Source organism: Richelia sinica FACHB-800 (assembly GCF_014698825.1).
Lineage (GTDB): Bacteria > Cyanobacteriota > Cyanobacteriia > Cyanobacteriales > Nostocaceae > FACHB-800.
On the sequence record NZ_JACJTT010000005.1, the window covers coordinates 173,014 to 218,750 of the forward strand.

The window sequence follows — 45,737 nt, forward strand, 5'->3', positions numbered from 1 at the left end:
TTATCTGCGGGAATTAGATTAAATTCTCTGGCTACAAATTGGCGTAGTCTATCTAAGGTTTTATTTACAGTTCCTGCATCAGCAGCAGCAAATAATAATAAGTGACCTGCTTGTGCACCTGTGCGAGTTAAGATTTCCTGCTTTTGTTCTGGTGTGAGGTTATCTTTAATTGCCCCAATAGTGTCAATTTCGCCGTTTTCGCGCACACGGATGTATGCTAAACCTTTCGCACCGGCTTCTGCTGCTTCTCGGAAAATATCGCCACCGGGTTTAATCCGGACGTTGGAAATGGCATCATTACCGTTAGGAATGGGAAGGATTTTAACTATACCACCGTGAGAAATTGCCTCTCGAAAGACTTTGAAACCCGAATCTTTTAACACATCGGAAACATCAACCAGTTCCAAGCCATAGCGGGTATCTGGTTTATCGCTTCCGTACTTATCCATTGCTGCCGCGTAGGTGAGACGGGGGAAAGGACGTGGTAAATCAATTCCTTTGACAGATTTAAAGATATGACAAACTAAGTTTTCGTTGAGTTCGATAATTTCCTCTTGGGACATGAAACTCATTTCCATGTCTAACTGAGTAAATTCTGGTTGTCTGTCAGCACGTAAATCTTCATCCCGGAAGCAACGGGCAACTTGATAGTATCTATCCATCCCCGATACCATCAATAATTGCTTAAATAGTTGCGGTGACTGAGGTAAAGCGAACCATTCACCAGGGTTAACCCGACTGGGTAAGATGTAATCTCTCGCACCTTCTGGAGTAGACCGGGTGAGGACTGGAGTTTCAATTTCAATGAAACCTTGTTCATCTTCCAAAAAGCGACGCATCGCTTTCACAACTTGGTGACGCAACTGCATATTTTGTGCCATGCGTTCCCGTCGCAAGTCCAAATAACGATACTTGAGTCGCAACTCTTCCCGAACTGGGTCATTATTCCCGCTAGCAACCTGGAAAGGTAATTGTTTGTTGATACTGTTGAGGAGAACGATTTGGTCGGCGTAAATTTCAATATCACCAGTGGGGATGCGAGGATTTAGGGATTCTGGGGGACGCTGGGTAACTCGACCAACAATTTCGACAACGTACTCATTTCGCAAAGTATTTGCCAATTCATAGGAATCTGGTGTACGTTGAGGATCACTAACGATTTGGACTAGCCCAGAGCGATCGCGCAAATCTAAAAATGTTACGCCCCCATGATCGCGGTAACGGTCTACCCATCCGTACAAGGTAACAGTTTCTCCAATATGCTCTTTTCGGAGTTCGCCGCAATAGTGAGTTCGCATAGTAATTATTTCTTCTTTTCCAGGCTGCTAGTAAATGTCAAAGCTTTCCCATTATCCAGCATCACTAGTAATTGTAGTCATTTTGCAGCCAGAAAAATCAGCCAATCCGCCAAAGTCACCGAGGATAACTCTAGTGAGTAACTTTTCAGACATCCTCTAATTACTCTGAAATGGACTTTAACTAATATTTTTATAACTAAAACTTGACAATAGCAACATTAACTATGTATTTTTACTTAAAAATACATATAAACTATACAATTAGGTCATGACTCAAAAATTCCAACTTCCCAACTGGGATGACCTTACTAGTGAACAGAAGCTTTTGTTCCAAACCTGGATTAAATCCTTAGAAGACGTTCAAGCAGCTAGTATCGAGTTAATTAAATCTTTTAACAATGGAGAAATTGCTACCGAAGCAATCCCTGAAGTAAATTCAATAGAATCTTCTGAAACTTTGAATTTAAATGTCCTCGCAAATAATGAAGAAAATATAACGATGCGTATTGATGAGTTTTACTGTCAAGTAATCCTCAAATCATGCCAAGTTGTATGTCAATTAAAAACTAATCCTGAAGAGCGTAGAAAATGTTTAGAAAATTGTCGGAAAAATAGTTGTATGGAATAGTAATACATATTTTCTTCATTGTGATTGTAGGGAAGCAATCTCAAACCCATATTTTTCGTAGCCTATGCGTAAGTTCTGATTCTTAAATAACTTGCAAATATTATAAGTAAGTAATGCAGGATTTCTCTGGTCTAAATATTAGTGGAAAGTCTTTTCAAGGCAAGAATTTGACAAATGCTAATTTTGAAGGTGCTGACATTAGAGGCGCAAATTTTCAAAAGTCTGTTTTAAAAGGTGCAAACTTTAGTAATACAAAGTCAGGCTTACGATTTTTTCATACATTTCTGATTTTTTTATTATCTCTATTATTATTTTTAATTACAGGAATTGTTGCTGGAATAGGAGGAATATTTATCCTTGGTTTTTGGCATTTAGAAACTAATTTAAAAACTGTAGACTATATATATAATGTATTTATTTTAATTTCATTAGTGACTTTTGTTACTATTAGTTTGTGGAAAAATTTTCTCTCTGCTGGATTTTTATCAATATTAATATTAACTCCTAGTCTTTTACTTGGTTTAGTATCAAGTGGAGATGATACGGCAATTATCGCAGCATTTTTCTTTGGAATTGCTGCATTATCTTTAATAGCAATTAGCATGATTAGTATGGCTTTGGCTAATACTATAATGAGCATTATTATTAGTCACTAACCTATATTTATTGCTGGAGGTTTAGCACTAGCTTTGATTGCATCCACAGCATTAAAAAGAACGGAATCTACTCTGGCTGCTGCTATAATTTCTATATTAGGAACTTATATCGGTTGGCAAGTATCAAAATCTAATGAAAAATTTATCTGGATTAAAAAACTTGCTGTCGCTATAGCTGCTATAGGTGGTACAAGTTTTCGTGGTGCTGATTTAACTGATGCTGATTTTACTGGTGCAACTTTGAAAAATACAGATTTCAGGAATGCAAATTTAACGCGCACTCGTTTTTATAACGCGAAAAAACTTGATTTTGCCAGACTAGGAGAAACAATATTAGCTAACCGTCATGTGCTCAAGTTGCTAGTTAGTTGTAATGGTGAGGGTAAATCCTATGCTGGTGCTAACCTCAGAGGTGCTAACCTCATAGATGCTAATTTGAAAGATGCTAATTTAAAAGATGCGGATATTATTGAAGCTACTTTTCAAAATTCTCATTTAGAAGGGGCTAACCTAACTTTTGCCCAAGCTGTAGGTACTAACTTCACTAATGCTTATATGACTGGTGCTTGTGTGGAAGCTTGGAATATTGAAAGTACAACTAAATTAGATAATGTAGATTGTCGCTTTGTCTATCTGTTAGAAAATGAGCGTGAATGTCGTCCTAGTAGTGGCGAATTTCAACCAGGAGAATTTACAAAATTATTTGCAGAAGTTTTAAATACTGTTGATTTAATTTTCCGCGATGGTATTGACTGGAAAGGTTTTATTACTGCTTTCAAAACGGTGCAAGTTCTAAATGAAGATACAGAATTAGCTATACAGAGTATTGAAAACAAAGGTGATGGGGTAGTTGTTGTTAAAGTTGCTGTGCATGAAGGTGCTGATAAAGAAAAGATTCACAGCGATTTTACTCAAAATTATCAATTAGCCCTGCAAGCAGTTGAAGAAAAATATAAAGCACTGTTACAAGCAAAAGATGAGCAGATAATTATCTACCGTCAACAAAGTGCTGATATGAAAGAAATTACCCATTTATTAGCACAAAAAACTATAAATGTTCAAGTAGAAAACAAAGTTGAGAATAAAAACATGACTAACAGTAATGACTCCAGCCGCAAAGTTGAAATTGGTAGCGTCGGCAGAGATTTTAACGCCAGTGGGCAAGCTTTAAACTTAGGTGAAATCAGTGGTACAGTAACAAATACTATTAATGAATTACCACCAGCACCAGAACCAGAAAAACCAGGAATTAAGGAATTATTAACACAACTGCAAGCAGCAATTGAATCTGACAATGATTTAACACCAAAAGATAAGGAAAAAGCCCTTAAGCAAGTCAAAAATTTAGCACAAGCAGCACAAAATCCTCAAGAAAACCAGGATTTAGCAGATACAGCAATCACCATGTTGAAAGGTATTCTGACCAGTCTACCCAGTGCAGCTAGTTTAGTTGAGCAATGTAGTCAGCTTTTACCCCTAATTTCTGGTTTACTCGGTCTAGCTTAAAATATGCAGAATTAACGTTTTTGTTACAGTCATAAATATGGTGCGCTACCCTAACAATAACGCACCTCATACCTACTTTATTTTTATCATCAAATATCCCCTTCGTCTCTTCATGCCCATCCCTACGGGACTCGCTTTAGCAATACATGATTAATTTTCAGGCTTAATTCAATTACTATTCTTCTGCTGGGAAAGAAATAACAGAAAAACTATCTTTGAACTTCACCTAGAGACGAGTATTTAACACCGATGAAGGGGCAACTCCATTTTGGGAATCACCACCACTATTTTGAGGGGTTTCTTCAACCACTCCACGGGCCCTAATCAAACGAATTGCCCGACTGACACTTTCTGGTAGAATCACTACCAAACTACCATCAGGGGCCATATCTAAGGCTTTATTAATCGCTTGGGTTTCATCCAAAATCGATTCATGACGGCAATTAGGTTTAACTTGGGTAATACCTTTGGTAATTAAATCAGAAGCAGAACCCCTTGCTCTTCCCCTGGTATCATCATCTTCCTTGACAATGATGTAGTCAAAAATATCTGCCGCTAACTTACCCAGAGTAACAAAATCTTCATCACGGCGATCGCCTGGGCCACCAACTACACCAATTCTCTGCCCAGAAGTCCAGTTTCTCACAAAAGCGCCCACAGCTTCGTAACTAGCGGGGTTATGGGCATAATCTACCAAGGCGTGGTATTTGCCCAAGTTGAATAAATTCATCCGTCCTGGTGTTTGACTCACAGAAGCCCGGAAAGTCCGTAAACCAGCCCGAATTTGCTCAATGGTCACATTTTGGACAAAAGCCGCCAAACTCGCCGCCAAAGCGTTAGCAATCATGAATGGCGCACGTCCACCCATGGTCAAAGGAATATTTTCTGCTCTTTCTATGCGATGAGTCCAGTCACCTTTGACGATGGACAAATAACCATTTTCATATACTGCGGCTACCCCACCCTTTTGAATATGCTTCCGCACCAATTCTGAATCTGGGTTCATGGTGAAATAAGCAATATTCGCTTTTGTCTTTTCTGCCATTGCTGATACTCGATGGTCATCGGCATTGAGTACCGCATAGCCATCTGGATAAACAGCTTCTGCCACTACACTCTTGAGATGGGCTAATTGTTCAATGGTGTCTATATCACCAATGCCCAAATGGTCAGCAGTGACATTCAAAACCACACCCACATTGGCAGCTTCAAAGCCCAAGCCAGACCGGAGAATCCCGCCACGGGCCGTTTCTAACACTGCCACCTCCACAGTCGGGTCTTGGAGAATTACATGGGCGCTTTGGGGGCCAGTATTGTCCCCAGATTCCACCAAGAAATCGCCAATATAAGTACCGTCTGTAGTTGTATAACCTACAACTTTACCTGTTTGTTTATAAATATGGGCTAACAGGCGAGTAGTAGTGGTTTTACCATTTGTACCTGTAACTGTGAGGATGGGAATACGGCTAGATTGTTCGTTGGGATATAGCATATCCATCACCGCACCAGCTACATTGCGTGGAATACCCACACTGGGGGCAACGTGCATTCTAAAGCCAGGGGCAGCATTAACTTCAACTACGACACCATCGTTTTCCCGCAAAGGACGACTAATGTCAGTTGTCACCACATCCAAGCCAGCAATATCCAAACCGATAATTTTCACTACCCTTTGGGCTAACCAAACGTTTTCTGGGTGGATTTCGTCGGTACGGTCTACAGCAATACCACCTGTACTTAAGTTGGCGGTCGCCCGGAGATAACAAGTTGTACCTTTGGGTAGAACACTGTTGAGTGTATAACCCTGTCGTTCTAGCAGTTGATAACTAGTTCGGTCTAATTCTATTTTGGTGAGGAAATTATCATGGCCATCACCACGATTAGGGTCTTGGTTAGTTTCTTCAACCAATTCAGCAATTGTGGATCTGCCATTGCCAACTACGTTAGCAGGTACTCGTTCAGCTACGGCCACGACTTTACCATCTACCACTAATACCCTATGGTCGCGCCCGACGTAATATCGCTCAACGATAATTGACCGTGACACCTCTCTTGCTGCTTCGTAGGCTGCTTCTGCTTCTTCCCAGCTTCTAATATCAATGGTGATCCCCCGTCCATGATTACCATCTAGGGGCTTAATGACGATGGGATAACCGCCTACATACTCGATCGCTTCTTCTAAGTCATCCAAGAAGTTAATAACTGTACCTTTGGGGACTGGGACTCCATTGGCAGCTAAAATCCGTTTGGTGGCTTCTTTATCGCAAGCCAATTCCACACCCAAAATGGTGGTGTGATTGGTCATAGTAGCCTGTATCCGCTTCTGATTGATGCCATAGCCCAACTGAATCAAGAAGCGGGCTGGCAAGGGCATCCAGGGGATACCTTTCTTTTCTGCTTCTTTGACGATTGCTTCTGTGGAAGGGCCAAGGGAAGCTTCCCGCCAAAAGTCTTTCAGGTCTTGGATATCTTGCTCTAGTTCTGCCTTAGGATAGCGACCCCGATCAACAATACTTTGACACAGCCTCACTGCTGCACGTCCCGCGTAACGTCCCGCTTCCTCATTCAAATATTCAATCACGACCTGGTAAATGCCAGGTGTGGCTGTTTCACGGGTGCGGCCAAATCCTACGTGCATTCCAGCTAGTTCTTGCAGTTCTAAGGCTACATGTTCCACGATATGGCCCATCATGGTGCCTTCACGCACCCGCATTAAAAAACCACCACGACAGCCAGGGGAGCAATAATGACCCTCCAGACTTGGCAGCGCCTCTACTAATCCTTCATAAAAGCCAGGGATTTCATTTGAGGGCGTCTCGGCAAGGTTTTCTAAATCGAGGCGCATGACGATCAGCTTGTGGCGTCGAATGCTCCAGTAGTTTGGGCCGCGTAAGGTCTGGATCTTGAGGATTCTCATGGGAATAGGTAGATGGAGATTCGGAACCAAAATTCTAGTTTCTTACTGGAATTGACCGCTAAACTGTTCATGATAAACAGTTTTTTCTTTTTAAATGGTATTAGTTTCAATCTTTTTGCAGCAACAACAAAAGATGCGGTCAATAGGGATGTAAGCTCAGATACTCTATTCCTTCAGCTGGAGATCCGATGCACAGCGGGGAGAACAGTACGTTGGTAGAGATGGAAGCGATCTCCGTAACTGAGGATATGTAGACGTAAATTATGCACCGTTAAAGGTTCGTTGGCGCTCACATGGGGTTCGTTTGTATGAGTGAGTTCGGTGGGATCAACAATGGTCACACTGCCTTTACCCAGAACTTGTAACCAACCATCACGTTCAAATAAAGCGCAGGTGTCTTCATCAATGCCAATGCCTAGACGATCTGGATGGGCAGCGATCGCACTAATGAGTCGTCCCATCCGATTACGGTTGTGAAAGTGCTGGTCAACAATCACTTCAGGAATGAAACCCAAACCCGTTGCCATATCAACTAAGGAACGATTGGGAGTTTCACCACTGCCACCACCCGCAATCATGTGATGCCCCATCACCGCAGCCCCAGCACTGGTTCCTGCTAGGGTTAATTGTCCAGACCGCACACGCTGTCTCACAATTTCCATCGCTGCTGTGTCTGACAGGACTCCGCAGAGGCGCAATTGGTCTCCTCCTGTTAAAAACACCCCTGTACAGTTTTCCAGGGAGGCTTTAGTTTGGGAGTTTTCGCATTGTTCCCGTTCCCGAATATCTAATATCTCAACTTTTTCAGCACCCATTTCTTCAAAGATGCGAATATACCTACCACCTATAATGGCAGGTTCACGGGAGGCCGATGGAATTATTGTAATATAAGCCTTGCTACCACCAGCACGAACAAAAAAAGTTCTGAGGATTTCGCGTCCATGAACTTTGTCTTCTGCGCCTCCGATAACCAGAACGGCCGTTTTAGTTGCTTGGGGTGTCCTCATTTCCAGCGATTTAGCTTTAATAAGCGGCATGGTGTTTCTCCTGTCAACAACTTCAGGTGAATTGAACAAGGTTTTACCCTAGTGATTTCGCCCTTTGATTTGTGGTGAGGACACGGCATAGCTCACACGATGCCTCAGCTTTCATGTGTCCGTTGCTGTTCCTCATAGCCAGCGCCTTGTTTTTCACCTATCCACGTTTTCCAGATTGGCAAAATGCTGCTTGGGAAGGATTTCCCTTCTGGACTTAGGGGCGAGCAGGTCTTGACACTCTTTTTTCTGAGGCTGGCTCGATACATCCTGGAAGTTGTTAACTTTGGTGGGATTATTAATTTCAATTTACTTGTGACAATATTTAAACATAAATTAAGTAATTAGAAAAACTTTTGGTTTTACCAAAAATTAAGGGTTTTGGTAGTTTTAGATACTAAAGTTAAATTTTATGTGTAAATTTACCTCAGCTTAACCTATTGTGTTTTCTAGAGATCCCACCCTTAAATTAGTGTCATTGAATACGAATTACTGTGCGTTTTGATATAGTTACGCTTTTTCCTGATTGTTTTACCTCAATTCTTACTTCTGGTCTATTGGGTAAGGCCCTAGCCAAACAAATAGCCCAAGTCAATTTGATTAATCCTAGAGATTTTACCACTGATAAGCATCGAAAGGTAGACGATGAACCCTACGGTGGCGGTGTAGGGATGTTGATGAAGCCAGAACCCATTTTTGCCGCAGTGGAGTCCTTACCAGTTTTACCCCGTCGCGATGTCATTTTGATGAGTCCCCAAGGACAAACGATTAATCAACCCTTGCTGCGGGAATTAGCCACCAATTATGACCAGTTAATTGTGATTTGTGGACATTATGAAGGAGTGGATGACAGGGTGTTAAATTTAGTCACCCGTGAAGTATCTTTGGGGGATTTTATTCTCACCGGGGGAGAAATTCCCGCGATGGCTTTACTCAATGGTGTGGTGCGATTGTTACCAGGAACGGTGGGAAAAGTAGAATCACTCAAAGCTGAGAGTTTTGAAGAAGGATTATTAGACTATCCCCAGTACACTCGTCCTGCTAATTTTCGCGGTTGGCAAGTTCCCGATGTGTTGTTAAGTGGCAATCATGCAGAAATTGCCCGGTGGCGTTTTCAACAACAGATTAAACGGACAGGGTTGCGTCGTCCTGATTTACTGGAAAAATGGAAACAAGAAAGGGGACAGGGAACAGAGAACAGGGAAGAGGGGACAAATTAATTCTTTCTCCTGTTCGCGCAGTGTGCCGTAGGCATACTTCTGCAACTTCTGTTCGCGCAGCGTGGCGTTAGCCATACTTCTGCAACTTCTGCAACTTCTGAACTCCTGAACTTCTATTTATGAACATCAGAATTGGTAACGGCTACGATATTCACAGATTGGTGAGCGATCGCCCTCTCATTTTAGGCGGTATTCACATTCCCCATGAACTTGGTTTATTGGGACACAGTGATGCTGATGTCCTCACCCATGCCATCATGGACGCAATGCTAGGGGCATTATCTTTAGGTGACATTGGCCATTATTTTCCCCCCACCGATCCCCAATGGCAAGGGGCTGATAGTCTTGTACTATTAAATCAAGTACACCAGTTAATTCGTGACCAAGGGTGGAAAATTGGCAATATTGATTCTGTAGTTGTGGCCGAGCGACCAAAGTTAAAACCCTATATTGCTAAAATGCGAGATAAATTAGCAGCAGTTTTGGAATTAGAACCCAATCAAGTTGGTGTTAAAGCTACTACGAATGAAAAACTCGGTCCCACTGGTAGAGAAGAGGGTATTTGCGCCTATGCTGTGGTTTTGTTAGTAGCTGGGGATTAGTGAATTGTCAAACTCACTTAATGAGAGGAAACAATGATATGCAATTTTCTGAACATATTCAACAATATCTTCCTGGAATTCTGTTTAAGAATAGGAATGACAATACTGTTTTATTAGTTGAAACAAAAGCCGAAAAATTAGACAATATTTCCAGACAAAATTCTATTTCTCAATTAAAAACATACTACTTGAATGATATCAAAGAAGATATTCCTTTTGGTATGTTCGTTGATTTGGAAGAAATTAGTATTTTCCCATTGACTGAGGATAAAAAGACCAAAGATTCAATATCTCTGAAAACAAATGATATACTCAGCATCTACGACCCAGATTTTAGTCAAAAAAGAATATTTAATTTTCACCTAGAAACTCTTGTTCAATCTTGGCTCAGAGATTTAGCATATCATTGGAATTCAGCGAGTCCACCAGCATATGATGAAATAGCCCAAATTGGGTTGTTGTCATTAATGGAAGATGAAGAACATACTCACATAATCAGAAATTGAATAAATAAAATATTTACATGTCAATGCTTTTTATTAGGAACACCTAGGTGCTTATACTTTATATTGAAACTAACTTTTTAATGGCTATTGCTAAAGGGCAGGATTCAGAAGCAGGAAATTTACTATACTTTAGCAATACCAAGAATTTTCTAGGTTGGTTCGAGTCTCAATGAACCCAATCTAAATTTATTGTATGGAAATAAACTATGAAATTTATTAAAAACCTTCTCAATCAGACAAACCGTTTTTTATTAATAATCACTATTCTTGCTTTTACAGCAATATCAATTACTGGCTGTAACCCCAGTAATTTTAAAAGCAATGCCTCTCAGGTTCCACAGTTAGTAACTAGCATTCTCAGTGACCCAAAAACCTTTAATTACGCTCTCAGTTCTGAATCACCAAATATTTTTGGATATACCTATGAAGGGTTAGTTAGTCAAAATCCCATTACAGGGAAAATGGAGCCAGATTTGGCAGAATCATGGCAAGTATCTGAGGATAAATCCAAGATTATTTTCACCATGCGTCCAGGATTGAAATGGTCTGATGGACAACCTTTAACTGTAGATGATGTAGTTTTTACCTATAACGATATTTATCTGAATGAAGAAATTCCTACTGATGTTCGAGACATTCTGAGAATAGGTAAAGACCGCAAATTACCTACTGTCAAAAAAATTGATCAGCGTCGGGTAGAATTTAGCGTACCAGAACCTTTTCGGCCATTTTTACAAAATGCAAGTGCAGCTATTTTACCTGCTCACGCTCTTAAGCAATCAATTCAGACGAAAAATCAAGATGGTAAACCTCTATTTCTGAGTAAATGGGGTGTGGATACTCCACCAGATGAGCTTATTGTTAACGGTCCTTATAAATTGGAAAGGTATGATACCAGTCAAAGGGTGATTTTTCGTCGTAATCCCTATTATTGGCGGAAAGATGGTCAAGGTAAACCCCAACCTTATATTGAAAAAATTGTTTGGCAAATTGTCGAATCTACAGATACTTCTTTGCTGCAATTTAGGTCTGGTGGGTTAGATTCTGTTGCTGTCTCTCCTGATTATTTTTCCCTATTAAAAGTTCAAGAAAAACAAGGTAATTTCAAAATTTACAATGGTGGTCCGGGTGCGGGGACAAGTTTTTTAATCTTTAATCTTAATCAAGGTAAGCGTAACGGTAAGCCGCTAATTGACCCGATTAAGTCCCGTTGGTTTAATAGCGTAGAATTTCGTCAAGCGGTAGCCTATGCAATTGATAGGCAAACAATGATTAACAATATTTTTCGGGGCTTAGGTCAAACTCAAAATTCTCCTATTTCTGTTCAAAGTCCTTATTATCTTTCTCCTGAACAGGGATTAAAGACTTACAACTATAATCCTGAAAAGGCTAAACAATTACTACTCAAAGCTGGTTTTAAATATAATGCTGAAAATCAGTTAGAAGATGCTCAGGGAAATAGGGTGAGGTTTACTCTACTCACTAATGCTGGTAATAAAATTCGGGAGGGAATGGGGTCTCAAATTAAGCAGAATTTAGCAAAAATCGGCATTCAAGTTGATTTTACGCCTTTAGCTTGGAATACTTTTACGGATAAACTTTCTAATACTTTAGATTGGGAAGCTTCTTTACTAGGTTTAACAGGAGGTTTGGAACCAAATGATGGGGCAAATGTTTGGTCTCCTGAAGGGGGATTACATGTATTTAATCAAAAACCTCAACCAGGTCAAAAACCAATAGAAGGATGGGAAGTTGCCCCGTGGGAACGAAGAATTGGTGATTTATATATTCAAGCAGCACAGGAATTTGATGAGGCTAAGGTCAAGGCAATTTATGCTGAAACTCAACAGTTAGCACAAGAATATTTACCATTTATTCAACTGGTAAATTCCTATGCAATGGCTGCAATTCGTAATCGGTTTGAAGGAATTGAATTTTCTGCGCTTGGGGGTGCTTTTTGGAATATTCATGAAATTAAGATTACACAATAGACCTCTGGTGAAAATGTATTTAGAGACGTTCCGGTGGAACGTCTCTACAAGGGTTTCAAAGCACTCACATTTAATTACCACCAGATGTCTAATAGACAATAAGTTGTAGGGAAAAATATTTCCCTATTACTAACCATTATCCATTCCCCGAATTGATTCTTGGGGTTCATCAACCATCTCAAATTTAAAATCCAAAATCGGATGACTCAACCGGAAGCTTTGCGATCGCTCCTGGAAGCGGTTGCCCATGGTAAAGTTACTCCAGAGGTAGCTTTAGACTCTCTCAAGGACTTAGCCTATGAATCTGTAGGTGAGTTCGCAAAAATCGACCACCATCGTCAATTACGCACTGGGTTCCCGGAGGTAATTTGGGGGCCAGGTAAAACACCAGACCAAATTGCCCAAATTATGGCAGTGATGCGTCAACGCACTGCTGTAGTTATGGCTACTCGCATCGAATCTGACGTTTATACAATATTGCAGAAAAAAGTCAGAGGGTTGCAATACTTCGAGTTAGCCAAAATTTGTGCGATCGCTCCCCCTATCATCGAACCCAGATTTGACGGTATTATTGGTATTCTCTCCGCCGGTACTGCTGATTTACCAGTAGCAGAAGAAGCCGCAGTTACAGCCGAACTTTCCGGTTTTCGTGTCCAGCGTCTTTGGGATGTGGGTGTAGCAGGAATTCATCGCTTACTCAGCAATCGCCATTTATTAGAATCAGTTAATGTATTAATTGTGGTTGCAGGGATGGAGGGTGCTTTACCTAGCGTCGTAGCAGGTTTAGCAGATTGTCCTGTAATTGCAGTTCCTACTAGCATCGGTTATGGTGCAAGTTTTGGTGGTCTTGCACCTCTATTAACAATGCTCAATTCCTGTGCTGCGGGTGTGGGGGTAGTCAATATTGATAATGGCTTTGGTGCAGCAGTTTTAGCCGGACAGATTTTACGAACTTGTGAAAAATTGCGTTGATCAACAGAGATATCGTCATTTTTTCAGGTAATAATTGCGTATAATTGCGGTAATTTTATTTGCCCCTATGACTTCAACTCCATTACATAGGTTATTAACCTTTTGGTAAGCGTATATGGAATATTTGTCAGATTCATTATTTCCCCTGTGGGACAACCTGCATACTCATATCACTTTTCTTGCTGATTACACCAACATTCAAGACCCAGACTTACTAGGTCAGATGCAAAGCGCTTGGAATAATTTTGTCAAGACTGGTCAGGTTTGGGCATTATTGATTGGAATGTTTATTGGTTATATGTTCAAAACTTTAACCAGTTACGGTTAAGGTATTTTTAGATTTTAGAGTTTAGATTTTGGGTGAATAATTAAATCCAGAATCTAAATACCTAAAATGAGACATCTGGTAGTCAAGACTGTAGAGAAGTGATATGCACCGTCTCTACAAGGGTTATGGGAAACGCATATTTAACTTCACCAGATGTCTATTGATTTTTTCCTCTCCCTTAAAAATTTTATGACCGAAAAACAAACTTGGAGCCAGCGATTTGAATCAGCACTGCATCCAGCGATCGCTCGTTTTAATGCTAGTATCAATTTCGATATTGAATTAATAGAATATGACATCACTGGTTCCCAAGCACATGCCAAAATGCTGGCCCATACAGGTATCATTTCCCCAGAAGAGGGAGAGAAGTTAGTTACAGGGTTAGAACAAATTCGTCAAGAATACCGTCAAGGTCAATTTCAGCCAGGTATTGATGCCGAAGATGTACACTTTGCCGTAGAAAAAAGATTAACAGAAATTGTTGGAGATGTGGGCAAAAAGCTACACACAGCCCGTTCTCGCAACGACCAAGTAGGTACTGACACTCGACTCTACCTGCGTGACCAAATTCGCCAAATTCAACAGCAATTACGGGATTTTCAAACTGTACTGGTAGATATTGCTGAGAAAAATATCGAAACCCTCATCCCTGGTTATACCCACCTGCAACGGGCCCAACCTGTGAGTTTAGCTCATCACCTGTTGGCATATTTTCAGATGGCACAACGGGACTGGGAAAGGCTAGGGGATGTATACAAACGAGTCAATGTTTCCCCCTTGGGTTGTGGTGCCTTAGCGGGAACCACCTTTCCCATCGACCGCCATTACACCGCCGGACTATTGCATTTTGAAGGAATTTATGCTAACAGCTTGGATGGAGTGAGCGATCGCGACTTTGCCATAGAATTTCTCTGTGCAGCTAGTCTGATCATGGTTCACCTCAGCCGCCTATCAGAAGAAGTCATTCTCTGGGCATCAGAAGAATTTCGCTTTGTCACCCTCAAAGATAGCTGTGCCACCGGTTCCAGTATCATGCCCCAAAAGAAAAACCCCGACGTACCAGAACTAGTCAGAGGCAAAACTGGCCGTGTTTTCGGGCATCTCCAGGCCATGCTAGTCATTATGAAAGGGCTACCCCTGGCCTATAACAAAGACCTGCAAGAAGACAAAGAAGGTTTATTTGATAGCGTCAATACCGTCAAAGCTTGCCTAGAAGCCATGACCATCTTACTAGCAGAAGGCTTAGAATTCCGTACCCAGCGTTTAGCACAAGCCGTAACCGAAGACTTTGCCAATGCTACAGATGTGGCAGACTATCTTGCAGCTAGAGGTGTACCCTTCCGCGAAGCTTACAACCTCGTCGGACAAGTAGTTAAAACTAGCATCGCTGCCGGAAAATTACTCAAAGATTTGACCTTAGATGAGTGGCAAAAACTACACCCAGCCTTTGATGCAGATATTTATGAAGCCATCTCTCCTCGTCAAGTAGTTGCGGCCCGTAACAGTTATGGTGGAACAGGCTTCACCCAAGTTAAGCAAGCTGTTCTAGCAGCCCGCACACAAATATCAACCTAACCTAACCTAACCTAAAAACAAAGCCGTACATTTGTACGGCTTCATTACCAAAAGATTCACATAGCAATGATGCAAGCAGGCAAATCATTCAGCATCAATAGCTGCTGCGCCTTCATCTTCTTCACTCTTGGGTGATCTTTGCTGGAATCTTCTTTGCATTCTTCCATTAGTAGTCCGTTTACGAAACTTTCTGGCATACGCCTGGTTCCGTAGCGCCTTTTCTTTTTTCGGATTACGGCGCTTAGCCATGTTCACCTCATGAATAAACAACAAAAAACTGCAATTTCGTGCAGCGCTGGGGAAATGAAAACATAATTCAAAACCACTGAAAAGCTTTTTTCATGAGCTTTTTGAAGTTTGAATCTGGAATTTTAAATCCCACGTAGCGTTACTAGGCATGGCGTAGGCAATATCAGCTACTGATGTTATTGTTATACTTTTAGCCTAGTGCAGCAATCAATACACTTTAAACAGTTTACTAGTCTAACCCAGTAAATCAAAGTATGTCAAGTAAAATGCCGTCTGCTTATTCTCCTTGATCACAATAGTGCATCAATCATCTAGCATTATCTATAGTTAGATCCGGTCTTTCCGTTATTCTGTTGATGATCAAAGCTGAAATTGATACAAATTGAGGTATATTTTTCGTGGTTAATTTCTCCAAACATCTGCACCTCAAAATTATTTTATACCCTGCTAGTTTCTCTTCCCCTGGGAAATAAAAACTATGAGATTGTCTATTGATTCTTTCTCAACAGGATTGCTAATCATATATCCACCAAAAGGGAGAAGTTCCATATCCAACTACCTAAAGTATGAATTTTCCAAAAACTTGAATTAATTTAGCAACAAATTCCTGAATATCCCAGTCCAACTGAGTATTGATTATGGCTTGTCTTTTTCATGGATGGGAATTATTGTTCATAGCGTTAGTTCAATGGACAACATCTATCTAAGTAAAAATACATTCATTTCGGGGAGAGCTAATGTTAATATTGACTTAGTTACCAACTATAAAATTGAAAAACAAACCAAACCCAGATTCGATTTGTATAAAAAAATAACTCAATTTTTTTATTGCAATCGACGTAAAGGATAAGCAATTAATAAAATACAATACAGAAATTTGAGATTGAAAATTATTGCTTTTTTTATGGCACTTATCCAGTCCACTCGTAGCTTATGGCGTTTTGGACAAACAGTATTAGGGATCATCTTCCGTCATCCCATTACTGGAACCAGTATTATCCCGATTTTACCTGACGGTCGAATTGTGTTGATTCGACGCAGCGATAATGGACTTTGGGGATTACCTGGCGGTATGGTGGACTGGGGAGAAGACGTTCCTAGTGCAGTCCGTCGGGAGTTAAGGGAAGAAACTGGACTGGATTTAATGAAAATCAAGCGGTTAGTTGGAGTATACTCTTCACCAGACAGAGATCCGAGAATCCATTCTATCTGTATCGTTGTTGAAGCTGATGTGTGCGGGAAAATGGAGATCCAAGACACTCTAGAAGTAACGGAAATCAAAGCCTTCTCTCCCAGTAACTTACCCCTAAGAGAACGTATGTCTCATGACCATTCTCGACAATTACAAGACTACTTGAATGGTTTAACAACCTTGGCTTAGAAATATTGGAAATTTTAGATTTTAGTTTTTGAATTTAAGATAAAATCTTGAGGCTAAAATCTATTTTTCCTGCAACTCAGATGGGTTTTCTGTTTCGTAACTCTCGGATGAAACTTTCTCAAGGCTTGTTGTTTTGGCAAGAGGTTGGAGAAGGTATCCCTATAGTTTTTTTACATGGTGCTTGGCATGATAGCAGTCAATGGGTAGGGGTAATGAAATTACTTTCTCAGCATTTCCATTGTTTTGCACCAGATTTATTAGGGTTTGGAGAATCGGAAAATCCCAATATTCACCACTCCATAGATTTACAAGTAGAGTGTTTGCGGGAACTACTGCAAGCTTTGAAGTTAGAAAAAGTTTATTTAGTAGGAAATTCTTTAGGTGGTTGGATTGCAGCTAGTTATACTTTAAAATATCCAGAAGAAGTTTATGGGTTGGTATTATTAGCACCAGAAGGGGTGAGAGTAGAAGGAGAAGAGAAGTTTTGGCAAAAAAGGCAGCGTCTATTTAACTATTCGCAATTCATGGTTAAGTTGTTACGTTTACTGAGTCCTGTACTGAAGCTGTTTGGTTGGAATGAAAAAATTACTGAAGATTTACAGCTAAGAAAAACGTTATTGGAATATCCTACAGCTTGTAATTTACTATTTAATCGGCAACAGGCAGAAATAAAGGCAGAATTATTAGATAATTATTTGGGTAAAATATCAGTGCCGACTTTGATTTTACAAGGTGGTAAAGATATAAAAAATAATATAGATAAAAGTAATATTTATGCTCGTTTTATACCGCAGTCTAATTTAAAAATAATTGCTCATGTAGGAGATATTTTACCAGACACCTGTTCTAGCTTAGTAGCTGAAGATATTCAGGATTTTGTCAAAGAAAATTGGTTATAAATGATAGTTTTATATTGAAAACAATTTTCCTGTGTTGATAGTAGATGTTGGTGAAAATTTACTCTTATCTCTTGCCTTTTGGCGGAAATCACAGATTACATACAACATAGTTGAGGCTGTGGAGTTACACACCAGGAATTAAGATGCTTGTATGGACATGATCTGAGTTGTGTTTGCCTATACTAAAGTAATGTGACAAAATAGTTACGGTATCTGCTTTTTCTCAGTAAATTCAGATGGTTATAGGTGTCAAGCTACGTCAACGTTATCAAGTCATCCGCGTTTTGGGTAGCGGTGCGTTTGGTGATACGTACCTAGCACAAGATTTAGATTTACCTAACCATCCTCAGTGTGTGGTGAAACATCTGCAAATTAAACCACCCAACACCGCAGCAGCTTTACCTATCGCTAGAAGGTTATTTGCACAGGAAGCAGAAGCATTACAGAAATTAGGAATTCATGATCAAATTCCCCAACTCTTCGCTTATTTTGAGGAAAATAGTGAGTTTTATTTAGTTCAGGAATTTGTTAAAGGTCAAGATTTAAGTCAAGAAGTTTATCCTCAACATAAGTTACCTGAAAATCAGGTGAAAAAGTTACTCAGAGAAATTTTAGAAGTTTTAAATTTTGTCCATCAACAAAATATTATTCACCGCGATCTCAAACCCCAAAATATCATGCGACGCAGCGGGGATGGTAAAGTTATGTTGATTGACTTTGGTGCAGTTAAGGAAAGCATGAGGGTAAATGCCCAAGGTCAAACTATTTTAACTGTTGCTATTGGTACTTCTGGTTATATGCCTAGTGAACAAACCGCAGGAAGTCCAAAATTAGCAAGTGATGTTTATGCAGTGGGGATGTTGGGAATTTATGCGTTGACGGGAATACAACCCCACCAATTACCTAAAGACCCTACCACTGAAGAAGTAATTTGGCGGAATCGGGCAAATGTCAGTGAGGAGTTTGCTAAGATTTTAACTAAGATGGTGCGTTATCACTTCAGCGCACGTTATCAAAATGCACAGGAAGCACTCAAAGCTTTAACTCCACCACTTTCACTACCTCCAAAAACAGATCGTCGTCATTTTTTACAACTTGCTAGTGTTGCTGTTGGGGGTTTTGGTTTAGCGGTTGTTGGTAATAAGTTATTTTCTGGAAGTGGGGAAAAAACAACTTCTGTTTCTTCAACATCTTCTCCTTTACCTTTCCCAGAACCAAGCACCCAATTTACTCAAACTCCTGTTTCTACAACATCAAATAATCTCAACCTGAAAACTTTTAATTTTGAAGTTGTGAAAACAGACTCACGGGGAAGCATTATTAGTAAAAGCAATTCTTCTGCAAGATACTATGAAGAAGACTTAGGAAATGGTGTGATTTTGGAAATGGTGGACATTCCGGGGGGAACTTTTATGATGGGTTCACCGGAAACTGAGGAAGGGAGAGTTTATAATGAAAGTCCCCAACATCAAGTGACTGTTCCTAGTTTTTTCATGGGGAAATATCAATTAACCCAGGCACAATATCAAGCTGTTATCGGGAGTAACCCTTCTTACTTTAAAGGTGATGATTCGACTTCGCTCACCAACCATCGTCCAGTTGAACAAGTCAGTTGGGATGATGCGGTTAAATTCTGTCAACGGTTAAGCCAAAAAACAGGAAAAACCTACAGATTACCAAGTGAAGCAGAATGGGAGTATGCTTGTAGGGCAGAAACTACAACACCATTTTATTTTGGTGAAAGTATTACCACAGATTTGGTAAACTATGATGGTAATTCAACTTACAAGGATGCACCGAAAGGATTGTACAGAAACCAAACCACATTTGTAGGAACTTTCCCCCCTAATGCTTTTGGTTTGTATGATATGCACGGGAATGTCTGGGAATGGTGTCAGGATACTTGGCATGACAATTATATAAACGCGCCTAGAAATGGTAGTGCTTGGATTAGTCCAAGCGAAACTAGACGGATACTGCGTGGAGGTTCTTGGTACAACAATCCTGAAAATTGCCGTTCGGCCTATCGTTACTATAATGTTGCGGGCTTCAATCACAACCTCCACGGTTTTCGTGTTGTGTGTGGCGCTGCGTGAACTAAGTAGCCCTTTATACTTTTACCCTTTTGCTCTCTGCACTTTTTTCTTTTCCCTTTCTTCATCACCTTCGGCGATCAAATTTTTTGGCTGTTTTTGAATATGTCAGAATCAGAATATCCAGGATTTAAGGATTGACAGGATTGATATTTTCGACTTCTTGGGTTTAGGAACTTCCAAATAAAAAAGTATTCAATTAATTTTTGTTGGTAGGCCTCTTGCCTGGCTTTCAACTTGGATAGGCTAGCAGTCCATCCCACGATATTGGATAATTTATTTCTTGTAATTCTCTTAGTTATGGGAAAGCAAAAAAACCTTTTGATAAGTCCGGTTTCTGGGATGTACAGACATGGTAGTCACTTGGGGCTGTATGTTTATATCATAACATCAGCGGTGGAGATGTCAATAACCTTGAAAATTCGTTGTCTGATTTCGGCTTATTGACATGATTCTCAAGAATTATTGAGAATCAAATGGGGTTTTTCGCAACAAGGCAGTTAGTTGATCTTTTTTTATCAGAATCAGGATGTTCAGGATGGGTTTTTTTGATTTTTGGGTTTAGTTATTTGAATGAAAGTTTCATAGACATTATAATTTATGGATTTTGAAACAGTTTAGTAGATTGTGCTATATCTTTGGTGAGGGTAGCGATCGCTAAATCCAAATCATTTCCCAAATCAAAATTCTTAAAATTACTAACAATCCTGTAAATCCTTAAATCCTAGATATCCTAACTTTGACCAAATATTATGTATTCATTAATTATCAAACAGTATTATCTAATGTTTCCCGCCAGTCAGCAACAAATATTCCTGAACTTGTAAACCGTGATATATGTTTTATATTTGTTGTGACCACAATCACTTTATCAAAACTATTTAATTGCAGAATTGCCTGAGCAGCAAGAATAACATCACCGTCTAAACTTTCATTACTCGCTGTCGGCTGTCCTTGGTTTCTTACCCATGCCCATAATTCTGCTGCTTTTAACATTGCCTCTGAATCTATGGGAATCAGACAAATTTTTCTGAGTGCGTCCAGACGATCTAAACTCTTTTTCTTTCCTTCTTTCAACAATTCCCGTCTCAGTTCATAGTCAGCTATTTCTGGTATACGTAGTTCAGTGTTGGTATCTTGCAAAGATTTTAACCATTGCTGTACTTTTGGATCTATTTTTGGATGGCTTACTTGACTCAATGGATGAGTATCTAGCAATATAACTCTTCTTTGGTGTGGTCTGATAAACGGTAATGTCATTTCACTCATGTTTGCAGCTACAGTGAAACTCTCTTTTGGTTTAAAGCTGCTTCGATGTGAGGATAGGTTTCTTGATCATAATTTGATTCATCAGCCATCCATTCATCTACAAGTTCTATGATTTTTTCTAATGAATAATTATTTTCTTGTTTTGGACTACTGACATTTCTTTCAAAGGGCATTCCAATGTTGTTAGATGATACAGGTTGTGCATTACCTAAATAGCAGATAGCAGTGGGTATTACACCGATACCAGATTGATTTTGATAGACGGAGGATATTTTATTGTGAATCAAAGCATCAACTTTTGCCCTAACAACTAGTAGTTCTTCTATAGAGAGAGCTTCTAATTGCTGCATAACAACATCAATCATTAATGTTTTATTCATATTTTTCACTCTATGTTAAGTTCTATTTTCATTTTAATTGATTTTTCATCTATTCTGTTTTCTAAAAATAAAAATTTATTTTCTTTATTCCTGATTTACTATAACTATTTCTCTCATTCCCCAAAATATCAAGTTTCTTTCCAAGATTAACTTTTCCATTATCGCTGGAAAATTATTTTGTAGATAGGTTGTTAATAATTTACTATCTCCTCCAGTAATGGCTATTTTGCTTTCAGGAAATAACAATAACCAATTATCAATAAAATCTTTGATACCTGCTAATAATGTGTAAATGACTCCACTGTGAATTGCATCTGATGTATTGAGTGCAAACCGTGGTGGCAATTCTATGATTTCTCTAGAATTTAATAATGGTAATTGTCCAGTTTTTTGTCCTAAGCTGGCAAATTGTAAACCTAATCCTGGTAAAATTGCTCCTCCTACTAAATTTTGATTTGCGTCTGCACCTGTAAAGGTGAGTGCTGTACCTGCATCAATTACTAATATAGGAAATCCGTAAGTGATTCCTGCACCCCATAAAGCTAAAGCTCTATCTATCCCTAATGTGGGATACATTCCTGCAAGGGGTATTTGTTCTAGGGTGAGTGTTTGAATTTTGGGGTAGGTTTGCCAAAGTGCTGTTTGAGTGGGAACTACGGAAGCAAGGATGATGGGGATAGGGGAAATGGGAAGGGGAGGGAAGTCAGGGGGGGTATTGGCGATCGCTAATTGTTGTATCAATGATGGAGATAGATATTCTGTATCCCAATTTGCTTGTAGCATTTCGCCCAAAAATAGCGCAAAATGGAGGCGAGAATTGCCAATCATCAATCCTAACCAATAATTATCTGGGTTGTGTTGGTGGTTGTTAGGTTTCACACTTTTAACTTTTTTAAGTCACTCATAGGTTTTTTAATAAAAATTAATATTCAACCCATGCCACAATAAAGCAAGAGGAATAAATACTCATATTTGTCAAGGAGGGGAGTTATGGTATTGCTCACCGATAGAAATGATGAACAGGAAAGCCCAGCACCTGTAAAACGCCTTACCATACAGACTGTAGAGATTGCTGAGGATACAACGGCTATTCGTTCTTTAGACTGGGATCGCGATCGCTTCGATATTGAGTTTGGTCTGCAAAATGGTACAACTTATAACTCATTTATCATCCGCGGTGAGCATATTGCCCTAGTCGATACCTCCCACGAAAAGTTTCGCAAACTTTATTTTGATACACTCACGGGGTTAATTAATCCCCAGGAGATAGATTATTTAATTATTAGCCATACAGAGCCAGACCATAGTGGCTTGGTGAAGGATTTGCTGCAAATGGCCCCTGACGTTACTGTAGTGGCTTCTAAAGTGGCAATTCAATTTTTAGAAGATTTGGTACATCAACCATTTAAACGCAAAATTGTTAAAAATGGCGATCGCTTAGATTTGGGTAATGGCCACGAATTTGAATTTGTCATTGCACCCAATTTACATTGGCCTGACACCATCTTCAGCTTCGACCATAAAACCCAAATCCTCTATACCTGTGATGCTTTTGGAATGCACTATTGCTCAGAAAGCACCTATGATGAAGATTTGACAGCTATAGAGGCAGATTTTAAATATTACTATGAGTGCTTGATGGGGCCAAATTCCCGTTCCGTTCTTTCGGCTTTAAAACGGATGGGAGAGTTACCAGGAGTAAAGGTCGTCGCCACAGGTCACGGGCCATTACTCTATCACAATGTTGAAGAACTGATTGGACTTTACCGGACTTGGAGTCAAAACCAAACCAAAGCAGAGACACCAGTTGGTATTTTCTACGTTGCTGATTATGGTTATAGTAATCGCCTAGCTCAAGCCATAGCAAATGGCATTAGCAAAACTGGTGTGGCTGTAGAATTAGTTGATTTAGCAAGCGTCAATGATTTAGTCGAATTGCGAGAATTGGTGGGCAGATGTTCCGGCTTAGTCGTGGGAATGCCACCAGCTAAAAGTAATCCTACCGTGCAAGGTGCAGTTAGCACAGTTTTAGGGTCGGCAAAGGAAAAACAAGCCATTGGTATTTTTGAAACCGGTGGTGGTGATGATGAACCAACCTATCCTCTGTTAAACAAATTCCGTGCGTTGGGTTTGAATGTGGCTTTCCCTGTGTTGGAAATTAGGGACACACCCACAGAAAACACCTACAAAAAATGTGAAGAAGCAGGAACAGACTTAGGACAGTTGGTAACTAGGGATAAAAGTATTAAAGCGATGAAATCCCTTGGTGCTGACTTAGATAAAGCCTTAGGAAGAATTAGTGGTGGTTTGTATATTATTACCGCAAAAAAAGGTGATGTATCCAGCGCCATGTTAGCTTCTTGGGTCGGTCAAGCTAGTTTTAAACCCTTGGGATTTTCCATTGCTGTAGCTAAAGACCGGGCAATTGAATCATTGATGCAAGTAGGTGATCGCTTCGTTCTCAATGTATTAGAAGAAGGCAATTATCAACCCCTGATGAAACACTTCTTAAAACGATTCACCCCTGGTGCAGACCGATTTGAAGGAGTAAGAACACAAGCGGCGGAAAATGGTGCACCCATTTTAACTGATGCACTAGCCTATATGGAATGTGAAGTTGTTAGCCGTATGGACTGCGGCGACCACTGGGCAGTATACAGCACAGTTTACGCAGGACGAGTATCGAAACCAGAATCACTCACAGCAGTTCACCACCGCAAGGTTGGGAACCATTATTAAGGTGACAGGGAACAGGTGAAGCAGCGCGGTCTTGGGGGTCTCCCCCATGAGCGACTGCTGAACCCGAAGGGTGACAGGTGACAGTAAAAAGGCAAAAATTCAGAATTTTGACTTCTTGCTCTTGAATTATCCTGTCATCTCTTACCTAGCCAAAATTTCCAGGCAAAATAGAACAAGAGTCAACTGAGAGAGTATCTATGGAAATTGCACCGCATATCAGCGTAGATAATGCCATCCATCACGGTACACCCATCATCACCGGCACTCGTGTTCCCATTTCTATTATTATTGGTTCCCTCCCTGGTGGGATGAGTAAAGAAGAAGTGATGCAAGAATACGAACTCAGTAAAACTCAAGTTAAAGCCGCTCTCAGTTATGCAGCCGATTTGGTTAAACATACCCAAGTTACCGCACTGGGAGCATAAATCTTGAATGAACTTTCTAGTTGATGAAAACATGCCTCGTTCGCTTGCATCTCCAATCGCTGCATTAGGTTTTGTTGTGCAAGTCTCTTGAACACCGTCGCGCCCTTTCTCGTCAAATCTTTCGTAGATTTTAAGTTTAAGTAAATAACTCTGTTAACAACTAAATTTCAAAACCAATACCAGGAATAATTAAAGGAGGTAAAAAATATGTCAGTGACAGCAGCAACTAAACCCCGTGATGTACAAATTCTGCCCATAGGGACAAATACAACCATATTGCGATCGCGCAGTTGGACAAGGCTAAGATTTGAAATAGAATATGCCTTAGCTAAGGGTACAACTGCCAACTCTTATTTAATTCAAGCTGATAAAACCGCCCTCATTGACCCTCCAGGAGAAACTTTCACTGCCATTTATCTAGAAGCTTTAACAAAACGGTTTGACTTCACCCGACTCGATTATGTAATTCTCGGTCACGTCAACCCTAACCGCGCTGCTACCTTAAAAGCTTTACTAGAAATTGCCCCCCAAATTACCTTTGTCTGTTCCAACCCAGGGGCGATAAATTTACGCGGTGCCCTAGAAAATCAAGATTTGCAAATTCTCGTTATGCGGGGTGATGAAACCCTAGATTTAGGTCAAGGACATCATTTGCAATTTATTCCTACTCCTAACCCCCGTTATGCAGACGAACTTTGCACCTATGACCCACAAACAGAAATTTTATATTCTGACAAATTATTTGGGGCACATATTTGCGGTGACCAAGTATTTGATGAAGGTTGGGAAGCATTTTATGAAGACCGACGCTATTATTTTGACTGTTTAATGGCCCCCCATGCCAGACAGGTAGAAACAGCGTTGGATAAACTTGCAGATTTACCAGTGCGAATGTACGCTACTGGTCATGGCCCTTTGGTACGTTATGGTTTAATCGAATTAACCAAAGCCTATCGGGAATGGACACAACAACAAACTGCGGCTGATACTACCGTGGCCCTAATTTATGCTTCCGCCTATGGTAATACTGCTACTTTAGCCCAAGCGATCGCTCGTGGTATAACCAAAGCAGGGGTAAGTGTAGAATCCATTAACTGCGAATTTGCTGACCCGGAAGAAATCAAAGCCGCAGTGGAAAAAGCCGCTGGTTTCGTTATTGGTTCCCCTACTTTAGGTGGTCATGCACCTACACCTGTACAAACAGCCTTAGGTATTGTTCTTTCTAGCGCTACTAATAATAAACTCGCTGGTGTCTTTGGTTCATTTGGTTGGAGTGGAGAAGCTGTTGATTTAATAGAAAGTAAACTCAAGGATGCAGGTTATAGATTTGGTTTTGACACCATTCGTGTGAAATTCAAACCTAACGAACTCACTCTGCAAACCTGTGAAGAAGCTGGCACAGACTTTGCTCAAGCACTGAAAAAAGCCGCCAGAAAATCCATTGTGGCAAGACAACCTGCAACCAATGTGGAACAAGCTGTTGGTCGTATAGTTGGTTCTCTGTGTGTCGTCACCGCTACCCAAGGGGAAGTGAAAACGGGGATGCTAGCTTCCTGGGTAACACAAGCTAGTTTCAACCCTCCTGGTTTAACTATAGCTGTAGCCAAAGACCGTGCTATGGAACCATTAACTCACACAGGTAACCAATTCGTAGTTAATATCTTGGCAGAAGGTCGAGAACTGCGAAAGCAATTTATGAAAACCTACACTCCCGGACAAGATAGATTTGCCGGTGTAGCCACAGAGGAAAGCAGTAATGGTGGTGTTATTCTCACAGATGCTCTTGCATATTTAGAATGCACCGTCAATAATCGGATGGAAGTAGGCGATCATTGGTTGGTTTATGCCACTGTTAATAATGGGAAGGTGTTAAATCAAGATGGCGTGACAGCTGTGCATCATCGCAAATCAGCAAGTTATTATTAAGCTTTGAATCCTTAAACTCGTTTCCAGGTTCGTTCTGGAAACGAATAAATTCAGTGGTTATAAATAGCAATGCAAATTAGTCAAAATTGAATGTTTATTGAAACAATTTAAAGCGTATCTATAGATAATTGCCATAACAATTAATAATTAAACAATAACAGTAAAAATGCGTAAATTAATTGTTACGAATATTAGTTTTCCAGCCATGAATATATTTATAAACATGGCTAAAATTGATTTTTGTTTAATTGTTCATTGATGAATATACTGGTGCTATAAACACAAAAAAATTATAAGATTTATCAATAGGGATTTCTTGTTATTCATCAGGTTAAACTACTAAACTTGGATTCTTAAAATATAAATTTCCTCTTGATTGATATTTGGATAATCATCACTATTAACCAGATATTGCCTGAAGGGAAAAGTGCACCTACTGGAAACTATAGGTAATGCGAGGATGTATTAAATGTAGACCTGCTATTGAGAATAACAAATACTTGCCAAACAAATATGTAACGACTGTTTGTTAAGTAAAATAATCTCATAGCTTTGTCATCAACCTCTGGGAAAAGATACGCCTGTTATCAATTTATAGAAGAACCAAATACATAGACAAAGATTCAATCTTGAATATAGATTCTGGATTAAATGGGGCTAAATAACTTCTACTAGAAGTTAGATTTATCCTATCCATAGTTAATAATCAATCCATTTTCATCAAGAATTGGTGTCAATTATTTGTGTCGTTTTACTTCACTCAGGACAAAAGACAGTTTCACAACCAATATTTTCAATCAGCTTCTAAGGGATTTAATCAGAGGCAATTTTTTGACGCGGAATTAACCGCAAACAAAGTGGAAGATGAAGAAGGCGAATAAGTGGATTTTCAAACATGGATCAAACAAATAGCTGCTTGGATCACCCAGTTATTTGGATGGCGAGTTCAGAAAAGATCCTCAAGAGTCATCAAAAAATGGTATGGAAAATCATGTGCTGTCGTCAAAATGTCCAGAAATACCTTTGCAGCGATCGCTACATACCGGATTATAGGAGTTTGTGGTGATGGGGATTATTTGGTGACTTTGGATCACCTACAACGTTTACAAGGAACACGTCTTGGCAAATTTAATGGTACTCCCCTTTACCTGGGTAAGCTAGAAGAACCAAGCGATCGCTTTCTTACCCATCGCTTTACTGTATTTTATATCCTGCCCAATGGTGATTTTCAAATCGTCTGTTCAGCAGACTGTGACTTACTGGGAAATGGTCGAGGGGCACTGACAGAACTTGTTCCCATCAGAATGGTAACAGCGATCGCACTCAAATCCTTAAAGATTCCTGATTTACCGAATAATGGGGAGTTCTTTAGCTGGAGACATCAAATGCTACGACGTGATTGGTTAGCAGAGTTAGAGGAAATAGCTAAAAATGAGCTAGGAAGGGAACACAACTTAAAAATGCGAGTGCTAAAACTTCAAAATAAAAGATGGTAAATCAACCTATTTTCCTCTTTAGCCGTCATTGGTGACGGCTTTTTGCTATTTTATACCCAATAATAATTAAATTTAAGACTTTGAATAGTGGCAGGACATAAGCCCTGCTTAACTCACTTTACTCGTCTGCTTCAGAGCTATTATTTTGGAACGGCTCTTGTCCTATTTTCAATTGTTTTTTCGAGCGTTTCAACTGTTTCCATAAAGCCTTAATTTGTTTATAAGCTTCATCCGGTGGCATTTTACCCCCTGTTTCCAGATTGCAAATGTAGCTAACACGCTGGGCAAATTCCTGTAGATTTGAATTGAAAACTAAGTTTTCCGGCTTCACCTGACCGTAGTAGCGACCACGAGGATAGAGAAAATCATCTTTGCTCATCATTTCTTTCTCCATTTATGCAACTCCCCTGCTGATTTGCTAATTGGTGGTTAAATATCTAGCCACTGTTATCATTAATTTTGTCAGACTAGGAGAAATGTAACCCTTAGATCCTGCTGATGGCAAAGTTGTGGAGCAGTTAGTCAATTTTTTATTAGACAAGATAGTCAACCTATAAATCTCCCTACAGCTAGCTGTGACTGAAAACTTATGCTTTTTGATGCCAAACTGACCACAACTCTTCACTAGCGCTCAACGGTTATCTACACTTGATATAAAACAACATTACTAATTCCCGACTAGGATTGTCATTAACTACAACCAAAGCACTATCTATTTCAGCATTAATACTTAGATTTTGCAGTCACCTTGAATATAAAATGAGACAAAACAATAAGACTGAAAATATAGGTTTTTTGTTGCTGTAATCAACGGATTAGCCCTAATTGAGGGAGGTAAAACATCTGACAAGATATATTTTGATATATTTTTTTACATTATTGCAAAATTTTATTATAAAATGCAAACTTTATTTAGCTAACGCAACATTTGTCACAAATACCTGCTGATCAGGATTTGATACTACTATTTTAATCGGGCGATTTACTGAATAGGTAGGGGGGATGGATGAGGAAAGGAAAAGGAGGAATGAATATTTTCAGAACGTCAAGCAAATTTCTGTTCGCGCAGCGTGGCGCATAAAGAAGAAGACAGAAGTTACAGAAGTTGCAGGAGTTACAGAATAATTTATGCCATTGCTGCTGAATTCTTGCATTTTTAAACTCCTCTTCTCCATCTTCCGTAGGTATACTCCTGAATTTCTGTTCGCGCAGCGTGGCGTAGGCATACTCCTAAACTCTATCTCCAATGCCCAATGACTAAAGATACAATGGTTAAACTTGACACCAAAAAACTTGACTAACCCTAAAACTTGATCTAAATCCAATGTCTGTTAACACCAAGCTGTACGAAGGCAAAGCGAAAATTATTTATAGAACTGATAACCCAGAAGTGTTTCTGGCTGATTTCAAAGATGATGCGACTGCCTTTAATGCCCAGAAACGTGGGAGTATTCAAGGTAAGGGAATAATCAATTGTACCATTTCTAGTAAACTGTTTCAACAGTTGGCCGCTCACGGAATTCCCAATCATTTTATTGATAGTCCTGCTCCACATCAAATGTTGGTGAAAGCAGTGAAAATAGTGCCTCTAGAAGTAGTGGTGAGAAATATAGCGGCAGGAAGCTTGTGCCAACAAACAGGGCTACCACTGGGTCAAATTTTGTCAAAGCCTTTGGTAGAGTTCTATTACAAAAATGATCAATTGGGAGATCCTTTACTGACACGCGATCGCTTGCTGCTGCTAGAACTAGCCACCGAGGAACAAGTTGACCGCATTACCCATCTAGCATTGCAAATCAACGATTTTCTCAAAACATTCTGGCAAGAGTGTGGCATTACATTAGTAGACTTCAAACTGGAGTTTGGGGTGGATTCACAACAACAACTACTGTTGGCAGACGAAATTAGCCCTGATACCTGCCGACTGTGGGATAACTCAGAAACAGATCCCAACCGTCGAGTTATGGACAAAGACCGCTTCCGTCGTGACTTAGGAAATATTGAAAATGCCTACCAGGAGGTTTTACAACGAGTATTAACTGTTGTAGAGAAAAACTAAACTAGACCGATTTTTGAATTTTAAATTTTGAACTCCGCCTAGCGGTATGTGTGGTAGTGAAGAGGAATATGAGTAAAATGCCTTTATCTTCGGTGTGGGTGGCAGCAGTCGCCATAGCAGCCCCTTTGAGCGTGTCCTTAAGTGCCAATGCCCAAGTGGCTGACACTGTAAAACCAGCAACAGAAGTCCCGACTGTAGAAACAAACCCATCCTTACAAATAGATGGGGTAGAAACTACTGTTAACCAAGCATCTCTCCTTCAGCCAACAGCAGTAGTTGTCAAAACACAACCCTCCCCATCTAGTCAACCTGCACCAATTCTCACAGCTAATTCTGCTTCCCTGGCTGCCAAACCTGACTCCATTCAGCCTCAACAGACAACCAAAGCCAAAACAGCCCAGGCCCCAGAACCTACCCCCTCCCCAACACCTGAGGCTAGTCCACCTGTTCAACCTTTTTCCACTCCCACTCCCGAACAAACTGAACCCCGCGTATTGGTGTCAGAAGTGGTGGTCAAGTCTCCCACAGGCACAGTCGCACCAGAGTTGGAAGAAGAAGTTTACAAAGTTATCCGTACCCAACCAGGACAAACTACAACTCGTACCCAACTACAAGCAGATATTAATGCTATTTTCGGGACTGGATTCTTTTCTAATGTCCAAGCTTTACCAGAGGATACACCTTTAGGTGTCAGAGTCAGTTTTGTCGTTAGCCCTAACCCTGTTTTAACCAAAGTAGAATTGGAAGCCAATCCTGGTACAGGTGTAGCCTCGGTCTTACCAGCTAATACAGCAGAAGAAATTTTTAAACCCCAATATGGCAAAATCCTCAACTTACGGGATTTACAAGAAGGAATTAAGGAATTAACTAAACGTTATCAAGACCAAGGCTATGTTTTAGCTAACGTCATTGGTGTCCCTAAAGTTGCTGAAAACGGTGTTGTTACCCTCCAGGTAGCAGAAGGGGTGGTAGAAAATATCAAAGTCCGCTTCCGCAATAAAGATGGTCAGGATGTGGATGAAAAAGGGCAAGCCATTAAAGGACGGACGAAAGATTATATTATTACGCGGGAATTGGAATTAAAACCTGGGCAAGTCTTCAACCGCAACATTGTTCAGAAAGACTTGCAGCGGGTATTTGGACTGGGATTATTTGAGGATGTGAATGTATCCCTTGACCCTGGTACTGATCCCAGTAAAGTTGATGTGGTGGTGAATGTAGCGGAACGCAGTACAGGCTCAATTGCTGCTGGTGCGGGGATTAGTTCTTCTAGTGGTTTATTTGGGACAATTAGCTATCAACAGCAAAATCTGGGGGGTAGAAACCAAAAACTAGGGGCTGAGGTACAGGTGGGTGAAAGAGAACTGCTGTTTGATTTACGGTTTACTGACCCTTGGATTGGTGGAGACCCTTATCGGACTTCCTACACGGCGAATATTTTCCGTCGTCGCTCAATTTCCTTAATTTACGAAGGAAAAGACGATAGTATCGAAACTTTTAATCCTGGTGATACAGAAGGTGATCGCCCCCGTGTCACTCGCTTCGGTGGTGGTGTTTCTTTTACCCGTCCTCTGTCTGCCAACCCTTACAAAGATGCTGAATGGACAGCTTCTGCGGGTTTACAGTATCAAAGGGTGTCTAGCCGTGATGCTGATGGTAACCTGCGGAAATTTGGGACAGTGTACAAAGATGGAGCAGCGACAGAACTGATTCCCCTCACTCAATCAGGAGATGGAGAAGACGATTTACTGTTGTTCCAATTAAGTACCCAGCGCGATCGCCGTAACAACCCTCTCCAACCTACCAATGGTTCTTATCTGCGTCTCGGAGTTGACCAATCTGTACCCATTGGCCAAGGTAACATTTTCCTTACTAGATTACGGGGTAGCTATAGCCAATATTTCCCAGTGAAATTAACTGGCTTTGGTAAAAAACCTGAAACCTTAGCTATTAACCTCCAAGCTGGGACTATTTTGGGTGATTTACCCCCCTACGAAGCTTTTACCTTGGGTGGTAGTAACTCTGTGCGGGGATACGACGAAGGGAGATTAGGTTCCTCCCGCAGTTATGTTCAAGCCTCACTGGAATATCGCTTCCCTGTGTTCTCTGTGGTCAGTGGTGCCCTCTTCTTTGACTATGGTACTGATTTAGGTACTAGCACCAGAGCAGCGGACATTCTGAATAAAAATGGTAGTGGCTATGGTTATGGTCTAGGTGTACGTGTGCAGTCTCCTTTAGGGCCAATTCGCATCGACTACGGCATCAATGATGATGGTGACAGTCGTATCAATTTTGGTATTGGGGAAAGGTTTTAGGGAGGAGTTCAGGAGTATGCCTACGGCACGCTACGCGAACAAAAGTATGCCTCCGGCACGCTGCGCGAACAGGAAAAAGAATTACTTTTTCTGTCTCTGTTGCCTCTGCTTCCTTTCCTAGCCCTACTCCCTCATTCCCCATTGACTATAAACCACTGTTGCTAATTTGGATTTTTGTGCTAATACTATTCCCATACAGAAACTCAGTTACATTTTTGGCAGTTCAACCGAGTTTTTACCCTTACTGCCCATGAGCAACACTCACTATCACCTCTGGATTTTACCCCTATGGCACAACATACTTTAGCTGGGGAGATGACCCAAGCGGGGGTAGGACTGCATAGCGGTGTGACTACCAAGGTGCGGATACTACCAGCGGAGTTGGGAAAAGGTCGATATTTTGTCCGTGTCGATTTACCTGATGCGCCAATTATTCCTGCCCAAGTGGCAGCAGTGAATCAAACTTTGCTTTCTACTCAGTTAGGTAAAGGTGATGTTTGTGTCCGCACTGTGGAGCATTTATTGGCGGCTTTAGCTGGGATGGGTGTGAATAATGCCCGCATTGAAATTGATGGGCCAGAGGTGCCACTGTTAGATGGTTCAGCGCAAATTTGGGCTGAAGGTATCGCTCAAGTGGGTTTGGTTTGTCAGTCAAGTGAGGATGAACAAATACCTGCTATTGAACATCCAATTTGGGTACGGCAAGGGGACGCTTTTGTTTGCGCTGTGCCAGCATCAGAAACGCGCTTTAGCTATGGTATAGATTTTGATTTACCGGCAATTGGGAATCAATGGCACAGTTGTTTATTCACGACTGAAGATTTTATTCGTGATATTGCTCCTGCCCGAACTTTCGGTCTTTTGCATCAAATTGAATATCTTCAGCAGTCGGGATTAATCAAAGGTGGCAGTTTGGAAAATGCTCTCGTTTGTGGCCCTGATGGTTGGCTAAATCCACCATTAAGATTTGCAAACGAGCCAGTACGTCATAAAATCTTGGATCTAGTAGGAGATATTAGCTTGTTGGGTTATTTTCCCCAAGCTCATTTTGTAGCTTACAAAGCTAGCCATAATTTACACATTGAATTGGCACAAAAAATTTTAGATTTAATTTAGATTTAATCTAGAATTCAAAGCTATGTAGCAGTCTACAACCAACTAAATTTCTAGATTTACCCAACAAACCCATTGCCAATGTCAACTCTTATCCAAGCTCATTCTCCGGAAGTGACTACCTCACCAGAAACTAGTGAGAATACACCAGTAATACAAACGACTTTCACGATTGAAGAAATTCAACAAATGTTACCGCACCGCTACCCGTTTTTACTGGTAGATCGGATTATTGACTTTGTACCTGGCAAAAAAGCTGTTGGTATCAAAAATGTCACTTTTAATGAACCCCAATTTCAAGGACATTTTCCAGGGCGATCGCTCATGCCTGGTGTCTTAATTGTAGAAGCAATGGCCCAGGTCGGTGGTGTGGTCATGACCCAAATGTCTGATGTGAAAAGCGGTCTGTTCGTATTTGCTGGTATTGATAAAGTCCGTTTTCGTCGCCAAGTTGTACCGGGAGACCAGCTGGTGATGACCGTGGAACTGTTATGGGTAAAACAGCGTCGTTTCGGTAAAATGCAGGGTCGAGCCGAGGTTGACGGACAACTTGCTGCTGAAGGAGAATTGATGTTTTCTTTAGTTAACTAAACTTTGGTCTCGGTCTGGGCATAGCTGTAAACTCCCGTTATCCAATTTGCAACTGGAGATTTTGAATTTTAGATGCTGGTGAAATAGTGCGGTCTTGGGGGTTTACCCGCAGGTTTCTAGTTTCTATGTTCTTAAAGTCTTTAAGTATATTTACTAGATGTGCTTTGCCCGACATTTTTGTTAACTGAATATTTAATACACAGCACTCAGTTCTGGAGACTTAACCTTGAAAACGCTCATTCATCCAACTGCTGTCATTCATCCCCATTCGGAAGTTCACCCCACGGTGCAAGTCGGCGCTTATGCTGTCATCGGCGCAAATGTCAAAGTTGGCCCAGAAACGATTATTGGCGCTCATGCAGTCCTAGAGGGCCCCTGTGAAATTGGGGCACACAATCAAATTTTTACCGGTGCGGCTATCGGTATGGAACCCCAGGATCTCAAGTATGTGGGAGAACCTACTTGGGTGAAAATCGGCGATAATAATTTAATTCGTGAGTATGTTACCATCAACCGGGCTACGGGCAGTGGGGAAGCCACTGTGATTGGTAATGGTAATTTGTTGATGGCCTATGTTCATGTAGGTCACAATTGCGTGATTAAAGACTCGGTAGTAATTGCCAATTCTGTAGCTTTAGCAGGACATGTTCATATTGAATCTCGTGCTAGATTGAGCGGGGTTTTAGGTGTACATCAATTTGTCCATATTGGCACTATGGCTATGGTCGGTGGAATGGCACGGATTGACCGGGATGTACCACCATATATGCTAGTGGAAGGAAACCCAGCCAGAGTGCGATCGCTCAATTTAGTGGGTCTGAAACGTTCGGGTATGTCCGCCCAAGACCTGCAAATCCTGAAAAAGGCTTATCGCAGTCTCTACCGTTCTGAGTTAATCTTTAAGGACGCTTTAGAGGAATTGGAACTGTTAGGGGATTCTGTAGAATTACAGCATCTACGGCGCTTTTTACTGCTGTCACAAATGCCAGGACGACGAGGTTTGATTCCTGGTAGAAGTAAAAAAGTTAGAACTGAGGATGAGTAGTTAGGAATGGAAAATTCCTGATTCAGCACTCAACACTCCTTACTCACTACTAGAAAAATGCGGATATTTATCAGCACTGGCGAAGTTTCTGGGGATTTACAGGGTTCGCTATTAATTGTCGCGCTGCAACGTCAAGCTCAAAGGTTGGGAATCAAGTTAGAAATTGTGGCCTTGGGTGGCGACAAAATGGCCGCAGCTGGGGCGAGGATTTTGGGTAATACTAGCAGTATTGGCTCAATGGGTTTGGTGGAATCTTTACCCTATGTGATCCCGACTCTCAGGGTACAACGGCAAGCGATCGCCTATTTACAAGAAAATCCACCGGATTTGGTAGTGCTGATTGATTATATGGGGCCAAATTTAGGCATTGGCACCTATATGCGCCAAAATTTACCAAAAGTGCCCGTAGCTTATTATATCGCTCCCCAAGAGTGGGTGTGGTCAATGAGTGTGCGGAATACAAACCGGATCGTCGGGTTTACAAATAAGTTATTGGCGATTTTTCCCGAAGAAGGAAGATACTATCAAGCTAATGGTGCAAATGTCTGTTGGGTCGGTCATCCTTTGGTGGATAGGATGCAAAATGCACCCAGTCGGGAAGTTGCAAGGCAAAAGTTAGGTATTCCAGATGAACAAATAGCGATCGCTCTATTACCAGCTTCTCGTCGTCAAGAGTTAAAATATTTGTTACCAGCCATCTTTCAAGCTGCCCAAACTATTAAAAGCAAGTTACCAACTGCCCATTTTTGGATTCCTCTGTCCTTAGAAGCCTTTAGACAGCCAATCACAGCAGCAATTCAAGATTACGGTTTACAAGCCACAATCCTATCGGGTCAACAACAGGAACTGTTTGCAGCAGCAGATTTCGCCATTACTAAGTCTGGGACAGTGAATTTAGAGTTAGCCTTGTTAAATGTCCCCCAGGTAGTTGTTTATCGTCTCAGTCCGATTACAGCTTGGATAGCGCGTCATATTCTCAAGGGTTCCATTCCTTTTGCTTCTCCTGTTAACTTGGTAGTCATGCGGGAAATTGTGCCAGAATTATTACAAGAGCAGGCAACAGGCGAGAACATCACCCAGGCAGCAATGGAATTATTGCTCAATCCAGAACGCAGACAGCAGACTTGGACTGATTATCAGGAGATGCGGCGTTGTTTGGGAGAGGTGGGAGTATGCGATCGCGCTGCACAAGAAATTCTGCAAATGTTACCAATTTAGTGTTTAACCTATCTGCTAACATTTAATGGGCAATTGGGAAAAATAGAGAATAACACTCAAAAATTGAAGATTTCTCCCAAAAATCGAATGTATGCAGATTAAATGTCCATTAATTTAGCCACAGAAAAAAATGTCAAAAGACCCATAGCCGTTGATTTATTTGCTGGGTCCGGAGGAATGACCCTTGGTTTTGAACAAGCAGGGTTTGATGTCTTAGCCGCAGTAGAAATAGACCCTATTCATTGTGCCGTACATGAATTTAATTTCCCCTTTTGGAAAATATTTTGTAAAAGTGTTGGGGAAATTACAGGTACAGAAATTAGAAACAATTCTAGTATTGGTAATCAAGAAATAGATGTGGTTTTTGGTGGGCCACCTTGTCAAGGTTTTTCTTTAATGGGTAAACGGCTATTAGATGACCCACGTAATGCTTTAGTTTTTCATTATATTCGCTTAGTTTTGGAATTACAGCCTAAATTTGTCGTATTAGAAAATGTTAAAGGCATAACTTTAGGTAAACATCGTAATTTATTATTAGAAATCATTGCCACATTCACCCAAAATAATTATCGAGTCCAAGAAGATTATCAAATTTTAAATGCTGCTGCCTATGGAGTACCTCAAAATCGGGAAAGATTATTTTTATTAGCTTGTCGTCAAGATTTAGAATTACCAAACTATCCTCAACCTATTACCCAAATTCCTACTAAAAAGAAACATTTAAATCATCATCTGCCCTTAACACCAACTGTAAAAGAAGCACTGCAAGATTTACCAAAAATTGAAAAATATCCAGAACTATATCAACAAGACTGGGTAGAGGCTAGATTTGGTAAACCTAGTGAATATGTTAAGCAACTGAATCATGGCAATAATTTTTCTTATAAAAGAAAGTATAGACGCAAAATTTTAACATCTAGTTTAAGAACCATTCATTCAGAAATATCAACTCAAAGATTTCAAGAAACCTTACATGGTAAATTTGAGCCAGTTAGCCGTTTTTACAAACTAGACCCTGATGGTATTTGTAACACATTAAGAGCCGGAACAGCCAGTAATCGAGGTTCTTTTACTTCCCCTCGACCAATTCATCCCTTTTCACCTAGATGTATTACTGTTCGGGAAGCAGCAAGATTACATTCCTATCCCGACTGGTTTAGATTTCATGTCACTAAATGGCATGGTTTTCGTCAAGTAGGAAATTCTGTTCCCCCCTTATTAGCACAAGCAGTCGCAGCAGAAATTATCAAAGCTTTGAATTGTCATATCCAGCAACCAGAAAAGGTTTATCAATTAGGAGATGAAAGTTTATTGAAATACACAATGTCTCAAGCTTCCAAGCATTACCGCGTAGGTACAGATATCATTGAACCAAGGGCAAAGAAAAAGAAAAATACTCAGTGAGTCAAACTACTTAATGGAAATATAATTCAGTAAAATATTATAGGAGTTAAACACTGTACAAATTTACCATAATGTGGATGAAGTAAATTGAATAGTTTCAGGTAGTGAAAACTAAGTCTATTCATGGTAAATTGTCCCATCTCGTAGGGATTTTGCAATGTTAACCCCCTACTTTACCCTTGATAAATATTTGGTGTTTTATGTCAATGTGTAAATTCTATATATTTCTTTACAGCATTTTTTTGTGCATAGTTAAGATTCTTTTGATACTCTGTGATCTTTGTTTGAGCAAGAGCATAATTCTGGCTTGAAGCAGGTACACTTTTCATCATATCTATAGCCTTTTGCCATTGATTTACAACTTCTTGCCATTCATCTGGAGATTTGGCAGATTGTGTCAATTTTGCCGCACCCATAGCTTCATTGACAGCTAATCGAAAATTATCAGTCGAAGGTGCTATTTCTGGTGATGAAGATGGGGCGTTTTCAGTGCTTAATTTTTCTGGGGTAGATACTAATTCTGATTGAGAAGCTATAGGTGCAGATTGTATAACGGTAAAATCAGGTAACTTAGAAAATAAATATATCCCTCCAGCTATCAAAGGAATTAATAAACCTAGAGATATTTGTTTAATAATTTTACGGTGTGGATAGAGTGAATTTACCTGTTTATTTTCAGGTTGAGCCATACTAACTTGGGGCTGCATATTATACATACCCATTTCACCTTTTAAATTATTCAATTCTCTGTCAATATGATTAACAAGATTTTCCTTATTTTCCTCTTTTTTATCTTCTGAATAAACTAATAATAAGCGCCGTTTAAATAAAAACTCAATCTGATAAATTAATGCTCCAGTAGTCATCCATATACCAGCCAAAATAGCAACAATTCTTTCCTCAAAATCAGTGTAAAATTCTACTGGGTCAGATAAATCAATATTAAATATTGATATTAATATTGTTGCAAATAATGTAGATACGAGGGTGGATATCAAGATGACTAGCCAAGCATACAATCCTTCCCAATAACTGATTAATCCTGGATATATGCCTTGACACTTGCCTATTTCTGGTGCTTGAATTTCTGGCATAAATCGACTAATAATAACATGTAATAAATGATGAGTAAATGCTACTAATAAAATGGGAGATAAGATTAATAATATTAAGATGATGATAGCTAATTCTAGACTGTCAGAAGAATAAGCTACGCGAAAGCCTACTTTTCCAGTATGTTCAATGAAAAAGATAATAACTCTTAAAAACAACGCTAAAATAAATGTCTTTAACCATGAACTAGGATAGGGAAACCAAACAGGCCAAGACAATTTTGGTGTCTGCGTAGGGGATGGTTTGGGAGAATGAGGATTATTCATGGACTGTCCCTGATAACTAATTACTCACGCACTTAGTATTCCCAAGTCAAGGAGAAAACTAACTCGGCATTTCTATCGAAATGACGTATTAGTAGGGTGATTCCTGAAGGGGTGTAAGCTTTGTGCTGTGCAAAGTTATAACTATAATAAACAGTGTAAATTAAATTAATTTAATTCCTGATGTAACTTTTCATTTCTTCCAGGTAAATAAACATTCACAGTGGTCTGTTGTCCAACCACACTCTGGATATTAAACTGACCACCATATAATTCCACTAAGCGTTTAGCAATAGTTAGTCCTAAACCTGATCCTTGTTGTTCATACAGCTTCCGTTCAAACTGGTTATAAGCAGCAATATTAGCAATTTGTTCTGCTGTCATTCCTCGTCCGTAATCTACAATAGATAAATGTAGATAATTATCTAAAAACTTGCTAGTAACTCTGATAGGAGTACCACTACGAGAAAATTTAAAGGCATTATCTAAAAGTTCTTCAATAATTTTATAAAATTTTGTATCAGGTATGAAGACAATTACTTCGGAAATATCTAAATATAAGTCTTCTACTCTCTCTGCCTGTTGTGCTAATTTTAGACATAGTTCTTTCAAATGACACTGGGTGTAACAATATTCTTGTTTACTTCTAATTTGAGCGATTCTTTCAGGATTGGCTAAAGTTAATTCTAATTCTGCATATAATAAAAAATTCTTGGTAATTCGATATAATCTTTCGCCAGAAGTATGAATTATTTTTAATAATTCTATAGATTGTTCTTGGTCAATTGTTGGATAATAATTAGTTAGAAATTTAGAGCTATTAATAATTACGTTGAGAGGTGTGTGTAATTCATGGGGAAGGGCATAAGCAATATTTAAGCGCAGTTCATCTATTTTTTCTAATGATTTTCTTTTTAAGATATTCTTCTTTGCTAATTGGGCTGTCACTGCTCCCAAAACTTCATCTTTAGTAAAAGGTTTAGTTAAGTAATCATCTGCACCTAGTTCCATACCCCGACGTTGATTAATTTTGTTGAGTTTAGCAGTTAAGAAAATAAAGCTGATTGTAGAAGTAGCAGAATTATCTCTTATTTTTTGTAAAACTTCATAGCCATCGAGACCAGACATCATAATATCGCAGATGATCAAATCAGGAATAGTTTCTAGTGCTAAATTAACCCCTAAAAGACCATTATCTGCTTCAATTACTTCAAATTGTTCATAGGTGAGAATTTCCCGCAGTATTTCCCGAATATCTTCTTCATTTTCGATTAATAATATCTTGTTCATGCCTTTATCTAGTTAGAAAATAATCATAAATTTAATTAACGTTTGTTGCAGAGTAAGTTATTTTTTAATTGTTAGATTGAAAAATTAAATTAAGTATCAAGTACCTAAAATTTGGGTAAATTAAAGTTATCTATATCATTATGGAGCAAAATAAAGTTCAAAAATCATCTGCATCAGTAATATTAGACCAAAAATACTTGAATAATCGGGATTATGCAAATATATCAACTTCATGATTGGCCGGAGACAGAAAAGGAAGCGATCGCTATTCAAGAAACCCTCAAACATCAAGTCATCACCATCGACCAACTGAAACAACCCATTCAATACGTAGCTGGGGTAGATATGGGTTTTTTGGCAAATGGTACAATTAGCCGTGCAGCGGTGGCCGTGCTAAGTTTTCCAGATTTACAAGTTGTCGAAACTACCTTAGCCCATCGTCCTACCTCATTCCCTTATATCCCTGGTTTTCTTTCTTTTCGGGAAATACCTGCGGTTCTCGAAGCTTTAGAAAAGATTCAGACTATACCCGATTTAATTCTGTGTGATGGTCAGGGAATTGCTCACCCCCGTAGATTTGGCATTGCTTGTCATTTAGGAGTAATTTTAGATATACCCACAATTGGTGTAGCAAAATCTTTGCTAATTGGCAAGCATGAAGAATTATCATTAACTAGAGGTAGCTGGCAACCACTTATACACAAAAATGAAATTGTTGGCGCAGTTTTACGCACTCGCACAGGTGTTAAACCATTGTATATTTCTAGCGGTCATAGAGTCAGTTTAGGCACAGCTATTGACTATGTATTGCAATGCACACCTAAATATCGACTACCAGAAACTACACGGATAGCGGATAAATTAGCATCTTCTAGATAAAACCAAACTTCTATATAACATTTGTTGTATTTTTAATCATCACATTAGAAATCCTACAGCAACTGATGGTATCTAGCTAAATAAGATTTACTCAATTACAACAATGAACTCACTAACTTTACATTGGCATGATGCAGGTCAAGATAAAACTCAACAAATTTATGAACAACAATTCAGTAAAAATCCTGGTACTGTGAGGCTAGGTCGTGATCCATTCAAATGTGACATTGTTTTAACTCACCCTACGGTTTCTGGTTTACATGTAGAAATATTTTTTTATCCTCAAAAACATTGTTTTTGTATTAGAAATTTACGTCCTACTAATCCACCTATAGTAGATAATCAACCATTAAATCAAACAGAAATTATTCTCAAGGAAGGGAGTATTATTTATCTGGGTCAGCAACAAATCAAAATTACAAAAATTATTATTAATTCTATTCCTCCTACTATCATTACTCCGCCACAGTCACCAAGAGTTAATTACCAACTGCCATCTACACCTCCAGTACAACCACAACCCGTATATGCTTTAGAGTGTCCTAAATGTCATAAAATTTCTTCCGCAGAAAATTTGCAAATTGGTTGTCCTTGGTGTGGTACTTCCTTAGCAGCAGCCATGAGTGTTTTAGTAGTACCGAATAATTAAAGATATCTGGGATAACTATAACCAAAAAATAATACATTTATTAATTAATCTAATCCTATTAATCCTAATATTAGTAGTTTTCAATGAGTAGCTTACAAATTCAATTAAGTTGGGAAGATCCAGCCACCGGAGAAAGAAGGGAACCAAATTTAAATGCGCCCATTGCTTTTGGTCGAGAATTTGCGCGTCTACCAGCAGAAATAGCCGGAAACCGTGTTTCCAGAATGGTCTTAAATAGTAATGAAGTCTCTCGTTATCACGCTTTAATTACTTGGGAACAAGACTGGGAAGATAATCATTTAATGGTGATTGACCAAAATAGCGTGAATGGTGTTTATGTGAATGGTCAACGCCAAACTCGCTGTCAATTGGCTAATGGCGATACTGTACAAATAGGACCTTACATTATTACTGTGCAATTTGGGGTTAATACAACTAATCAACTGCCTCACCATCCTTCACGCATTGAATTTAATCCCCATACCAATATTCCTGATCCCAATTTATTACCAAAACCTGCTGTCACTCCTTTAGGGAGTAATTTTCCTCCACCAATTTTTAATAATGTAAAGATAGAAGTACAGGCACTTCATGCTACTAGTTTACCTGTAGAAGAGTGTGATTATTTAGCCGTTGGTGCTGGCTTAGGTAGTTTTATTTGGGTTGATTTATTAAGAATTAGTGGTGTCAAAGCCGAAAAAATTATTGCTGTAGGACTAGAAGCCGAACCCTATGCCCGTTATAAACGTTTGTGCCTCAATTCACAAATTCCTTTACATGAAAGATTACGTTCTAATTCTGATTCTTGTCCCGATAATATTTGGGGATGGCCAAGTTATGCTGGGCGGGAATTTTGGCATGATTTAACTAAAGGTAAACTAAATTCCGCATTTAAATATTTATGGCAAGTTTTTGCTGAACCGACTTTTGCAGAAACCTATACTCCCCGTGCAGGTAATGTTTTTGATTCTATTGATAGGGAAGCAAAACGCATTTCTTGGCAACAAATTTATCGTTATGGTAGAGTCCGGGCAGTTCGTAAAACTGAAGATGGTAGATATTGTATTGCTTACTCCCGTGGGCCAGGAAATTATGCGTTTTTAGTCAGTCGTTATTTGCATTTAGCCACAGGATATCCTGCAATTCAGTTTCTCCCAGATTTACAGGCTTATCGGGAAAAATATCAAGATTTTAAAGCTGTAGTTAATGCTTATGAAGACCACAGCCATGTCTATGAACAACTAGAACGCCAAGGTGGTACGGTGTTAATTCGTGGACGAGGAATTGTGGCTTCACGAATTGTTCAGCGTATTTATGAGGCTAGAAAAGAAAATCGCAATATTACAGTTTTACATTTGATGCGATCGCCCAAACCCCAAGGTAACAAATTTCAACAAGCCCAGCGACCAGTAAAAAACCACTACGAATTTCAACCTTTTAACTGGCCCAAAGCTTGTTGGGGTGGGGAACTGCGGTTCATGCTAGAAAAAGCCTCTCCCGAAGAACGCAAAAGCCTACTAGCTGACTGGGGAGGTACTACTACTGCTGACCGTCTTGACTGGCAGCATATCACCGAACAGGGCTTAAGGGAAGGTTGGTATCAAATCACCTTTGGTCAAGTTGTGAAGGTCGAAAAAGATGACAACAACCGTACCATCACCCACATTCAAGAAAAAGGCTTCGGAGAAATGAAGCTATCAGCTGACTTTATTATTGACGCGACAGGACTAGATGCCCAGGTAGAAGCTAGTCCTCTATTAGCAGACTTGGTTAAACATTACAATTTACCCCTCAACCATTTAGGGCGTTTAGTGGTAGCCAATAACTTTGAATTAGTAGAAATGCGGAATACTAAAGGGCAAATGTACGCCTCTGGGGCAATAACTTTAGGTGGGCCTTATGCAGCCGTTGATAGTTTTTTAGGCTTACAATACGCTGCACTAGTAGCAGTTGATGCCATAGCTGCCTCCCGTGGGTCAGGAGTCACTCCCTTGAATTTTCTCAGTTCTTTTAGACAGTGGGTAAAATGGGTTTTAAATCAGTCACCTTAATGCCGTTAATGCCTCCAGGGCAAGATTGGCATAAAATAGCAAAAAAGATACTATGGAATGGTGTACAAATGTATAGAATCTTGTCAAAAGATAAAATATATTGCTTTTAACATGCAAACTTTAAAGCCTTCCTCCTCAATGCAGCTGTCTGTAGCACCAAAACTATGCCAGCCTTTAAAAATCGTCGCTTTGGGAGATAGCTTAGTATATGGATATGGCGACCCAGAAAAAGGTGGTTGGGTAGAACAACTGCGACGGTGGTGGATGTTACCAGATAGTCCTGGACATGTACTTTATAATCTAGGCGTAAGAGGCGATCGCACGCAACAAGTAGCCCAAAGACTAGAAATAGAATTTCGCCATCGTGGAGAATTACGAAATCGAGTTCCAGACCTGATTATCTTATCAGTAGGTGTAAACGACACACCCCGCTTAGGTCGTCCCACGGGCAAAAATTACACCGATTTTACCCAATTTGAACTAGAAATTGCCTCACTCCTAGACCAAGCCAAACAACTATGTCCCGTCCTCTTCATTGGTATGGTTCCCGTGGACGAAAGCAAAATGCCCTTCCTTGACTGTTTATACTACAACCACAGCGACCAATACCGCTACAAAGAAGCCACACGTCTCGCTTGTCAGCAACGACAAATACCCTACCTAGATATCTTTGACCAATGGATGCAACGGGATGAAAATTGGCGTAAACAACGCATCACTACCGATGGACTCCACCCCAACACTTTAGGCTATCAAGACCTCCTAGAAGCCGTTCTCAACTGGTCAGAACTAACAAAATACCACTGTCAAGAAAATTACCAACTTAAAGCGTAACCATGATCAATAGGTGATAGGTGGCACACAGAATTCATAAATCTCTTATATCCCTATCATCTCCATATTCTCTTCCTCTGCGCTCTCTGCGCCTCTGCGTGACACATAAAAATTATGACACCCACCTTACTTGGTCGCTGGCAAACTCGCATACTACTACTATCAACCGTAGGCGTATTAGTCTCCATCCCTTTTGCCATCGGACTAATTGGCCCCGGTGCTAACACAGTCTATTTTGCCATCTTAGCCTACGTTGCTATCTTTGGTTTAGCTTGGGACATTCTTTATAATTATCTCCAAAAATCACGCTGGGATAGAGATTGGCCAGCAGTATATCAACTTTTTGCTGGTATTTGGGAAATGGTATTTGTGTTTTGTGGAGTTAAGCTTTTCGCTTTTTTGCCTATACCTATTCCCGACGATGAACTATCAATAGGAATCTTTTTACTTCACTATAGTTGTGTTTGGTTAGCAGTTTTTATTAGTTCTCAAAGCTTGATGAGAATTATTTTTCCTCGTTGGCGGTTTCGTGGTGGACAATGGTTATAAACCCAGGGGTTTAGAGGTAATTTTAATTAGATATAGGGCTAATCTACTGATAAATTGCACTTATCAAGCAGTTAAGTAAATTTTTTCTCAAACTTATTTACAATTCGTTACATTTTCTCTAAGATAAAAATCATCATAAATCATTATTCCTGTCCAAATTTACAAACCGCAATCATAAAGACATGACAGCAACCTTACAACAGCGCCAAAGCGCCAACGTATGGGATCGCTTTTGCGAATTCATCACCAGCACCAACAACCGCTTATACATCGG

The 45,737-nt window shown here is 39.9% G+C and carries 37 protein-coding genes and 1 pseudogene (1 of these 38 running past the window's edge); 28 read left to right on the forward strand and 10 right to left on the reverse strand.

The window, feature by feature from the left end:
* Positions 1 to 1,298 carry the 5' portion of an aspartate--tRNA ligase gene (aspS, locus tag H6G73_RS06600; protein ID WP_190602476.1) on the reverse strand. Its footprint begins 496 nt before the window's first position, so the window shows 1,298 of its 1,794 coding nt (coding positions 1-1,298); its start codon is at positions 1,296 to 1,298; the stop codon falls past the left edge of the window.
* A gap of 268 nt (positions 1,299 to 1,566) precedes the next feature.
* On the opposite strand from aspS, the gene H6G73_RS06605 reads away from it, so the two are divergent.
* Both H6G73_RS06605 and H6G73_RS06610 read left to right on the forward strand, forming a co-directional pair.
* The gene (locus H6G73_RS06605; RefSeq protein ID WP_190602478.1) at positions 1,567 to 1,926 is read left to right on the forward strand and encodes a hypothetical protein; all 360 of its coding nucleotides are present in this window, start codon (positions 1,567 to 1,569) and stop codon (positions 1,924 to 1,926) included.
* A gap of 113 nt (positions 1,927 to 2,039) precedes the next feature.
* Positions 2,040 to 4,088 (forward strand): annotated as a pseudogene (locus H6G73_RS06610) (pentapeptide repeat-containing protein).
* 226 nt (positions 4,089 to 4,314) lie between these two features.
* On the opposite strand, the gene cphA reads toward H6G73_RS06610, so the two are convergent.
* Together cphA and H6G73_RS06620 are read right to left on the reverse strand one after the other, a co-directional pair.
* The gene (cphA, locus tag H6G73_RS06615; protein WP_190602480.1) at positions 4,315 to 7,005 is read right to left on the reverse strand and encodes a cyanophycin synthetase; all 2,691 of its coding nucleotides are present in this window, start codon (positions 7,003 to 7,005) and stop codon (positions 4,315 to 4,317) included.
* A 173-nt stretch (positions 7,006 to 7,178) separates the two neighbouring features.
* Complete coding sequence (locus H6G73_RS06620; RefSeq protein WP_190602482.1) at positions 7,179 to 8,042, reverse strand: cyanophycinase; 864 nt, start codon at positions 8,040 to 8,042, stop codon at positions 7,179 to 7,181.
* Between the two features lie 491 nt (positions 8,043 to 8,533).
* Between H6G73_RS06620 and trmD the strand changes: the two genes are divergently transcribed.
* The 7 genes from trmD to argH all read left to right on the forward strand — a co-directional run bounded on the left by trmD (position 8,534) and on the right by argH (position 15,233).
* Entirely contained in the window at positions 8,534 to 9,259 is a 726-nt protein-coding gene (gene trmD / locus H6G73_RS06625; protein WP_190602485.1) for a tRNA (guanosine(37)-N1)-methyltransferase TrmD, read from the forward strand.
* Between the two features lie 119 nt (positions 9,260 to 9,378).
* Positions 9,379 to 9,861 (forward strand): 2-C-methyl-D-erythritol 2,4-cyclodiphosphate synthase, encoded by a 483-nt coding sequence (gene ispF, locus H6G73_RS06630; protein ID WP_190602487.1) that lies wholly within the window; start codon positions 9,379 to 9,381, stop codon positions 9,859 to 9,861.
* A gap of 38 nt (positions 9,862 to 9,899) precedes the next feature.
* Positions 9,900 to 10,367 (forward strand): hypothetical protein, encoded by a 468-nt coding sequence (locus H6G73_RS06635; RefSeq protein ID WP_242034129.1) that lies wholly within the window; start codon positions 9,900 to 9,902, stop codon positions 10,365 to 10,367.
* 206 nt (positions 10,368 to 10,573) lie between these two features.
* Positions 10,574 to 12,358: an ABC transporter substrate-binding protein gene (locus H6G73_RS06640; RefSeq protein WP_190602490.1), complete on the forward strand. Its 1,785-nt coding sequence runs from the start codon at positions 10,574 to 10,576 to the stop codon at positions 12,356 to 12,358.
* 201 nt (positions 12,359 to 12,559) lie between these two features.
* Positions 12,560 to 13,330: a nickel pincer cofactor biosynthesis protein LarB gene (larB, locus tag H6G73_RS06645; protein WP_190602492.1), complete on the forward strand. Its 771-nt coding sequence runs from the start codon at positions 12,560 to 12,562 to the stop codon at positions 13,328 to 13,330.
* Between the two features lie 115 nt (positions 13,331 to 13,445).
* A complete protein-coding gene (locus tag H6G73_RS06650) occupies positions 13,446 to 13,658 on the forward strand; it encodes a hypothetical protein (protein ID WP_190602494.1) in 213 nt (70 codons plus the stop codon).
* A gap of 189 nt (positions 13,659 to 13,847) precedes the next feature.
* On the forward strand, positions 13,848 to 15,233 hold the full coding sequence (gene argH / locus H6G73_RS06655) for an argininosuccinate lyase (RefSeq protein WP_190602496.1): 1,386 nt from the start codon (positions 13,848 to 13,850) through the stop codon (positions 15,231 to 15,233).
* A gap of 84 nt (positions 15,234 to 15,317) precedes the next feature.
* Here the strand turns inward: argH and H6G73_RS06660 are convergent, their stop codons facing one another.
* Positions 15,318 to 15,482: a hypothetical protein gene (locus H6G73_RS06660; RefSeq protein WP_190602498.1), complete on the reverse strand. Its 165-nt coding sequence runs from the start codon at positions 15,480 to 15,482 to the stop codon at positions 15,318 to 15,320.
* Between the two features lie 883 nt (positions 15,483 to 16,365).
* Between H6G73_RS06660 and H6G73_RS06665 the strand changes: the two genes are divergently transcribed.
* From H6G73_RS06665 to H6G73_RS06675, 3 genes are all read left to right on the forward strand, one after another.
* Complete coding sequence (locus H6G73_RS06665) at positions 16,366 to 16,863, forward strand: NUDIX domain-containing protein (RefSeq protein WP_190602566.1); 498 nt, start codon at positions 16,366 to 16,368, stop codon at positions 16,861 to 16,863.
* Positions 16,864 to 16,943: 80 nt separating this feature from the next.
* A complete protein-coding gene (locus tag H6G73_RS06670; RefSeq protein ID WP_190602500.1) occupies positions 16,944 to 17,762 on the forward strand; it encodes an alpha/beta fold hydrolase in 819 nt (272 codons plus the stop codon).
* A 236-nt stretch (positions 17,763 to 17,998) separates the two neighbouring features.
* Positions 17,999 to 19,858 carry a bifunctional serine/threonine-protein kinase/formylglycine-generating enzyme family protein gene (locus H6G73_RS06675; protein WP_190602509.1) on the forward strand — a complete coding sequence of 620 codons (1,860 nt, stop codon included), beginning with the start codon at positions 17,999 to 18,001 and terminating at the stop codon, positions 19,856 to 19,858.
* A gap of 765 nt (positions 19,859 to 20,623) precedes the next feature.
* Here H6G73_RS06675 and H6G73_RS06680 read toward each other — a convergent pair.
* The 3 genes from H6G73_RS06680 to H6G73_RS06690 form a co-directional block, all read right to left on the reverse strand.
* Positions 20,624 to 21,124, reverse strand: coding sequence for a type II toxin-antitoxin system VapC family toxin (locus H6G73_RS06680; RefSeq protein WP_190602511.1), 501 nt, complete (start codon positions 21,122 to 21,124; stop codon positions 20,624 to 20,626).
* 8 nt (positions 21,125 to 21,132) lie between these two features.
* Positions 21,133 to 21,504 (reverse strand): hypothetical protein, encoded by a 372-nt coding sequence (locus tag H6G73_RS06685; protein WP_190602513.1) that lies wholly within the window; start codon positions 21,502 to 21,504, stop codon positions 21,133 to 21,135.
* A gap of 84 nt (positions 21,505 to 21,588) precedes the next feature.
* Positions 21,589 to 22,383: a pantothenate kinase gene (locus tag H6G73_RS06690; protein ID WP_190602515.1), complete on the reverse strand. Its 795-nt coding sequence runs from the start codon at positions 22,381 to 22,383 to the stop codon at positions 21,589 to 21,591.
* A 111-nt stretch (positions 22,384 to 22,494) separates the two neighbouring features.
* Between H6G73_RS06690 and H6G73_RS06695 the strand changes: the two genes are divergently transcribed.
* The 4 genes from H6G73_RS06695 to H6G73_RS06710 all read left to right on the forward strand — a co-directional run bounded on the left by H6G73_RS06695 (position 22,495) and on the right by H6G73_RS06710 (position 28,090).
* Positions 22,495 to 24,243, forward strand: coding sequence for a diflavin flavoprotein (locus H6G73_RS06695; RefSeq protein ID WP_190602517.1), 1,749 nt, complete (start codon positions 22,495 to 22,497; stop codon positions 24,241 to 24,243).
* Positions 24,244 to 24,440: 197 nt separating this feature from the next.
* Positions 24,441 to 24,668, forward strand: a complete 228-nt coding sequence (locus H6G73_RS06700; RefSeq protein WP_190602519.1) for a DUF433 domain-containing protein — start codon at positions 24,441 to 24,443, stop codon at positions 24,666 to 24,668.
* Positions 24,669 to 24,875: 207 nt separating this feature from the next.
* Entirely contained in the window at positions 24,876 to 26,594 is a 1,719-nt protein-coding gene (locus tag H6G73_RS06705; RefSeq protein WP_190602521.1) for a diflavin flavoprotein, read from the forward strand.
* 1,007 nt (positions 26,595 to 27,601) lie between these two features.
* Complete coding sequence (locus H6G73_RS06710) at positions 27,602 to 28,090, forward strand: hypothetical protein (protein WP_190602523.1); 489 nt, start codon at positions 27,602 to 27,604, stop codon at positions 28,088 to 28,090.
* Between the two features lie 118 nt (positions 28,091 to 28,208).
* Here H6G73_RS06710 and H6G73_RS06715 read toward each other — a convergent pair whose 3' ends face one another.
* Positions 28,209 to 28,484 carry a DUF7219 family protein gene (locus H6G73_RS06715; RefSeq protein WP_190602524.1) on the reverse strand — a complete coding sequence of 92 codons (276 nt, stop codon included), beginning with the start codon at positions 28,482 to 28,484 and terminating at the stop codon, positions 28,209 to 28,211.
* Positions 28,485 to 29,414: 930 nt separating this feature from the next.
* Here H6G73_RS06715 and purC point away from each other — a divergent pair.
* From purC to H6G73_RS06750, 7 genes are all read left to right on the forward strand, one after another.
* Positions 29,415 to 30,149, forward strand: coding sequence for a phosphoribosylaminoimidazolesuccinocarboxamide synthase (gene purC / locus H6G73_RS06720; protein ID WP_190602527.1), 735 nt, complete (start codon positions 29,415 to 29,417; stop codon positions 30,147 to 30,149).
* 77 nt (positions 30,150 to 30,226) lie between these two features.
* Entirely contained in the window at positions 30,227 to 32,464 is a 2,238-nt protein-coding gene (locus H6G73_RS06725) for a BamA/TamA family outer membrane protein (protein WP_190602568.1), read from the forward strand.
* Positions 32,465 to 32,752: 288 nt separating this feature from the next.
* Positions 32,753 to 33,580 carry a UDP-3-O-acyl-N-acetylglucosamine deacetylase gene (gene lpxC, locus H6G73_RS06730; RefSeq protein ID WP_190602529.1) on the forward strand — a complete coding sequence of 276 codons (828 nt, stop codon included), beginning with the start codon at positions 32,753 to 32,755 and terminating at the stop codon, positions 33,578 to 33,580.
* Positions 33,581 to 33,658: 78 nt separating this feature from the next.
* A complete protein-coding gene (gene fabZ, locus H6G73_RS06735) occupies positions 33,659 to 34,168 on the forward strand; it encodes a 3-hydroxyacyl-ACP dehydratase FabZ (protein WP_190602531.1) in 510 nt (169 codons plus the stop codon).
* A gap of 226 nt (positions 34,169 to 34,394) precedes the next feature.
* Complete coding sequence (lpxA, locus tag H6G73_RS06740) at positions 34,395 to 35,213, forward strand: acyl-ACP--UDP-N-acetylglucosamine O-acyltransferase (RefSeq protein ID WP_190602532.1); 819 nt, start codon at positions 34,395 to 34,397, stop codon at positions 35,211 to 35,213.
* A gap of 57 nt (positions 35,214 to 35,270) precedes the next feature.
* Positions 35,271 to 36,431 carry a lipid-A-disaccharide synthase gene (lpxB, locus tag H6G73_RS06745; RefSeq protein WP_190602534.1) on the forward strand — a complete coding sequence of 387 codons (1,161 nt, stop codon included), beginning with the start codon at positions 35,271 to 35,273 and terminating at the stop codon, positions 36,429 to 36,431.
* Positions 36,432 to 36,533: 102 nt separating this feature from the next.
* The gene (locus H6G73_RS06750; protein ID WP_190602536.1) at positions 36,534 to 37,835 is read left to right on the forward strand and encodes a DNA cytosine methyltransferase; all 1,302 of its coding nucleotides are present in this window, start codon (positions 36,534 to 36,536) and stop codon (positions 37,833 to 37,835) included.
* Between the two features lie 203 nt (positions 37,836 to 38,038).
* Here H6G73_RS06750 and H6G73_RS06755 read toward each other — a convergent pair whose 3' ends face one another.
* Both H6G73_RS06755 and H6G73_RS06760 read right to left on the reverse strand, forming a co-directional pair.
* Complete coding sequence (locus H6G73_RS06755) at positions 38,039 to 39,214, reverse strand: hypothetical protein (RefSeq protein WP_190602537.1); 1,176 nt, start codon at positions 39,212 to 39,214, stop codon at positions 38,039 to 38,041.
* 165 nt (positions 39,215 to 39,379) lie between these two features.
* Positions 39,380 to 40,501 carry a hybrid sensor histidine kinase/response regulator gene (locus H6G73_RS06760; RefSeq protein ID WP_190602539.1) on the reverse strand — a complete coding sequence of 374 codons (1,122 nt, stop codon included), beginning with the start codon at positions 40,499 to 40,501 and terminating at the stop codon, positions 39,380 to 39,382.
* Between the two features lie 213 nt (positions 40,502 to 40,714).
* On the opposite strand from H6G73_RS06760, the gene nfi reads away from it, so the two are divergent.
* The 5 genes from nfi to H6G73_RS06785 all read left to right on the forward strand — a co-directional run bounded on the left by nfi (position 40,715) and on the right by H6G73_RS06785 (position 45,463).
* Positions 40,715 to 41,380 carry a deoxyribonuclease V gene (gene nfi / locus H6G73_RS06765; RefSeq protein ID WP_190602541.1) on the forward strand — a complete coding sequence of 222 codons (666 nt, stop codon included), beginning with the start codon at positions 40,715 to 40,717 and terminating at the stop codon, positions 41,378 to 41,380.
* 103 nt (positions 41,381 to 41,483) lie between these two features.
* Positions 41,484 to 42,029, forward strand: coding sequence for an FHA domain-containing protein (locus H6G73_RS06770; RefSeq protein WP_190602543.1), 546 nt, complete (start codon positions 41,484 to 41,486; stop codon positions 42,027 to 42,029).
* Between the two features lie 83 nt (positions 42,030 to 42,112).
* The gene (locus H6G73_RS06775; protein WP_190602545.1) at positions 42,113 to 44,080 is read left to right on the forward strand and encodes an FHA domain-containing protein; all 1,968 of its coding nucleotides are present in this window, start codon (positions 42,113 to 42,115) and stop codon (positions 44,078 to 44,080) included.
* 111 nt (positions 44,081 to 44,191) lie between these two features.
* Positions 44,192 to 44,914 carry a GDSL-type esterase/lipase family protein gene (locus H6G73_RS06780; RefSeq protein WP_190602547.1) on the forward strand — a complete coding sequence of 241 codons (723 nt, stop codon included), beginning with the start codon at positions 44,192 to 44,194 and terminating at the stop codon, positions 44,912 to 44,914.
* Positions 44,915 to 45,028: 114 nt separating this feature from the next.
* The gene (locus H6G73_RS06785; protein ID WP_190602549.1) at positions 45,029 to 45,463 is read left to right on the forward strand and encodes a hypothetical protein; all 435 of its coding nucleotides are present in this window, start codon (positions 45,029 to 45,031) and stop codon (positions 45,461 to 45,463) included.
* The last annotated feature ends 274 nt before the right edge of the window (positions 45,464 to 45,737 follow it).

Excerpts from the sequence above, each read along its gene's own strand:
- H6G73_RS06725 (WP_190602568.1), top strand. The coding sequence starts at position 30,227 with ATGCCTTTATCTTCGGTGTGGGTGGCAGCAGTCGCCATAGCAGCCCCT.
- H6G73_RS06620 (WP_190602482.1), bottom strand. The coding sequence starts at position 8,042 with ATGCCGCTTATTAAAGCTAAATCGCTGGAAATGAGGACACCCCAAGCA.
- H6G73_RS06750 (WP_190602536.1), top strand. The coding sequence starts at position 36,534 with ATGTCCATTAATTTAGCCACAGAAAAAAATGTCAAAAGACCCATAGCC.
- H6G73_RS06780 (WP_190602547.1), top strand. The coding sequence starts at position 44,192 with ATGCAAACTTTAAAGCCTTCCTCCTCAATGCAGCTGTCTGTAGCACCA.
- H6G73_RS06650 (WP_190602494.1), top strand. The coding sequence starts at position 13,446 with ATGGAATATTTGTCAGATTCATTATTTCCCCTGTGGGACAACCTGCAT.
- H6G73_RS06700 (WP_190602519.1), top strand. The coding sequence starts at position 24,441 with ATGGAAATTGCACCGCATATCAGCGTAGATAATGCCATCCATCACGGT.
- H6G73_RS06685 (WP_190602513.1), bottom strand. The coding sequence starts at position 21,504 with ATGAATAAAACATTAATGATTGATGTTGTTATGCAGCAATTAGAAGCT.
- H6G73_RS06715 (WP_190602524.1), bottom strand. The coding sequence starts at position 28,484 with ATGGAGAAAGAAATGATGAGCAAAGATGATTTTCTCTATCCTCGTGGT.
- H6G73_RS06670 (WP_190602500.1), top strand. The coding sequence starts at position 16,944 with ATGGGTTTTCTGTTTCGTAACTCTCGGATGAAACTTTCTCAAGGCTTG.
- H6G73_RS06760 (WP_190602539.1), bottom strand. The coding sequence starts at position 40,501 with ATGAACAAGATATTATTAATCGAAAATGAAGAAGATATTCGGGAAATA.
- lpxB (WP_190602534.1), top strand. The coding sequence starts at position 35,271 with ATGCGGATATTTATCAGCACTGGCGAAGTTTCTGGGGATTTACAGGGT.
- argH (WP_190602496.1), top strand. The coding sequence starts at position 13,848 with ATGACCGAAAAACAAACTTGGAGCCAGCGATTTGAATCAGCACTGCAT.
- H6G73_RS06660 (WP_190602498.1), bottom strand. The coding sequence starts at position 15,482 with ATGGCTAAGCGCCGTAATCCGAAAAAAGAAAAGGCGCTACGGAACCAG.
- larB (WP_190602492.1), top strand. The coding sequence starts at position 12,560 with ATGACTCAACCGGAAGCTTTGCGATCGCTCCTGGAAGCGGTTGCCCAT.
- H6G73_RS06785 (WP_190602549.1), top strand. The coding sequence starts at position 45,029 with ATGACACCCACCTTACTTGGTCGCTGGCAAACTCGCATACTACTACTA.
- ispF (WP_190602487.1), top strand. The coding sequence starts at position 9,379 with ATGAACATCAGAATTGGTAACGGCTACGATATTCACAGATTGGTGAGC.
- lpxC (WP_190602529.1), top strand. The coding sequence starts at position 32,753 with ATGGCACAACATACTTTAGCTGGGGAGATGACCCAAGCGGGGGTAGGA.
- nfi (WP_190602541.1), top strand. The coding sequence starts at position 40,715 with ATGCAAATATATCAACTTCATGATTGGCCGGAGACAGAAAAGGAAGCG.
- cphA (WP_190602480.1), bottom strand. The coding sequence starts at position 7,005 with ATGAGAATCCTCAAGATCCAGACCTTACGCGGCCCAAACTACTGGAGC.
- fabZ (WP_190602531.1), top strand. The coding sequence starts at position 33,659 with ATGTCAACTCTTATCCAAGCTCATTCTCCGGAAGTGACTACCTCACCA.
- H6G73_RS06675 (WP_190602509.1), top strand. The coding sequence starts at position 17,999 with ATGGTTATAGGTGTCAAGCTACGTCAACGTTATCAAGTCATCCGCGTT.
- H6G73_RS06640 (WP_190602490.1), top strand. The coding sequence starts at position 10,574 with ATGAAATTTATTAAAAACCTTCTCAATCAGACAAACCGTTTTTTATTA.
- H6G73_RS06775 (WP_190602545.1), top strand. The coding sequence starts at position 42,113 with ATGAGTAGCTTACAAATTCAATTAAGTTGGGAAGATCCAGCCACCGGA.
- H6G73_RS06680 (WP_190602511.1), bottom strand. The coding sequence starts at position 21,124 with ATGAGTGAAATGACATTACCGTTTATCAGACCACACCAAAGAAGAGTT.
- H6G73_RS06710 (WP_190602523.1), top strand. The coding sequence starts at position 27,602 with ATGTCCAGAAATACCTTTGCAGCGATCGCTACATACCGGATTATAGGA.
- H6G73_RS06705 (WP_190602521.1), top strand. The coding sequence starts at position 24,876 with ATGTCAGTGACAGCAGCAACTAAACCCCGTGATGTACAAATTCTGCCC.
- purC (WP_190602527.1), top strand. The coding sequence starts at position 29,415 with ATGTCTGTTAACACCAAGCTGTACGAAGGCAAAGCGAAAATTATTTAT.
- H6G73_RS06635 (WP_242034129.1), top strand. The coding sequence starts at position 9,900 with ATGCAATTTTCTGAACATATTCAACAATATCTTCCTGGAATTCTGTTT.
- H6G73_RS06695 (WP_190602517.1), top strand. The coding sequence starts at position 22,495 with ATGGTATTGCTCACCGATAGAAATGATGAACAGGAAAGCCCAGCACCT.
- H6G73_RS06605 (WP_190602478.1), top strand. The coding sequence starts at position 1,567 with ATGACTCAAAAATTCCAACTTCCCAACTGGGATGACCTTACTAGTGAA.
- H6G73_RS06770 (WP_190602543.1), top strand. The coding sequence starts at position 41,484 with ATGAACTCACTAACTTTACATTGGCATGATGCAGGTCAAGATAAAACT.
- H6G73_RS06755 (WP_190602537.1), bottom strand. The coding sequence starts at position 39,214 with ATGAATAATCCTCATTCTCCCAAACCATCCCCTACGCAGACACCAAAA.